The 57,671-nt window shown below is 37.2% G+C and carries 56 protein-coding genes, 4 tRNA genes and 1 pseudogene (2 of these 61 running past the window's edge); 10 read left to right on the forward strand and 51 right to left on the reverse strand.

All coding sequences use genetic code 11. The features are described from left to right. The 3 genes from L8T27_RS19075 to L8T27_RS19085 form a co-directional block, all read right to left on the reverse strand. Positions 1-286 carry the 5' portion of a YdeI/OmpD-associated family protein gene (locus L8T27_RS19075; protein WP_233316083.1) on the reverse strand. 395 nt of this gene lie to the left of the window's left edge, so the window shows 286 of its 681 coding nt (coding positions 1-286); it begins with the start codon at positions 284-286; the stop codon falls past the left edge of the window. Between the two features lie 108 nt (positions 287-394). Continuing rightward, on the reverse strand, positions 395-1,858 hold the full coding sequence (locus L8T27_RS19080) for a protein adenylyltransferase SelO (RefSeq protein ID WP_237942138.1): 1,464 nt from the start codon (positions 1,856-1,858) through the stop codon (positions 395-397). Between the two features lie 182 nt (positions 1,859-2,040). Continuing rightward, entirely contained in the window at positions 2,041-3,069 is a 1,029-nt protein-coding gene (locus L8T27_RS19085) for a polysaccharide pyruvyl transferase family protein (protein ID WP_237942140.1), read from the reverse strand. A 415-nt stretch (positions 3,070-3,484) separates the two neighbouring features. On the opposite strand from L8T27_RS19085, the gene L8T27_RS19090 reads away from it, so the two are divergent. Further along, a complete protein-coding gene (locus tag L8T27_RS19090; protein ID WP_233316164.1) occupies positions 3,485-3,883 on the forward strand; it encodes a DoxX family protein in 399 nt (132 codons plus the stop codon). A 37-nt stretch (positions 3,884-3,920) separates the two neighbouring features. Here the strand turns inward: L8T27_RS19090 and L8T27_RS19095 are convergent, their stop codons facing one another. The 3 genes from L8T27_RS19095 to L8T27_RS19105 all read right to left on the reverse strand — a co-directional run bounded on the left by L8T27_RS19095 (position 3,921) and on the right by L8T27_RS19105 (position 7,109). Continuing rightward, the gene (locus tag L8T27_RS19095; RefSeq protein ID WP_237942142.1) at positions 3,921-5,846 is read right to left on the reverse strand and encodes an FUSC family protein; all 1,926 of its coding nucleotides are present in this window, start codon (positions 5,844-5,846) and stop codon (positions 3,921-3,923) included. Between the two features lie 200 nt (positions 5,847-6,046). Continuing rightward, positions 6,047-6,700: a PspA/IM30 family protein gene (locus tag L8T27_RS19100; RefSeq protein ID WP_233316087.1), complete on the reverse strand. Its 654-nt coding sequence runs from the start codon at positions 6,698-6,700 to the stop codon at positions 6,047-6,049. Between the two features lies 1 nt (position 6,701). After that, positions 6,702-7,109: a hypothetical protein gene (locus tag L8T27_RS19105; protein ID WP_237942144.1), complete on the reverse strand. Its 408-nt coding sequence runs from the start codon at positions 7,107-7,109 to the stop codon at positions 6,702-6,704. Positions 7,110-7,318: 209 nt separating this feature from the next. Between L8T27_RS19105 and L8T27_RS19110 the strand changes: the two genes are divergently transcribed. Then, entirely contained in the window at positions 7,319-8,617 is a 1,299-nt protein-coding gene (locus tag L8T27_RS19110; protein ID WP_237942146.1) for a globin-coupled sensor protein, read from the forward strand. 66 nt (positions 8,618-8,683) lie between these two features. On the opposite strand, the gene L8T27_RS19115 is transcribed toward L8T27_RS19110, so the two are convergent. The 8 genes from L8T27_RS19115 to L8T27_RS19150 all read right to left on the reverse strand — a co-directional run bounded on the left by L8T27_RS19115 (position 8,684) and on the right by L8T27_RS19150 (position 16,313). Further along, the gene (locus tag L8T27_RS19115) at positions 8,684-9,106 is read right to left on the reverse strand and encodes a MarR family winged helix-turn-helix transcriptional regulator (protein ID WP_233316165.1); all 423 of its coding nucleotides are present in this window, start codon (positions 9,104-9,106) and stop codon (positions 8,684-8,686) included. Positions 9,107-9,177: 71 nt separating this feature from the next. Continuing rightward, complete coding sequence (locus tag L8T27_RS19120; protein WP_237942148.1) at positions 9,178-9,912, reverse strand: SDR family NAD(P)-dependent oxidoreductase; 735 nt, start codon at positions 9,910-9,912, stop codon at positions 9,178-9,180. A gap of 223 nt (positions 9,913-10,135) precedes the next feature. Continuing rightward, positions 10,136-11,941 carry a carbon starvation CstA family protein gene (gene cstA, locus L8T27_RS19125; RefSeq protein ID WP_233316091.1) on the reverse strand — a complete coding sequence of 602 codons (1,806 nt, stop codon included), beginning with the start codon at positions 11,939-11,941 and terminating at the stop codon, positions 10,136-10,138. A gap of 193 nt (positions 11,942-12,134) precedes the next feature. Further along, positions 12,135-12,929, reverse strand: a complete 795-nt coding sequence (locus L8T27_RS19130; protein ID WP_233316092.1) for a tyrosine-protein phosphatase — start codon at positions 12,927-12,929, stop codon at positions 12,135-12,137. Between the two features lie 25 nt (positions 12,930-12,954). Then, complete coding sequence (gene phnC / locus L8T27_RS19135; protein ID WP_237942360.1) at positions 12,955-13,728, reverse strand: phosphonate ABC transporter ATP-binding protein; 774 nt, start codon at positions 13,726-13,728, stop codon at positions 12,955-12,957. 10 nt (positions 13,729-13,738) lie between these two features. After that, the gene (locus L8T27_RS19140) at positions 13,739-14,584 is read right to left on the reverse strand and encodes a PhnE/PtxC family ABC transporter permease (protein WP_237942149.1); all 846 of its coding nucleotides are present in this window, start codon (positions 14,582-14,584) and stop codon (positions 13,739-13,741) included. A 1-nt stretch (position 14,585) separates the two neighbouring features. Further along, positions 14,586-15,383, reverse strand: a complete 798-nt coding sequence (gene phnE / locus L8T27_RS19145; protein ID WP_237942151.1) for a phosphonate ABC transporter, permease protein PhnE — start codon at positions 15,381-15,383, stop codon at positions 14,586-14,588. A gap of 12 nt (positions 15,384-15,395) precedes the next feature. After that, positions 15,396-16,313 carry a phosphate/phosphite/phosphonate ABC transporter substrate-binding protein gene (locus tag L8T27_RS19150; protein ID WP_237942153.1) on the reverse strand — a complete coding sequence of 306 codons (918 nt, stop codon included), beginning with the start codon at positions 16,311-16,313 and terminating at the stop codon, positions 15,396-15,398. Positions 16,314-16,587: 274 nt separating this feature from the next. On the opposite strand from L8T27_RS19150, the gene L8T27_RS19155 reads away from it, so the two are divergent. Continuing rightward, a complete protein-coding gene (locus L8T27_RS19155) occupies positions 16,588-17,229 on the forward strand; it encodes a GntR family transcriptional regulator (protein WP_233316098.1) in 642 nt (213 codons plus the stop codon). Positions 17,230-17,326: 97 nt separating this feature from the next. Here L8T27_RS19155 and L8T27_RS19160 read toward each other — a convergent pair. The 4 genes and pseudogenes from L8T27_RS19160 to L8T27_RS19175 form a co-directional block, all read right to left on the reverse strand. After that, positions 17,327-17,479: pseudogene (locus L8T27_RS19160) on the reverse strand (phosphonate ABC transporter permease); the annotation flags it as partial. Between the two features lie 164 nt (positions 17,480-17,643). Continuing rightward, positions 17,644-18,663 (reverse strand): hypothetical protein, encoded by a 1,020-nt coding sequence (locus tag L8T27_RS19165; RefSeq protein WP_237942155.1) that lies wholly within the window; start codon positions 18,661-18,663, stop codon positions 17,644-17,646. Next, positions 18,650-19,789: a glycosyltransferase family 4 protein gene (locus L8T27_RS19170; RefSeq protein WP_237942157.1), complete on the reverse strand. Its 1,140-nt coding sequence runs from the start codon at positions 19,787-19,789 to the stop codon at positions 18,650-18,652. The genes L8T27_RS19165 and L8T27_RS19170 overlap by 14 nt, the downstream gene beginning before the upstream one ends. Before the next feature lie 182 nt (positions 19,790-19,971). Continuing rightward, on the reverse strand, positions 19,972-20,688 hold the full coding sequence (locus L8T27_RS19175; RefSeq protein ID WP_237942159.1) for a VCBS repeat-containing protein: 717 nt from the start codon (positions 20,686-20,688) through the stop codon (positions 19,972-19,974). A gap of 219 nt (positions 20,689-20,907) precedes the next feature. On the opposite strand from L8T27_RS19175, the gene L8T27_RS19180 reads away from it, so the two are divergent. After that, positions 20,908-21,468 carry a YybS family protein gene (locus tag L8T27_RS19180; protein ID WP_233316100.1) on the forward strand — a complete coding sequence of 187 codons (561 nt, stop codon included), beginning with the start codon at positions 20,908-20,910 and terminating at the stop codon, positions 21,466-21,468. A gap of 10 nt (positions 21,469-21,478) precedes the next feature. Here L8T27_RS19180 and L8T27_RS19185 read toward each other — a convergent pair whose 3' ends face one another. From L8T27_RS19185 to L8T27_RS19200, 4 genes are all read right to left on the reverse strand, one after another. Further along, complete coding sequence (locus tag L8T27_RS19185; RefSeq protein ID WP_237942160.1) at positions 21,479-22,885, reverse strand: PQQ-dependent sugar dehydrogenase; 1,407 nt, start codon at positions 22,883-22,885, stop codon at positions 21,479-21,481. A gap of 221 nt (positions 22,886-23,106) precedes the next feature. Then, a complete protein-coding gene (locus L8T27_RS19190) occupies positions 23,107-23,802 on the reverse strand; it encodes a response regulator transcription factor (protein WP_237942162.1) in 696 nt (231 codons plus the stop codon). Positions 23,803-23,817: 15 nt separating this feature from the next. Continuing rightward, positions 23,818-25,269: a sensor histidine kinase gene (locus L8T27_RS19195; protein WP_248574465.1), complete on the reverse strand. Its 1,452-nt coding sequence runs from the start codon at positions 25,267-25,269 to the stop codon at positions 23,818-23,820. A 44-nt stretch (positions 25,270-25,313) separates the two neighbouring features. Next, the gene (locus L8T27_RS19200) at positions 25,314-26,276 is read right to left on the reverse strand and encodes a DUF4822 domain-containing protein (protein ID WP_237942166.1); all 963 of its coding nucleotides are present in this window, start codon (positions 26,274-26,276) and stop codon (positions 25,314-25,316) included. Positions 26,277-26,482: 206 nt separating this feature from the next. Here L8T27_RS19200 and adhP point away from each other — a divergent pair, with 206 nt between their 5' ends. Continuing rightward, on the forward strand, positions 26,483-27,505 hold the full coding sequence (gene adhP, locus L8T27_RS19205) for an alcohol dehydrogenase AdhP (RefSeq protein ID WP_237942168.1): 1,023 nt from the start codon (positions 26,483-26,485) through the stop codon (positions 27,503-27,505). Between the two features lie 158 nt (positions 27,506-27,663). Here the strand turns inward: adhP and L8T27_RS19210 are convergent, their stop codons facing one another. Further along, positions 27,664-28,422 carry a DUF6270 domain-containing protein gene (locus L8T27_RS19210; protein WP_237942169.1) on the reverse strand — a complete coding sequence of 253 codons (759 nt, stop codon included), beginning with the start codon at positions 28,420-28,422 and terminating at the stop codon, positions 27,664-27,666. Between the two features lie 533 nt (positions 28,423-28,955). On the opposite strand from L8T27_RS19210, the gene L8T27_RS19215 reads away from it, so the two are divergent. Next, positions 28,956-29,951 (forward strand): metal-dependent hydrolase, encoded by a 996-nt coding sequence (locus L8T27_RS19215; protein WP_237942171.1) that lies wholly within the window; start codon positions 28,956-28,958, stop codon positions 29,949-29,951. A 4-nt stretch (positions 29,952-29,955) separates the two neighbouring features. Then, entirely contained in the window at positions 29,956-31,095 is a 1,140-nt protein-coding gene (locus L8T27_RS19220) for an MGDG synthase family glycosyltransferase (RefSeq protein ID WP_237942173.1), read from the forward strand. Positions 31,096-31,151: 56 nt separating this feature from the next. On the opposite strand, the gene L8T27_RS19225 is transcribed toward L8T27_RS19220, so the two are convergent. Continuing rightward, a complete protein-coding gene (locus tag L8T27_RS19225; protein WP_192486411.1) occupies positions 31,152-31,973 on the reverse strand; it encodes an alpha/beta fold hydrolase in 822 nt (273 codons plus the stop codon). 168 nt (positions 31,974-32,141) lie between these two features. Next, entirely contained in the window at positions 32,142-33,020 is an 879-nt protein-coding gene (locus L8T27_RS19230; protein WP_233316168.1) for a radical SAM/SPASM domain-containing protein, read from the reverse strand. Positions 33,021-33,270: 250 nt separating this feature from the next. Here L8T27_RS19230 and L8T27_RS19235 point away from each other — a divergent pair, with 250 nt between their 5' ends. Beyond that, complete coding sequence (locus L8T27_RS19235) at positions 33,271-33,756, forward strand: hypothetical protein (protein WP_192486409.1); 486 nt, start codon at positions 33,271-33,273, stop codon at positions 33,754-33,756. Positions 33,757-33,969: 213 nt separating this feature from the next. Here the strand turns inward: L8T27_RS19235 and L8T27_RS19240 are convergent, their stop codons facing one another. Then, a complete protein-coding gene (locus L8T27_RS19240) occupies positions 33,970-34,932 on the reverse strand; it encodes a helix-turn-helix transcriptional regulator (RefSeq protein WP_237942175.1) in 963 nt (320 codons plus the stop codon). Between the two features lie 109 nt (positions 34,933-35,041). Here L8T27_RS19240 and L8T27_RS19245 point away from each other — a divergent pair, with 109 nt between their 5' ends. Continuing rightward, a complete protein-coding gene (locus L8T27_RS19245) occupies positions 35,042-35,524 on the forward strand; it encodes a GyrI-like domain-containing protein (protein ID WP_237942177.1) in 483 nt (160 codons plus the stop codon). Positions 35,525-35,853: 329 nt separating this feature from the next. Here L8T27_RS19245 and rlmH read toward each other — a convergent pair whose 3' ends face one another. From rlmH to L8T27_RS19360, 23 genes are all read right to left on the reverse strand, one after another. Beyond that, a complete protein-coding gene (gene rlmH / locus L8T27_RS19250; RefSeq protein WP_192486400.1) occupies positions 35,854-36,333 on the reverse strand; it encodes a 23S rRNA (pseudouridine(1915)-N(3))-methyltransferase RlmH in 480 nt (159 codons plus the stop codon). Between the two features lie 80 nt (positions 36,334-36,413). After that, positions 36,414-36,575, reverse strand: a complete 162-nt coding sequence (locus tag L8T27_RS19255; protein ID WP_192486417.1) for a CxxH/CxxC protein — start codon at positions 36,573-36,575, stop codon at positions 36,414-36,416. Positions 36,576-36,781: 206 nt separating this feature from the next. Beyond that, positions 36,782-37,987 (reverse strand): S1C family serine protease, encoded by a 1,206-nt coding sequence (locus L8T27_RS19260; RefSeq protein ID WP_233319055.1) that lies wholly within the window; start codon positions 37,985-37,987, stop codon positions 36,782-36,784. A 242-nt stretch (positions 37,988-38,229) separates the two neighbouring features. Beyond that, on the reverse strand, positions 38,230-39,018 hold the full coding sequence (locus tag L8T27_RS19265) for an MBL fold metallo-hydrolase (RefSeq protein ID WP_192486398.1): 789 nt from the start codon (positions 39,016-39,018) through the stop codon (positions 38,230-38,232). A gap of 7 nt (positions 39,019-39,025) precedes the next feature. Further along, positions 39,026-39,838, reverse strand: a complete 813-nt coding sequence (locus L8T27_RS19270; protein WP_237942180.1) for a two-component system regulatory protein YycI — start codon at positions 39,836-39,838, stop codon at positions 39,026-39,028. Continuing rightward, complete coding sequence (locus L8T27_RS19275; RefSeq protein WP_237942181.1) at positions 39,825-41,144, reverse strand: YycH family regulatory protein; 1,320 nt, start codon at positions 41,142-41,144, stop codon at positions 39,825-39,827. The genes L8T27_RS19270 and L8T27_RS19275 overlap by 14 nt, the downstream gene beginning before the upstream one ends. Then, on the reverse strand, positions 41,141-42,973 hold the full coding sequence (walK, locus tag L8T27_RS19280) for a cell wall metabolism sensor histidine kinase WalK (RefSeq protein WP_233319061.1): 1,833 nt from the start codon (positions 42,971-42,973) through the stop codon (positions 41,141-41,143). Before walK ends, L8T27_RS19275 begins: the two co-directional genes overlap by 4 nt. Positions 42,974-42,982: 9 nt before the next feature. After that, on the reverse strand, positions 42,983-43,693 hold the full coding sequence (gene yycF / locus L8T27_RS19285) for a response regulator YycF (RefSeq protein WP_233319063.1): 711 nt from the start codon (positions 43,691-43,693) through the stop codon (positions 42,983-42,985). A 465-nt stretch (positions 43,694-44,158) separates the two neighbouring features. Further along, positions 44,159-44,231 (reverse strand) — tRNA-Phe (locus tag L8T27_RS19290). Between the two features lie 58 nt (positions 44,232-44,289). Next, positions 44,290-44,365: transfer RNA gene (locus L8T27_RS19295), tRNA-Asp, on the reverse strand. Between the two features lie 19 nt (positions 44,366-44,384). Continuing rightward, positions 44,385-44,456, reverse strand: a tRNA-Glu gene (locus L8T27_RS19300). An 11-nt stretch (positions 44,457-44,467) separates the two neighbouring features. Further along, a tRNA-Lys gene (locus L8T27_RS19305) sits at positions 44,468-44,543 on the reverse strand. Positions 44,544-44,716: 173 nt separating this feature from the next. Then, positions 44,717-46,009 (reverse strand): adenylosuccinate synthase, encoded by a 1,293-nt coding sequence (locus tag L8T27_RS19310; protein ID WP_233319064.1) that lies wholly within the window; start codon positions 46,007-46,009, stop codon positions 44,717-44,719. A gap of 251 nt (positions 46,010-46,260) precedes the next feature. Then, the gene (dnaB, locus tag L8T27_RS19315; RefSeq protein ID WP_233319065.1) at positions 46,261-47,625 is read right to left on the reverse strand and encodes a replicative DNA helicase; all 1,365 of its coding nucleotides are present in this window, start codon (positions 47,623-47,625) and stop codon (positions 46,261-46,263) included. Between the two features lie 144 nt (positions 47,626-47,769). Continuing rightward, positions 47,770-48,219: a 50S ribosomal protein L9 gene (gene rplI, locus L8T27_RS19320; protein WP_237942182.1), complete on the reverse strand. Its 450-nt coding sequence runs from the start codon at positions 48,217-48,219 to the stop codon at positions 47,770-47,772. Then, positions 48,216-50,189: a DHH family phosphoesterase gene (locus tag L8T27_RS19325; protein WP_233319067.1), complete on the reverse strand. Its 1,974-nt coding sequence runs from the start codon at positions 50,187-50,189 to the stop codon at positions 48,216-48,218. The genes rplI and L8T27_RS19325 overlap by 4 nt, the downstream gene beginning before the upstream one ends. A 296-nt stretch (positions 50,190-50,485) precedes the next feature. Then, positions 50,486-50,722, reverse strand: a complete 237-nt coding sequence (gene rpsR / locus L8T27_RS19330) for a 30S ribosomal protein S18 (protein ID WP_233319107.1) — start codon at positions 50,720-50,722, stop codon at positions 50,486-50,488. 41 nt (positions 50,723-50,763) lie between these two features. After that, positions 50,764-51,282, reverse strand: a complete 519-nt coding sequence (gene ssb / locus L8T27_RS19335) for a single-stranded DNA-binding protein (protein ID WP_233319068.1) — start codon at positions 51,280-51,282, stop codon at positions 50,764-50,766. A gap of 54 nt (positions 51,283-51,336) precedes the next feature. Next, entirely contained in the window at positions 51,337-51,627 is a 291-nt protein-coding gene (gene rpsF, locus L8T27_RS19340) for a 30S ribosomal protein S6 (protein ID WP_233319109.1), read from the reverse strand. 146 nt (positions 51,628-51,773) lie between these two features. Then, positions 51,774-52,925 (reverse strand): glycosyltransferase family 4 protein, encoded by a 1,152-nt coding sequence (locus L8T27_RS19345; RefSeq protein WP_237942188.1) that lies wholly within the window; start codon positions 52,923-52,925, stop codon positions 51,774-51,776. Positions 52,926-53,187: 262 nt separating this feature from the next. Next, positions 53,188-54,288, reverse strand: a complete 1,101-nt coding sequence (ychF, locus tag L8T27_RS19350) for a redox-regulated ATPase YchF (RefSeq protein WP_233319072.1) — start codon at positions 54,286-54,288, stop codon at positions 53,188-53,190. Positions 54,289-54,450: 162 nt separating this feature from the next. Further along, on the reverse strand, positions 54,451-54,648 hold the full coding sequence (locus L8T27_RS19355) for a DUF951 domain-containing protein (RefSeq protein WP_233319074.1): 198 nt from the start codon (positions 54,646-54,648) through the stop codon (positions 54,451-54,453). Between the two features lie 13 nt (positions 54,649-54,661). Beyond that, positions 54,662-55,522 carry a mechanosensitive ion channel family protein gene (locus L8T27_RS19360; protein ID WP_233319076.1) on the reverse strand — a complete coding sequence of 287 codons (861 nt, stop codon included), beginning with the start codon at positions 55,520-55,522 and terminating at the stop codon, positions 54,662-54,664. A 305-nt stretch (positions 55,523-55,827) separates the two neighbouring features. On the opposite strand from L8T27_RS19360, the gene yyaC reads away from it, so the two are divergent. Then, a complete protein-coding gene (gene yyaC / locus L8T27_RS19365) occupies positions 55,828-56,445 on the forward strand; it encodes a spore protease YyaC (protein ID WP_233319077.1) in 618 nt (205 codons plus the stop codon). 34 nt (positions 56,446-56,479) lie between these two features. Here the strand turns inward: yyaC and L8T27_RS19370 are convergent, their stop codons facing one another. Continuing rightward, positions 56,480-57,337 (reverse strand): ParB/RepB/Spo0J family partition protein, encoded by an 858-nt coding sequence (locus tag L8T27_RS19370; protein ID WP_233319079.1) that lies wholly within the window; start codon positions 57,335-57,337, stop codon positions 56,480-56,482. Next, positions 57,330-57,671, reverse strand: partial view of a ParA family protein gene (locus L8T27_RS19375; RefSeq protein WP_233319081.1) — the final stretch only. 420 nt of this gene lie beyond the right edge of the window; the window shows 342 of its 762 coding nt (coding positions 421-762); the start codon falls outside the window, past its right edge — the gene reads right to left on this strand; the stop codon is at positions 57,330-57,332. Before L8T27_RS19375 ends, L8T27_RS19370 begins: the two co-directional genes overlap by 8 nt.

The following is a 57,671-nucleotide window of genomic DNA, read 5'->3' on the forward strand; positions in this document are numbered from 1 at the left end:
CACGATGGATATAGGTTGAGTAAAGCTTATTGCCCTTTTTTGGATAGGCAAAGAACAAGTAGCCGCCTTTGTTAAGATAGCTGTTCTTTACAACTTCCAAAGCAAGCTGTTTCATGGAATCCATATTAAATACGAAGGCAAATATCAAGTCGTAAGATTCCTCAGGCACCAGCTCTGTCCCATAATTTTTAAGCTCGTCCAAATACGCGCTATCTTGAGGCATATGCAGCACTGCTTTTTTTTCGTATTTATGTAAGTTAAGTTTATCTGTAATCGATTTAGCCACTGCTTTCTACACTCCTTACTTATAAGAATAAATACAATTAAACAAAAGAAGTGATGCTGCCCTCATTATAGGCAGCATCACTTCATATATGCAAGGCATTACAGATGTTTAAGTGCCGCAGTAAGTCTGGTACGGTGCTTTCAGCGCAGGCAGCTCTGCATACTCAGCCTGCTCTGGAGTATGCGCATATGGTTTGGTAATGACAGCCACAAGCTTCTCCATAACTGTGTAATCACCACGCTCAACCGCTGCCTCTAACGCTTCCTCCACCCGGTGATTTCTAGGAATAACAGCCGGATTACTTTTTCGCATCAGCTCATCTGATTGAGCCTTTGTTTCCTCCTGCCTGTTGAGCCTTTCCTGCCAGCGCTTATGCCACTGCTCGTATTCCTCGCTTACCAGCAATGCAGAATCATCCTTTTTAGAAAAGGTAAGTGTCAGGAATGTATTTGTGTAATCTGCTTGATATTTCTCCATTAAATCAAGAAGACTGTTAACTAAAGCTTCGTCTTCCTTCTCCTCATTAAAGATTCCAAGCTTTGCCCTCATTCCAGCAAGCCAATTCTCTTTATACATATCCATATAGCCTGATATTTTTTGCTGAGCCATCTCAAGTGCAACAGCATCATCTTCATGAAGGAGCGGCAACAGACTTTCTGCTAACCGGGCTAAGTTCCAGCCGCCAATTACCGGCTGGTTTCCATAAGCATAGCGGCCCTCCACATCAATCGAGCTGAATACGGTGTTAGGATTATAAACATCCATAAACGCACAAGGTCCATAATCAATCGTTTCGCCGCTGATTGTCATGTTGTCTGTATTCATGACACCATGTATGAAACCGACAAGCTGCCATTGAGAGATAAGCTTAGCCTGCCTCTTAATCACTTCCTCAAGCAAAGCCAGATATCGGTTCTCTTCTTGTTCCAGCTCAGGGTAATGTCGTTTAATTGCATAATCAGCAAGAGAACGAATATCGTCTACAGTTCCCCACTGAGCAGCAAATTGGAAGGTCCCAACACGAAGATGGCTTGCTGCCGTTCTCGTTAAAATGGCACCAGGCAGCCTTGTTTCACGAAGGATGCGCTCACCTGTTTTCGTTACCGCCAGACTTCTCGTTGTCGGGATTTCAAGCGCATGCATTGCTTCGCTGATAATATACTCCCGAAGCATTGGTCCGACTGCTGCACGACCATCCCCACCGCGGGAATACGGTGTCCGGCCTGAGCCTTTCAGCTGAATATCAATCCTCTCTCCAGCTGGAGTAATCTGCTCTCCCAAAAGGATGGCACGACCATCTCCAAGTCTGTTAAAATAGCCGAATTGATGACCTGCATAAGCTTGAGCCAGTGGATCTGCTCCGTCAGGACTGACATTTCCGGCGAAAACCTCTGCGCCCTCTTGTTTTTGAAGCTCTTGAACATTTAATCCTAAATCTGCTGCTAGTCTTTCATTGAAAAAGATAACCTTGGGAGCTGCTACTGGGGTCGGCTTTGTTCTAGTAAAAAACATTTCTGGCAGTTGAGCATAGCTATTATCTAAGTTCCATCCAGCTTCATTGCTTTTTGTCATGATATCTCCTTTTTAACGAAGTAATATTCTTTACTAATGTTTACATCCATACACTTATTATACTGTTAGCTAGGAGTGTTAGCTTTGATTCTGGCTTATTAATTGAAATAACTTACACGGATGCTTTATTCCTATAATTCACCCACCAAAGAGGCCGCCTTTTGGCAGCCCCCTTTTTTATGTTAGTTCGCGAAGAAATCCTTTAAAGGCTGGAAATCGTCTGTTAGCTGAACACGATTCGGCTCTGCCTGCATAAGCTGCTCAACCAGCTTTTCCAGCTCACTAATATTCTGTGTATCTGTATATTCAATGAAGTTTAGCCCATGAAGCCAGTCTGTATAGGAATGCTTTGCTTTGCCGTAACTATTACCGAATACTAAGCATGGGGTTTTGGTAATGATGGAAAAAATCATCGCATGTAATCGGTCTGTTATTACTATTTTGCTCGAACCGATTTTCTCGAGTGTTTTCAGAAAATACTTCTCTCGTTCATCATAATCAATCATATCTACTTCTGAGAGCACAGTATCTGTTCGCTCCACAGGACCCTTTTTTTCTGCCCATGCCATCAATTCAGTAATAAAATTCTCATCGGTCACTTTTTCCTTATCTGCCCTTAATATAAACAATACTCCATCTCTGTCCAGCTCTTTCGGCACGATATCAAGGGAAAGAACCATATCTGGTGTATAAATAACATTCGAATCAAATGTTTCTTTAACAACATCAAGAGTTTGTGACTCTCTTGCCGCAATCGTTAAATTTCGGTTTTGATGATAGGCATCTTGGGATTTTTTCTTTTCCTCATTACCTGCCTCGTTGTCTTCAAAATAAACAGATTGTGGAAGGGAAATGGTTTTATAGTCCTTAAATACTTCAAATACCTTCCGTCTGTCTTCTTCAATTTCCAAATACAGACTGCCGAGATTTCCTCCGCCTGTAAAGCAAACTATATCATCTTCCTTGATTATCTCTTTGACTAGCTCTATCCCTTCTTCTGTTGCATAATCCATAATTTCAATATACTCATAATAAGGGAAATGATTTTTTATAAACTTTTCCTCCGCATAAGCAATCGCCTGATCACCAATGTTTGTATAGCTTGGTGAACCGAATAAGAACACCTTTCTTTTGTCATTTAACAAAGCTTGCGAATCAACATTCGGTGCAATTCCCTTTACTAATTTTCCTGTTAAAGTTTCTGTATTCATTGTTGCTACCTCCAATCAAACAAGTTGCTCATAGAAGCTCTTTACCCTTTAAGGGAGGAAATATGCATTTTTTTAAGAGGTGTGCTTTACTCGTTTTGATAATATATTAGTAAAATGTATCTATTTCCGACTAATTTTATTTACTTTCAAAAAAAGGAATGTTTATAATTACAACTGGTTATTTAAATAGCTTTTTGATTATGGGTATTAATGTGATTAGATTAAGGCTTATTAGGGAAAAGAATGGTGAATGGATTGCTTTTCTCAACTGGCGGAACATATTTTAGAAGAATAATGTTCTCCGGTCTATTAGTCGTATAATCTTGACCATTTGTCCATATAATAAGCTATCAGATCATTCTATAACGATAAACATATATTGGAAGAAGGTAGAGGCATGGCTCATAATATCGCAATGGTAAATATCGGGCTTTTAATTATTCGCCTTGTAGTTGGCTTGACCTTTGTCGGGCATGGTGCCCAGAAGCTGTTTGGCTGGTTTGGCGGTACTGGCATCACTGGAACTGGAAACTGGCTGAAGACGATTGGTCTTGAAAAAGGGGCGAGAGTTTGGGCAACCTTGGCAGGATTGTTCGAGCTTATCGGCGGACTCCTGTTTGCTTCAGGTGCTCTTACATGGCTCGGAGCAGCAATGATTGTCATCGTTATGATTGATGCCATAATCGCTGTTCATGGCAAAAATGGCTACTGGATGACGGAAGGTGGATTTGAATACAATTTCGTCTTAATTGCAGTCGCTATTGGTGTAGCTTTAACTGGACCTGGTGACTACGTTTTATTCTATCAACCATAATACATAAAAAAGCTGGCAGCCGCCAGCTTTTTATTTATTACTCAATATGTTGAAGCCCCTTCTGTAAATCAAGCATTTCGTTGCGCAGCTGAGCAAAGCCTGCAACAACAGGAAGTTGCTTTTGTGCCGGCACCATATTATTCTCAATAGACACTGCCATTGTTTCCATGACATAAAGCCATTGAGCGAGCTCCTTCTCAGGAAAATCCTCTTTCTGCTCAGACTTTAAACATACAATTAAATAATGGCTAATCTGCTTTATAGAGAAAATGACAGGCCATAATGCTTCCAGCCTACTTTTGTTTATAAACACTTCCCCTAATGCCGACTGGTAAACTGTCATTAAGTTTGTAAGATTTGTCTGCATTTTACTTCTCTCTTTGCTGTTTGCATATTCAAGCCCTCTGTTTTCAGCAAACAGTGCCACCAGTAATTGACTTTGGCTTCTGATTGTTTTGGCAATAAAGTGATTCAATAAATTTGAAGCTGATTTCCTGCCAATCAGCAGTGCCCCAGCAAGACCAATAAGACTTCCGATTAAAATATCAGTGGCTCTTACAACTGCAAAATAGGAGTAATCAAACATTTGAGAAGAATATTCTGCCATAGTCAGAGCTGAAGCTGTAAAGAATATGGCAGCTAATCCATAATTACGAACAATAAACAGTTCTGTTAAAAAGGTCAGACAGAGGATAAGAAGAGCAACTATATAGCCATTATGGACCGTCAAGAGAATACTTCCTGCAATAAACAGACCAAGGACTGTTCCAATCATTCTTTGGACTGCGCGATGAAATGTCGCAATTATTGTTGGACCTGACATGACTGCTGCACAGGACAGTGGAATCCAATAAGCTCTTTCAAAAGGAAAAGCATAAGCAATAAGCGCTGCTATCATCAAGACTGCTCCATATTTTATGGAGGATAGAAATACAATAGAGTTCTTATCAAAGGCTCCTAAAAGTACTGTCCTTAAAGGTGGTTTCACTAGCTTTACGTCATGCTGTAACTTTTCAACTGTTCGATTAAGGATACTATTGGCCTCATTAATTTTATGTACTAATTCCTCGAACTCTTGATTCCTATAATCAGGAAAATCTAAATTATTGCTGCTTCTCCCAGAACCTATCATTGCGCAGATAGACTGCACCGCTGCACTAAATTCAGGTGGAATTTTAGTTTGTGTAGATATACTGGCAAGATGGGAATAAATTGCGTTGGCATGCTCATTTAATAGAAATAATTGATTCCACAATAATGTCGCCATCTTAGAAGAATAACCAGCAAACAGGACGGATTCCGCCTCGCTCAAAGCAGTAACAGCTTTATGCTTGGCATTATTAATACCACCTGTGCCGACAGCTTCCATTAATTCTGCAAGTGCACTATAAACTTTTTTCACCGCCTTTATTTCAGGGTCATGAGGCTGAAAGAACCAGCCAAACATTGCGATAGCCCACGATAAAGCACCTCCTAAAAATACAAAGCCTGCACGCATTAGAGCTAAAGACGGATCTACAGGCATGCCAGTTGCCATCGCAAAGCAAAGTACAAAAAACAGCGCAGATGGTCCGGTTATTTTCAGTGCACCAAAAGTAAAGACAGAAACGGCACCGATTATTCCCAGCATTAGCACAGACAAAGCTTGATATGGTGCTAATATGGTACCAATAAACACGGAAAATGTGATTCCTAACAGGGCAAAAAAGATTTTTTTTGCTCGCTGGACATATGGAATATCAAATACATATAAATAGGTGAATCCCCCTATTCCTGCCAGTAAACCATATTCAAAGCTGCCGAAAAGGACACCAATGAATACAGGCAAAGAAGCGGCCAAGCCGGCACAAAAAGCCTTCAGCCATGGAAATGGGTTTTTGCTCACCTTAAAGGATTGTTTAAAAACTGCAAACACCTTCTGAAAATAGATTTTAGAAGAAACTTTTTCATCAGAATTATTCATTTTTGCAAAACTCCTTTGTGTAAAAATACATATAGAAAGGATTATTAGAGGATTAAAGAGGTTATATTTAGTGTATCATAATGAGCGGCGAGCATATGGGTGAAAGCTTTGTGCCATGAGCTTAGTATTCCTTTTAACAGGAACGATATTCCAAAATAATAAGGAAAGACCACTTCAAAATGAAGAGGTCTTTCCTTATTTTATGCCTTTAATTTCGCTAGTTCTTTTGAAACTTCCTCATCACTGACATTTGTGAAGCTTGTTGCAGCAAAGCTGTTAAGCGGAGCTTTTGTAAAGCCTCCTGCTTGTACTTCCGCTTCCATAAACAGGATTTTCTCCTCCGCTCTTGTAATGCCTCTAACTACATTGTCTGCGTTAAAGGAACTTGACACCTGTTGGATTTGCTTAATTGATTTTGCCACATTTGCACGGGATGCCAGCAGAATCTTTTTATGCTGAAGCTCATTATATGTTACTTGCAGTTCATTGTACTTGTCTTTGAGGATAATTGTTTGCTCCTTTATTGCTTCTAGCTGCTGCTCATACACACTAAGCTGGTGCTCATGGTTGATTTTTTCCTGTACAGCAAGCCTCGCAATCCCTTCCTCTCCCTTTTCAAGAGCAAGCTTAGCTTGATGTGTTCGTTTTTCTATTAACTCTTTCGTTTGTCCAATTAGTGCTGCTTGTTTATTTTCTACGAATATTTGGCGGGATAGTGCTGCTTGCGCCTTGCCAAGCTCCTGCTCCATTTCCCTCGTATATTCATTTAACATTGCTATTGGATCTTCCATATTATCCAGCAATCCGTTAATATCAGCACTTGCCATTGTTTTTATTCTTTTAAAAATACCCATTTTATAGTCTCTCCTTTGAGTTTGTGTTATTTTTTTCCCATTCATCTAAGATAGAAGCATTATTAACGTTCACTGACGGTTTAGGTGTACTCATAGCTGATGTATTAATGAAGTGCTCAACAGATGATGATTGTGATTTCTTTTTGAAAAGTTTAATCACAAATGTGATCACTGCAGCTGCTATGATTACGAAGAATAAAATGCCCAGCCAAGAAAAACTCGGTTCATGGTGGAAACCACCCATCATTTGGCCATGACCAAACCCGCCTTGTCTCATGCCTCCGCCGAATCCATAACCGTGTGCAAGTGCGGCGGCCCCTCCAATCAGATTTTTGATGATGCTAATTGCCAATAGGATGGAGGCAATTAACACACCCCAGAAAATACTTTTTTTAACTCTAGCATTCATTGTTTTCTTTCCACCTTTCCTGTTGATAGTTTGTAGTTTAATAGTCTTTGGTGAAAAGTCGGTGAAAGCAAAAAAGAATGTAAAAGTTTTTTCCGTTGATAGACAGGAGCAACGAGCTACTATTTAAAAATAATTATTTTTACCGATATATTACATGTAAATAATTCCTAATAGTTCGGACACATTTAATTTTCACAGGGGTGGTATACATGAATATTTTTGCAAAAAAACAAAAAGCAAGCAGTTTAAGAGAGGCTGCTGAGCAGGAACGGGACAATGTTTTAATAGATATAAAAAAAGAAGCTAATCTTCTTAAGCAGCTGGAAGTAATTAATCTCACATTAGACGATTTAGCAGTAGCAAGAGTACTGCAGCCCTTCATTCGAGAAAATATTGAGGCCATCTATAATCCTATTTATCATCATGCTAATCCAGGCATACGCAAGGTAGTGGACATGACTTCAATCGGTGTAGACTTGGCTGGATGTCAAGAATATGTAATTGGCTTTTTTGATGGAATCATAGATGACCAATTCGCAGAACGAAGAATGAACATCTCAAAATATTATTTAGCGGTAGGTGTAGAGGCTCGTTGGTATCTTTGTACAAATGCTGTCTTTGTTAGCACCATTCTTGACCTTCTAAAGGAAGTTTATAAAGATGATGTAGACAGCCTTATCTTAGCTGCTAATGTCACTACAAAAATTTATAATCTGGAGCTGCAGCTGTGCCTTTCTTATCTACAAGAGCTGCAAAACGAAGCTTCTGCGAAGAAGGAAATGGAAGCAAAGCAGCAAGTAAAAGAAACAATTGGGTCTATTACAGAGGAGCTTGCAGCAATGTCAGAGGAAGTTGGCGCATCTGTTGCCGATGTGGTTGTCCGCTCTGAAAACATGAAAACAGAACTGGATGAAGGCTTGAAATCCTCTATCATTACATCCGAATCTTCTATAAAAGGAAGAAAGCAGCTCGATCAAGTTATAGAAGAAACGGTGGCATTGAAAGATAGTGTCAATGAAATTAAGACTAGTGTAGGTTCACTTGAAGCTAACTCAAGGGAAATTGGTGATATCGTGGCCGTAATTACATCCATTGCAGAGCAAACAAATCTTCTTGCTCTAAATGCTGCCATAGAAGCTGCAAGAGCTGGGGAACATGGAAAAGGATTTTCTGTCGTAGCAGCAGAGGTAAGAAAACTTGCTGAGCAGACTAAATTATCTTCAAGCAATATTACTAATTTAGTTCTTTCTACTACAAAGCAGATTGAAGATGTGGTGAAACAAATAAATGAAGTAAACTCTAAAACCTTATCAGCCAATCAGAATGTTCAAGAGACAGTGAACAGCTTTGATGAAATTCTGTCAGCAAGCATCGTAAGCACCGAAAAAAATGAGCAAAACAATAAAGAAATGAGTAATTTCTCTAATATTTTAAAAGAAATTGGCGAAGCCGGCTCTAAAGTAGCTGAACTGGCAGATGATTTAAACCAGACAATGCAAGGGTATTAATCTATATAAACAAAAGGAATAAATCAGCAGACGAATAATTGACTTTTATTCGTCTTTTCCCTTTCTCTAAGCTTGTGCGTCATTCAGCTTCTCAAATATCTTTAACATCTGTAATCGTTCTTCTTCTGTCAGTTTTTCAAACAAGTTTCGGCGGAGCATTTGCCCTTCTTGGTGGGCTTTAACTACTATCTCACTGCCTTTATCTGTAATTCCTAAATAAATGATTCGGCGATCCGTTTCATCTACAATTCTTATGGCCAATCCTTTGTGCACTAGTTTTTCTGATAAATGTGTCAAGGTGGGCGGAGTCAAACCTAGAGCCTTCGCAATATCAGATGGACGGCTATTTCCCTTTTTCTCCAGATGGCTGAGAACAAGAATATGGGATATGCCAAGATCCTCATTAAACATTTTATTCCACTGAATGATTAAATTATTTGTAACCTTGTCCATGTTATGAATAATCTCGAAAATAGTTTGTTCTTCCATCAATCATATCCCTGCTTTCGATAAGTGTAAAAGCTCCTGAATTTATTCAGGAGCTCTCTTATCATACATTACTACTGAGCTGAGAATCCACCGTCAATCACTAATTCTGCACCTGTAATGTAATCCGAGTCGTCTGAGGCAAAGAACAATGCGGCTTTCGCGATATCGTTAGGCTGTCCCAGCCGTTGAAGAGGTGTTGCCTGGATTAATCGGTCAAGCAATTCTCTAGAAGTGCTCAAGGACTGTGTCATTGGTGTTTCAATGATGCCCGGAAAAAGTGCATTTACACGTACACCATCATGTCCAAAGGTTGTAGCCGCTGCTTTAGAGAAAGCACGAACTGCCCCTTTAGATGCAGAATAATGATTAAAGCCTTGACCAATTTGAGCTGTATAGGATGAGATATTGATAATAGAACCTTTCTTTTGAGCTGCCATGTATGGAGCAACATGCTTAATCCCTGCAAAAGGACCATATCCATTAATGGAAAGCATTTTATGCCAGTCTTCAAAATTAATATCCTTATACATTTTTTCAGAAGAAATACCCGCATTATTTACGAGAATATCAATCTTTCCAAACTTGGTTATCACTTCTTTCACCAACGCTTGCCAATTTTCATCGGAAGCTACATTTAATTTCAGCCCATACACATTTTCCTTTTGGCTTACCTTTTCTAGTGCTGCCTCATTAATATCTGCAGCAATTACCACCGCACCTTCTTGCTGGAATAAATCGACCATGCATTCACCAATGCCTGATGCTCCACCAGTGATGATTGCTACTTTATTTTCTAATCTTCCCATCTTTATATACACTCCTAACTGTCATTCGTTTTTTATTTAGACATCTAAATATTATTTCTAATCTTCTTTAACAGCGGAGATTAACTGCCTCCGTATTATTATTTAGATATCTAAATAATAGACATCTAAATAATAACAGAATGACTTTTCTTCAGCAATTAATTTAAACTAGCCAAATAAAATGAAGAGAGCCTGCTTAAATGAATGCAGGCTCTCCTCTAAATTAAGCAGAAAGGTATTTATCTCCTCTTAAACTTGGAGTCTTCCAAATTTCCACCCACTTCTTAATGGCTGCCACTACAATTATAATTCCGAGAATAAGCATAATAATCGACAAAACACCGTTGACGACATTATAACCAGCCGCTTCTGGATTCAAATAGACATTAGTAATCATCCAGTAGCCTGCCACATTTACTGTAGCAAAAAGATAAGCAAGCGGGATAAGACATGTAAGCATATAAGAGCGTTTATCAGCTATTTTCAAGATAACAGTAGCTCCAACAATTAAGCCAATTGATGCCATCAGCTGGTTAGACACACCAAATAATGCCCAAACAGAACCGATATCCCCTGAATACAATAAGTACCCCCAAGCTACACATGCTAATGCACTGGCAAAGATATTTCCAGGCATCCAATCGACCCTTTTCAGCGGCTTATAAACTTCACCGAAAAAGTCTTGAATTAAATAGCGGGCCACACGAGTACCAGCATCAATAGCGGTTAAAATGAATACCGCTTCAAACATAATAACAAATTGGAAAAAGTGCGGTGCTAAATTATCAAACCAAGGAATGCTGGTGAAAATATAGGTCATTCCGACAGCTAACGAAACAGCCCCTCCCGTTCTGCCTTCCAAATCCAGACCAATTTCCTGGCTCAATTCTGGCAAATGAACGGCAGACATTCCTAATGTTTTAAAAACCTCTGGTGTTGAGTTAATGGCAAAATAATCTCCTGGATGCAGGGAAACGGCTGCAATCAAAGCCATAATTGCTACTAAGCATTCAACAAGCATGCCGCCGAACCCGACTATTTTTATATCCTGCCAGCGATCAAGCATTTTCGGAGTCGTTCCAGAACCTACGAAGGCATGGAAACCGGATATGGCACCACAAGCAATGGTGATAGAAATAAACGGCCAAACAGGTCCTGCAATGATTGGACCGCCGCCGTGAATAAATTCAGTAAAGGCAGGCATTTGTACATCTGGATTTATAATGAACACACCGATAATTAAAGCGATAAAAACACCAATTTTCATAAAGCTGCTTAAATAATCCCTTGGAGCCAACAGCAGCCATACTGGCAGAGCAGCTGCAAAAAAAGCATAAATCGGCAGGATGATTGCCAATGTTTTTGAGTCGAATGTCAAGAACTCTCCTAATGCAGTCTCTTGGATAGAGGGACCGATAAAAACACCGATCATAAGGAGAATAAAGCCCACTGTGCTGGCCAGCTTTAAATTTCCTGTCTTTTTATAAAATAAACCAACACCCATCGCAATCGGAATAGTGATACCTACTGCAAATGTTCCCCACGGATTTCTCTCAAGAGCATGAAGGACAACCATTGAAAGACCTGCCATCGTAATTGTAATAATGAACAGCATGGCAAGTCCTGTACAGAAGCCGGCAACTGGACCTAGCTCCTCTTTGGCAACCTCGGACAAAGACTTTCCTTGCTTACGCATGGAGGCCATAAGCACAACTGCATCATGAACCGCTCCCCCGATAACTGCCCCAATTAACAGCCAAAGCAGTCCTGGCAAGTAACCAAATTGAGCAGCCAAAATGGGACCAACAAGGGGGCCAGCTGCCGCAATTGCCGCAAAATGGTGCCCAAAGGTAACCCACTTATTTGTCGGCACATAATCCTTCCCATCATTGAGCTCATGAGCAGGAGTCTTTTTTCTTTCTTCCATTTCCTTTAGCTTCATTACCTTAACCGCCATGAAAGTACCATATAAACGATACGCAATCATTAAGAAACACATCGTCCCAATTACAATCGTAATTGCATTCATTTCATTTCAGCCTCCTTCAGTAATTATTGCTATTACATGTATATACTACCTTATAGTAAACGTTTTCATTTTTTATTTCAATATCGAGTATTGTCATATTTTAGGGATTAGGACAAACGGACTTAAGACTGCTAAGACAGAATAACTAATCAACAAAAAAAGGCCCTTTTAAAGCGCCTTTTTTCAGAAACTCTTATTCTAACCATAGATTTTGCAGTGCTACTCGGTCTGCTGCAGTCAAGTTCAATTCCTTCTCAAAGTAAATGTCCATGTTTCCATAAGTATCCTCAATAACCGTAAATACTGCTTGTAAATATTCTTCTTTCGCCGCCATCATTACATCAAACAACAAGAGTTCTTCCTCTGTCAGCTGTCCAGACAGCTCTGCTTTGATTATTTCCTGGAATTCTCGCATGGTTTCGTTTGTAATTAAGTAATCCTCTATGATTGTTTCTTTAGGAACACCCAATGCTGATAAAATCAAAGCAGCTCCTACCCCAGTCCTGTCCTTGCCTGCTGCACAATGATGAACAATCCCTAGATTTTCAGGGTTTTGGATAACTTCGAACAATCTTTTGTAGGAAGAATTATTTAAGGTCATTTTTCCGTACATTTCAGCTAATCCAGTTATATTTATATTTTTAAATAATTCACTTTTTACTATATCCTCCATTGATTGAACAAGCCCCTGTACTTCTCCAGCAATTGCAGGAATTCTCTCGTTTATGATTCCCTCTATAACAGGATCTGGTTTGACGGAAGCTTCCCCATCATCACGATAATCAAATATATACTTTATTCCCAGTGTGCTGAAAATCTCTTTATCTCTTTCCGTCATTCCCGTCAATTCGGCTGAACGGTAAAACACTCCATATTTAACTGTTCTTCCATCCGTGGTTTTATATCCACCCATATCGCGAAAATTGCGGATTCCTTCAAATGGAATAATTCTGCTTTTTGGACTTGCTGTTACTCCTTGTTTCTCCATTTACAACTACACCCCTTCTTTTAGCTTAATTGGCTTGCTCCAACATCTCTTGCTCTTTTCCTTCATAAAGGTATTTAATCATTGCATCTGTTAATTCACTTGCCTCTCCATCAAAGATAATGGTGCCTGCTTTTACTGCTACAATTCTAGTTGCATATCTTTTGGCCACATCGACTTGATGGAGGTTTACTAAGCAGGCAATTCCTTGCTCCTTACAGTTTTTATAAATAGCGTCCATCACAACAGTTGATGATTTAGGATCTAGGGAAGCGATTGGCTCATCTGCCAAGATAAGCTCAGGATTTTGCGCTAAAGCACGGCATACGCCAACGCGCTGTTTTTGGCCACCTGACAGCTCGTCCGCCCGCTTGTAAATTTCAGCTTCTAATCCTACCTTTTCAAGGAGCATGATTGCCTCCCTTTTATCCGCTTCCTTATAGCGGTTAAAGACTCCTGCCAGTGAACCCATATATCCTAATCGGCCATGAAGAACATTTTCGAGGACACTTGATCGGTAAATCAGGTTATAATGTTGAAAAATCATGCCCATTTTTGATCTGATTTTTCTCAATTCATTTTTATTTACTTTTTCAATATGCTGATTATGGAACTCAATCGTCCCTTCTGTCGGTTCAATTAAACGATTGATACTGCGCAGTAAAGTTGATTTTCCAGCACCGCTTGGTCCAATTACGGCTATAAATTCCCCTTTTTTCACCTCAAGATTAATATCTTTTAACGCTAATGTGCCGCCATTATATGTTTTTGCTAGATTCGTAATTTTAAGGATGGTTTCCATCATATTCCTCCTAATTAGACATGCGCTTGCGAATTTGAGTTGTCATGAATTCAAGCATAAACATTGTGATAAAGACCATTACTATTCCTAAGCTTAGACTGCTGAAATCATAGAAGGATATATATCCTTGAATTAATAGTCCTATACCGCCAGCACCAACCATTCCCAAAATAACAGATTCAGCTACATTCATTTCAAATCGAAAGGCTGTAATAGCCAGAAAGCTAGTGAGAAGTGTAGGAATTAAGCCTCTAAAAACAATATGCCACCATGTTGCCCCAACTGATTGCAGTGCTTCAATTGTTTCTTGGCCCACTTCTTCAATTTGAGCAGAAAAGGATTTCACTAAATAAGAGCAGGTTGGAAAAATAAGACCTAACACACCTGCCATCGTTCCAAACCCAATGCTGGCTACAGCAATTAAGACCCACACAGTTGCTGGGATAGCACGGATAACCATAAAGAGGAAACGGAGCAGCATTCCAAAGTATCTGTTCGGAGTAGTGTTTCTTGCTGCGAGAAATGCAAGTACAGCTGCAAAGATAATACTAAGAACAAGACTTAAAAAGGCTGTTACTAAGGAAACTACCATTTCACTTGCCAGCTCAGGAAATTCGGCAAAAGACATTTGCAGCATCATAGACAGAACAGATGGAATTCTTGCTACTCCCTCTTGAAACTGGGAGAAGCTTATATCTATCTGAAAAACACAAACAATAAATAGGATACCGACTGTTGTGAAAAAGTATTGTTGCTGCCTCTTAGTCTGTTTATGTGCTATTGGTATTTTTTTCTTCGTTAGCATACTTTCTTTCATTACTAATGTATTAGGGATCGGCATTTGGCTTTTTGACATGTTAAATTAATCTCTCCCTTACCCGGTTTGTTACAAACTCGACCATTAAAATCAGGATGACCATTATGGCAATGACGGTAGAGGTTTTGCCATATTGAAACAAATCCATCGTTTGCTTTAAGATGCTTCCCATTCCCCCTGCTCCTACCAGCCCAAGAATGGCGGAAGCGCGGATGTTAATTTCGAACATAAACAGCGTCCATGAATAAAAGCCCGGCAGGAACTGCGGAATAATTCCATGTTTAATCTTTTGGAAATAGGAAGCACCACAAGCATCAAGAGCCTCGATGCCTTCCTTGTTCAGCTCTTCAATCGATTCTGCATAGACACGGGATAAAAAGCTTGTCCCAAACAAGACTAGCGCAAACAGCCCTGGCATTGTTCCAACCCCAAATATTACTACCAAAATAGATGCCCATACTAAGAAGGGAATATTTCTTAAAAAGGCAATTATCCCTCTGAAAAACAGCCGAACAGCTGAATGCGGCGTCGTATTGTGCGCCATACAAAATCCAATGACAATGCCCAGTACGGAAGACAAACATGTTGTCACTACCGCAAAAATAAGTGTATCGACAACAGGACCAAGGTATGTGCTCAGATCACTAATATTCGGTGGAAAAAAATCTGTAAATAAAAACTGAAAAAATAAAGGGATGCTTTGGATTAGCTCAAATATATCCATTTCTACAAACCAAACGGAAAAAGCAATCAGGATGGCGAAGAATATAAGGGACAATGTCCCTTTCATTTTGCGCATTTCAGCTGTTTTCAGCGCAGGGTTATTGTGTGCTGGCATATCAGTTCCTCCTTAGCTTTCCAATAGTTGCTCAGGACTTAAGTTAAGCATTTCAGCTATATCACGCAATTGGTCATAATCACTATCAGATGCTTCCATAAACTTTGCATTTTCCGTACCCAAAATATTTTTAAAATACTGCGGATCATCGTAGCTCAATAAAAACTCTTTAATATTGTCTTTCATTTCTTGATCTAAGCCGCTTCTTACTGCAAATGGTGCTCCAACAGGAATTGCTTCAGACTCTGCAATAACACGGTAGGAACCTTTTTCAATTATTCCTTTTTCCTCAAGCATTGCCGGCATCATCGCAGAAACCCCGGCAGCATCATATTGGCCGCGCACAACACCTATAAGGGCCTTATCATGTCCTCCAGCGAATTGCACGCTTTTAAAGAAACTTTTTTCCAGTTCCTCTACACCAATGCCCAGCTCTTTAACAATCGTTGATTTAGGAAGCAAATGCCCTGTTGTGGATACTGGATCAGCAAATCCAATTGTTTTGCCTTCCAAATCGGCAATTGTTTGAATGTCTGAATCTTTAGGAACAACAATAACAGATGGCGCCTGTCCTTCTAATTCTGGATTATTTAGATTAGCAATAAGCTCTGCATCTGCTCTTTCCTCCGCAACTATGTAGGAGAACGGACCAAACATAGCCATATCTGCTTTATTATTCTTCATCGCTTCGATTGCAGCATTATAGCTGTTGGCCTGATAAGCCTCCACTTTAACGCCAATTTTTTCAGAGAGTTCCTTTTCAAAATTACTGTATGTTTTTTGCATTTGTTCATCAGACTCCTGTGGCAGATAAGCAATAACAAACTTATCCTTTTTTGCAGAACCTGACGAACTGCTTGTCCCACAGCCAGCTAAAATCCCCGATATGATAAGCATGAACACTAAAAATGAAAGAAGTTTTTTCATCATTTCCTCCTGAAATTATCGATTTTTTTCCTGTATGGCCACATCTTTATTTTTATAAGGACTAAGAACATCACTTCAAAAAACCGGAAAGAAAACCTCCTTTGAATGCAACTTGTATACAACTTGAATGCAATAATAGAATAACGCCTTAACGTAAAGTCCATATTAACGAACTATTAAGTTAATGTAAGTAAATCACTTAGCTTTTGTTTGTTGCGGTTGCATAAAGTATCAGGTAAGATAAGTGTGCAATCCTATTTTGAAAGGAAATGGAAATATGTCCTCCTTAGTTGACATCGCCTACAACAAAATCAGGGAAAACATTATGACTGGTATTTATATGCCTGGATCCCTTTTATCAGAAAATGAACTAGCTGAACTGCTGAACATGAGCCGGACACCTATTAGAAGTGCCATCTCCCGTTTAGAAACAGAAGGGTTCGTCTCCTCACTAAAAAACAGGGGCATTTTCGTAAAAGAAATATCTTTCAAAGAAATGTTAGATGTAATGGAAGTATTCCTATTTTTAGAAGAGTTTTCCGTGGATTCCGTTAAGGAAAAAGGCCTCACCTTTAATATAGAAGAATTAAAAACCCATTTAGATCAGCAACTTGAAGCGGAAGAAAGAGATGATTATCCTTCCTATGTGCACTCATCCATGATGTTCACACGAAGTATGATCACTTCAGCTAATAACCACAGAATGCTGCAAATCATGGATTCTGTTAAGGATAAGCTTATTCATTTCGGCATTATCAATTGGAAGCTGACACCTCATCAAAAACATTACTCTGCCAATCTACTAAACAAGGCTATTTATGAAGCGGTTTGTGCCGAGAATTATGCGGAGGTCAAGCGGTTATGTAAAGAGGCTTATGGGAGAAATCGGGAACGATTTATTCGATCTGGAATTCAGTAAAATCAGGAAACGGCCGTTGTTGCGGCTGTTTATTTTTATTTTGGAACAAACAAAAAGAAAAGCTATTCTAGCTTCTCTTGTACGGCACTTTTTAGTTTTACCCATTAACCTTCAGCTTTCTCTTTAATCGAATTGCTACCATTTCAAGCAGAATGGCAACGGCTAAAATAAATTACGTTATTGCTTCTATTTCTCTAATATCCAGATAGAAATTGCTGGCCATAAACATATCAAATCCAATACCACCTGCTCAGCTGCTAATGTAATGATGAAAAAATAATAAGCCCAGCTAAGCTTATTATTTTTTGTTGTAGTATTCTTAAAGAAGAAAATATAATTCATGTATTATATTGTTATAAAAGTAAAAGAAAATAATATCTACGATTTTAGAATTAAAGCAACTTACCTCTACTGTTACATATTCTTTAAATTCTCAATCCAACTGTTATAACAATCAAATAAGTTAGATTGAAAGAAGTCATAATGTCTTCTATTTAAAAATGCTTCGTATTTAATATCTAACAGAGCATTTTTCACTTCATTTGTTTGAAATTTTAAGTCGTTATTGTCAAATAACATATGATTTTCGGATATTATTGTTTCTATTTCTGCAATAAGATAAATGGCATTATCGATTATGGTATACCACTCATCATTTTTTGAAATTGGACGTTCAGACATAACAAATTCTAGCTTAGGAAATAGTTCAGAATGTCTCAGCTCTATAAGTTTAACAATTCGTTCTTTAACATTACTTTCAAATAGTTTATTTCCACACATGTTAATATTAATGAGGAATCTCTCGTTATCTATTTGATAGACAACAGCATTATTATTTAAATAGGAGCTTATTTTTTCTAAATCATACAAATTGGATCCATAACAAATTATATTGCCATGCTTACTTATTAATCTATTGCATTCGGAAATTACCGTTTCTACTGATTTACTAACGGAATCAACATTTATTAAAATAAATGAAAAATAGTTCTCAGCAAGAAAATCCATATTAAAATCTTCACCTATAAAAAGTGGAATTATATTCTCCAATGGATGTTCAACCGATTCTTTACTTTGAAAAACTTCGTAAAGTTTATTTTCACTTCCGAAAAAGGTAATTATTTCAGCATAGGTTTTGCTGAAAACACTTCCTCCGATAGTTAGTAACGATGATTTTTTGTTCGTACTTGATAAATTCTTAAATATTTGGGAAAGTATTAAAATAGTTTCTGCTTTAATAATACTTGATACATTAACACCATTTATTAATTCAATTAATTGATAGAAGATTTGAATTTGTTTTTCTACAGCTAAAGAAGATATATTTTGATATCTATCTTCAAAATCATAGACAATATCCCCCTCGAATAATAACTTATTGTTAGAAAGGGTTATTTTTCTATCAAAAAGGGTTATTTCTTTACTTTTTTCCATATATTATTTCCCCTACTGGCATATTTAAAAGGTTATCAAGCTTATATACCATTTTTTCATAATTAAAAAATCTATCTTGATACTCCTGAATATCAAAACAACCTCTTTCAAAGTAACTTTCATCATTGCAAACTTCTAAAAGAACATTTGATAATTGCATTATATTATTAATTTCAAAGCTTTTACCACACTGCCCCCAATTAGTTGCCTCATTCACAGCATCAATGTCACTACAAATAATATAACAGCCATTCCTCGCAGCCTCTACCCAAACGTTAGGTGTACCTCCTTCAAAAATTGATGTCAAAGCAAATATCTTAGCTTTTCTATATTCATCCTCAAGAACATCTTTATCTAGTATCTTTCCTGTAAAGATAATTCTCTCTTTTAAGAATGGATATCTTTTGAAAAAATTCTCAATAAATGGTTTAAAAGAATCCTCAATGTTTCCTATTAACTTTACTTTCCATTGTGGAAGAGAACTAGCTATTCGTCTAAAAGATTCCAATAAAATCTCATTTGCCTTTTGATTTGTTCCTATTCTTCCAACCGTCAAAATAGTATTTTCTTTTTCCAAGTAATCGATTGTTCTCCTTTTAATACCAGGAGTACCATTAGGTATATAATCAATTTTATATGGCCACTTTCTAGATAAATGCTGCTTTAACTTTTTAGATTCAACAGTTATTACATCACAATTACCAAGGAATGATTTATAATTACTATCCCGAAATGGAATTCTGTCTTCCCAGTAAATATTAGCATCTAATTTCAAGATAACCTTACCATCAGGTCGAAGACTTTTATAATGAGAAACCATCTTACTATGTGAAGGATATGCTCCAAAGCAAAACATAACATCTATCTTTTTATAATTCTCAGAAATGTAATCACAGCAAAATTCCACCCATTCGGTTATATCAATTGGGGTACCCAGTATTTCCATTTTCAAGCCCTCTAACCGTTCTAGGTAGGTATACTCTTCCTTTTTTGCTGTAACTATCACAGCATTGTAACCCAGATATTTGTGAAACATATAAGGTATAAGACAACAGTCTTTCATCAGCTGTTCATTACTATAATATATATAGGGTGAAAAGTTATAAATTCCTTTTAAATTATTCATTTAATGCCTTCCTTACTACTTAAATCTTATACTTTTTTAATATCCTATATTATATTACAAATAATACTAAGTAAATAGATGAACTGTATTACTCCTAAATTTTTTTTATCCTTTGACTAAATGAGTGCTAATCTTAAAGATTAAAGGCAGAAAAGTACTACTATTGTTGGGAAAGTATTTTACTAGTAGCCCAGAATAGCAACATACTGATTTTGCAGCGCAAATCTATTATTTGACCAGCCTAAAGTATTCAGCACATAACCTAAAGAATCGGCATTATATCTGCCTGCGACCTTTTGATAGGCTAATAGTTCATAAACATTATTTAAATCAAAATCTACAGGATACAAACCGCTTAAAGGATTTACAAAACCAGTGATAGGACTCTTCAATTTACCATTAGGATCATAAATTTCATTTAAATAATCTGCATCTCTTGTTGAGATATCGATTATATAATTTTGATTATTAAACTTGCTGAAAATCTTCACTTTATAATGATCTAAATACGTAACCTCGTACTGGTATTGTTCATTATAGACATTGAAATCAAATAACAGTTTTGCAGTATTCCCTTCCAAAGAATATATATAATGATACATAATTCCACCGCTGCCGCCGGTGGCAATACTTATAAAAATATCGTCGATGCCATCTCCAGTGAAATCTCCTAAAAATAACACAGGATTGTAGCCTGCATTTTCACGTAGGGAAACACTTATTACATGGCCAGTTCTTCCATCTTGAACATGAAGCGTAATATTTTGAATAAATGGACTGTCTGCTGTCTTCGTTCCAGTTAAATAGACATTATCAGGCATTCCATCCCCATTAACATCACCACGTGCAAAGGAAACAACTTCCGGCTGATTAACCCCAGTCCTATAATAATGATACATAATATCCCTCTTTTCAGCTTGGCGATTCCTTATATATCCCGTTTTTACTTCGTTCCTACAGTCTATGGTGTTTGATGACAATAGAGTCTGTACGATAAAATATATCTCCTAAAATAACGAAACTAAAAGGAGGCAAATGTCTCCTTTTAGTTTCGTTTATTAATATTAAATTCACCTCTTCTATATAATGTATAGACGAATATAAAATGAGGTGAAATTGTGTACCATTTCAAACCTGTTTCTAATGAAGTTCGTTTAGCTCAAAAAACATTTAAAACCTATAAAAAGACGAAAAAGCTTATTTTAGGAGCGATTTTTGCTTGTATAGCAGCTGTTCTCCAATCTGCGGGCGGCTTTATTCCCGGAATAGGCTATCTTTTAAGCCCCCTTGCCACAGCACCTATTCTGTTATATTCGATGCTTTCTACTCCATTTGGAATTCTGGCTTATTTTCAAACAATTTTATTGCTATTCATCCTTCAGCCAACAGAACTGATTGTATTTCCTTTTACAACAGGATTATTAGGGCTTGGCATTGGGGCAGCCTTTTACTTCTTTAAACACAGATTAAGTATTATTGCTGCTGGAACTTTGTCTTTAATGCTAGGCATAAGCACTCTGTTGTTTTTACTGCACTATCCTATTCTAGGGCCAGCCTTCTCAAACTCCCTTTCCTATCTTACTATTGGCCTTATTTTTTTCTGTTGCTTCCTTTACAGCTGGATATGGGTCGAAATTGCCTTAATTATTTTTAAACGATTAAAAGTGTTTGCTAGCTAGCTATATAAGGTTATGGAATTATTTCAAAAACAGTGCCTTGGTTATAATCAGCTACCTTCATAGACCCATATACCCCTAAATATAAGGTAGTTTGATTTAGATTTGATCCTAAGCTAACATAGTATGCTGACTGCGGCCCAAAGTCATAATTAATATCAATCACGTGAAAGTCATTTTGTTTCCCATCTGGTCTTGCACTTGTATATGCTAAAGCACCTCTTTTACGTGCAGAGTTCTTCCGCATAACATCAGTAAAGATAACTCTTCCCGTTAAACTAGGAATTTCATTTCCTAAGTATGGCTGAACTCCAGTTAGTGCTGTTCCACTAAATTTATCCGGTCTAGGGTCTTGATGAAAGTAACTGGTTAAAGGCGGAAGTCGACTCCCTGAGAGTGTCACAGCTTCCTTATAAAAGCTCCATATTTGCTCCTTAGTTTCTGGGTTAATCGTACAATCTCTTATAATGGATGTAGGAAAATCTCCTTCCCAACCCCGCCAGCCGAAATTTATCAGTCCTTTTTGGCTTGATTTGATATTTCTATCATAAGCTTTAACAAGCTGAGTAACCGCTATTGGCTTATAATGGACAAATGCAAAAATAGACTCTACCAAATCTTGTCCGACATTTCCTGCATATTTAATAAACTGATGATAATAACTTTGAAATGAAATACCTGTTATATTTCGAACTCCTTTTGCCATAACAGTGAGCATCTCCTGAATGTCTGAAGGCAGTTCATGAAAACGAGTAACGACAGGTTGATTATTGGTAGATGTATACTTATTTATATCCATTTCAATAATTTTACCGGCGATTTCCATATCATCTTGACTTAAATTATATGGTTCATAACCTGATCCACCATCCCCAGTTGTTAAAATAAGTTTGCCTGTTTCAGGTGAAAAGTTTAAGCTGTTGACACCATTATGATTTGAAAAAGGCCTTCTTAAGTTAAGCAATGTCCGTCTTTTTTTAGGTTGGCGACTAGATTGTAAACCCCATTCTTCTACCTTATCTATATGGTCATACTGAGATTCTCGATTCGTCCACCTTAACTTTAAAGTTTCAGGCTTGCATGGGTCAGGTTTAAAATCTTCTAGTTGAACACCTGGCCCCTGTGTTCCAGCTGCAGAATAATGAAGGTAAAACAAACCGTTATACCTAAAATTAGGATGAAAAGCTAGCCCAAGCAATCCTCTTTCATCATATCCGCCACTAGTGCCTAATTGTATGATGAGCGGGCGAATATCTAAAAAAGTGTTAATCCTCCCGTTACCCACATAAAAGATTTCTCCTACCTGGGTTGCAATAAATAAACTTTCAACAGAATCACCTGGAAGTACAGCTGTTTTCATTACAGTGGGCAAATTTATCTTACTTACAATCGGGCGTAAACCAACTTTAACTTTTTTCAACTGCTTTGACCTCCCCCCATTTTCTTTTATAAGAATATGTTTTGAGCTGTTTTATAAGTACTAAATTAAGATGGGAGATTTTATGAGAAAAAGGATCGCACTTAGCTACCTCCTCTAAACAAAAAAAATGAGTTCGATATATACCGAACTCATTTTAACCAAGCTGTTTAATGAAACTAAGCACTAATAGAAGTTAAAATGTTTCATGTGAAACATTTCTGCTAGCTATTAAAGCGATAACCACTTCCCCAAATAGTCTCTATCGGCAACTCTGATAATTTCCCTTTTTTTAATTTTTCTCGAATACGCCCAACATGAACTACAACTGTAAATACATCACCATCTAAATCATCCATATACCAAACTTGCCTGAAAAGCTGCTCCTTTGTCCATACGCGGTTTGGATGCTCCATAAAGAACACAAGTAAATCAAATTCCTTCGTAGGAAAAATAAACTCCTGTCCTAAAATAAATACTTTACGTGCACCTTTATCGACTAGAATATCCTTCATTTCTAGAATATCCTGTGAATATCCAGCACCTGTCAGCTGCTTAAACCGTTTTATATGGGCCTGTACACGTGCAACGAGCTCACTCGGGCTGAATGGTTTGGTCATATAATCATCTGCACCTAAGCCGAGTCCCCTTATTTTATCAATATCTTCCTTTTTCGCCGAAACAATCATAAGAGGAATATTTTTCTTTTCACGAATCCGCCGGCAGATTTCAAAACCATCCAAAGAAGGCAGCATCAAGTCAATAACAATTAAGTCAAAGGGTTCATTTAATGCCCGATTTACACCTTCTAAACCATCTACTGCAATCTCAGCCTCCATTTGATGTATCTCTAAATAATCTCTTTGCAGCTCAGCAATACTAATATCATCTTCAATAATTAATACTCTTGGTGACAGCATGATAGACACCTCCCTTTAAGCCCTTGCCAATATTATTGTTACAGTCGTGCCTAATTGCAACTTACTTTGAATCTGCACTTTTCCATGGTGTTTATCGACGATTTGCTTAACGATAGCAAGCCCTAAGCCGCTGCCTCCTGTCGTCGTTGTACGCGCTGCTTCTCCACGGTAAAAATGGTTAAATACATAAGGAAGCTGAAAATCTGCAATTCCCTGTCCATTATCTGTGACATATACCTCAACATTATCAGCAGCTGCCAATGCTTCTATTGTTATAGATAATGGCTCTGCTAGCTTCTTAAACTTTAAGCTGTTTTCAAATAGATTATTAAATGCCCGATTCATTTGCATACGGTCAATAGAAACATATACCTCATCAGCCGCATTTATCTGGAACTTAACATCTTGGTTGTATAATTGAAACTCTTCTGCCATATGCACAAGAAAATCGGAAAGCTGAATACGTTCAAATTGGAAAGGAACTGCTTCTGCATCAAGCTTGGAGTACAGAAAGAGCTCTTCTATTAACTGATTCAAAGCAAGTGATTTAGAATGAATTGTTCTCAAATACTTTTCCTGCTTTTCAGGAGTATCAGCAAACCCCTCTCGCAAGCCTTCTATATAACCGATAATAGATGTAATCGGAGTTTTTAAATCATGAGATATACTCGCAATTAATTCTTTTCGATTATTTTCAAGACCTTGCTTTTCCTTTTTAGAGGCTAAAAGTGTTGCGCGCATACTCTCAAAATTTTCTTTCAGCTGCTGCACTTCCTTTGCAGTACTCTCCGGTAAGGCTGGTGTTTCAATTATTAAGTTTTCCTCGCGCAGCTCAGACATGAACTGTCCTAAATTTTCTAAAGGCTTAATAATAGTCCTGCGTAATAGCTGATTCAAAAACAGCACAGCTCCAAATGATGCAAGTAGGATAATGATAATAATAGCAATTCCCCATTTAGTAAAAAACTCTAATAGATTATTTTCCTTTTTTAACACGAGAATACTTCCCTTTGTCTGATCACTATAATAAAAATCAAACTTAATAAAACGATATAATCTTCCTGCGTTATCTATTGTTCCTTTTGTTTCAATATTATTTGCATCAAAAACTGGAAAATGAACAACTAGCGATTTTTCAACTAAGCCTTTGGAATAATACAAAATATCCTTATCATGGCGTATGACAACACCGAGTGACTTTTTCTCAATATCTTGGAAATATCTTTGCACATCTTCTACTAAAAGCTGGTCTGGATCTGTTTTTGCAATATTGCGCAGCTCAACGTAAGCAAGCTCCTCTTCCGGACTCAAGGAGCGCTGCTTCGTAAAGGTTTGATACCATGTTTTCGGTGTCGGAACAGTACCTGTCGTTACATAAAACAAAATACATAGGATTGCGAGAATAGAGATACTCGCAATCACAATACCGCCAATATATGAAATTAAAAACCGATTTTTAATGGTCATCTTGATTCCCTTCTCCATTTATAAAGGAGATAGTCAATGCTTTCTTAAAAGCTAAAGGACGGTTTTGATTCTCCTTTATATGGTTCATGCTCTACAAAAATGGTAATGTCTTTTCCTTCAGCATCCTTCCCGACACGTTTATAAGTAAATCTATTTTCATTCAACTCAGTAAGCTCTAACGCTGCACCATATTTATTTTCACCGATTGAAACATGTGCACGGATTTTATTATCATTGGTTACATCAAAGTAACCAAAATCGCCGCGGCTTTCCCCTGTTTCCAGATTAAAAAATTCATATTGATTTGTATATTTATCAAACTTTGCTAAGCTGATAAAGTTTTCATTATACATAGTAACATCATTGCCTTCTTCATCAACAGCCTTTGTACCTTGCCATAACGTACTGCCAAGAATATTATCTCCATCTTCCTCTGTAACAATATCCCCTGTAGAAGCCGTTAAATTTTGCGCTGGTGTTGTGAAGGTTAGCTCATTTTCATCATACGGTATATGCTCAACAAAAACTTCTATATCATTGTTATCCGCATCTTTCCCCATGCGTTTATAAGTAAAGATATCCGCTTCCAATTCTGTTATATCAACAACTGCCTGATAATTCATTGTACTGGAAATAAGTATACGCTTTGCACCATCATTTGTCATAAAGAACGTGCCTTCATCACCGCGTGTCTCACCAGTTTCGGCATTAAAAAATTCATAATGTCCAGTCACTGAATCATACTTTGCTAAGCCAATAAAGTTAGCATTCTCCTTTGTAAGATCATTATTATCTTTATCATAAACACGAGTACCCTGCCAATTTGTGCTGCCTAGTATATCGGCCATCTCTTGACCTTTTGTTTGTTGGACCACACTTTCCTGTTCTGTCTGCTGAGTCTTTGCAGAGTCTGATTTCGCTTCATTATTTGTTGTATCACTGCATGCCGTAAGAATAGTAATTGAGCTTAAAAAAGCTGCTGCTGCCAATTTAAATTTTTTCTCCATATTTATTCCTCTCCTTTATCATTTGCTTACCTTTATTTTAGAGACCAATACTAAACTCCTTATATCGCAAATATAAACAAAATATAAATTCATAAATTGTTCAATATTTCACAATTTTATGGTGGATTTCCGTGTTATGATGAACCCGTAATAAGGTTAAAGGAAACTAGTAATATTCTTAATCACTAAAGGAGTGAATCACATTTATGAAAGCAGTAGTAGTTAATCCAAAATCTAAAGCAAACATTGAGATTATTGAAAAGGAATTGCGACCGCTAAAATCTGGTGAAGCCTTGGTAGATGTTGAATACTGCGGAGTATGTCATACTGACCTGCACGTGGCTGCTGGTGATTTTGGTAATGTGGAAGGCAGGATCCTTGGACATGAAGGGATTGGAGTTGTATCAAAAATTGCAGATGACGTCACTGGCTTAAAGATTGGCGATAGAGTCAGTATTGCCTGGATGTTCAAAGCCTGCGGCAGATGTGAATACTGCACAACAGGCAGAGAAACATTTTGCCGCAACGTCCAAAACGCTGGCTACAGTGTCGATGGAGGGATGGCTGAACAGTGCATCGTAACAGCCGATTACGCAGTTAAAGTGCCTGAAGGACTAGACCCTGCACAAGCTAGCAGCATCACGTGCGCAGGTGTTACTACCTACAAAGCGATTAAAGTTTCCGACATAAAAGCTGGTCAGTGGATTGTAATATATGGCTGTGGCGGATTAGGAAATCTTGCTATCCAATATGCTAAACATGTATTTAACGCAAAAGTTATTGCAGTAGATATTAATGATGATAAATTAACATTAGCTAAAGAAATAGGAGCAGATATGACAATCAATCCTGTCACACAGGGGGATGCTGATAAAATCATTCAAGCACAACTCGGTGGAGCATATGCAGCAGTTGTAACAGCTGTTTCAAAAACAGCATTTAACTCTGCCGTCAACGCAGTCCGCGCCTGTGGTAAAGTTGTCGCAGTCGGCCTGCCATCAGAGAAGATGGACTTAAATATTCCACGCCTTGTACTTGATGGGATAGAAGTAGTCGGATCATTAGTTGGCACACGCAGAGATTTAGAAGAAGCGTTCCAATTCGGAGCAGAAGGAAAAGTAGTTCCAATTGTGCAATCTCGCTGCTTAGAGGAAGTACAGGATGTCTTTGAGGAAATGGCGCATGGTAAGATTCAAGGACGGATGGTGATTGATTTTAAACAGTGCTAGTGTGATTTGCTAGTAGAAAGTAGTTTTTATGTTTAAGAAATGAATTGTGTCCTTTCCTAGGTTACTCTTAAAAAAGCTGGGGTCTCAAGTAAGAATTGCAACCTCAGCTTTTTCCTGTTTTTCGCATATTTCTGTTTATTTTAGTATTTCCTTGAAATTTATATTACCATTTGATTTAAATTTTTTAAAAAATCTTGGTAATAATTATCTAAGTAATGAAGATGAAAAACTTTCCAACCCAGAGTTGGATTTTTAGCTAAATAATATTTAGAATGGTCCATTTCAATATATCTTAGTCCATACTTTGAAATCACATAGTTATCTAGTATTTTCCAAATTTCATTATGATTATCAAGAGAAGGTAAGTACTGAATACTATCATTATCTAAAATACGATTACTAAACCTTGCTTTATTAATAATAATCTCACAATTAGGCACATTAGTTTTCATGAAATTCATAAAATTCACAAAAGCTGGTATCCAGATACTTAAATAATCCTTTGAATTCTTAACTAGTTTTAATACAAATTTATTTGGAAGTTCTTGATAAAAAGTGGTATTAAGAAATAACCAATCATTATGTGTCATAATTTTATCCTCTGAAAAAAGAACACCAAAAAAAACATCAGGGAAAAAATCCATAATTAAATAATCAGGCTGAGTTTTTACTAAATCATTTAAAAATGACCTATCGAAATCCTTCATTACAATATTTCTATTCCTAGAATCAAAATTACTTAAAGTAAGATCTAAGGTATTATCCTCGTACTTTACTTCTGGAGCTACAAGACTTATTAATGATGAGTGCTCAGAAGTTGCAACACATTCATAAATACTTTTATAATCTGGGTTTAATTTAGAATTAAAGTTGTCTCTAGTAATACAAGAACCATAACAGGCTATTTTTATCTTCATAACTTCTCCTCTAACACTCTTATTTAAGAAAAAAACGACACTTACAAATATTAAAATACTAAAATTAAAAATAGAACTTAGAAATAGTTTGATCATTACTATTTTAATTACATTCTATTATAGGTAAATTCTCCTTACATTTAGAGTATTCCAAAAAATATAAGTAAAAATATAGTTTCATTTTACCATAGGTGTGTTATAAGCCAATAATTCATTTCTACTATATTAACTCATTTTTTGCTTTAAATATTCACTTTGGTGAACATTAAAAAAATAAAGCTTCTAAATTAGAACACTTTACTTCAATAAACCCTATAAATTTAAATTTCAAAAAAGTTAACCTATCCAAAGTAATTTAGGTCAGATAATTGTTCGAACATTTATGATTTACCTGCCATGGAAAAAATCAAAAAGAAGAATCTCTACATAATCTTTACATTAAATCACGAATGAAGGAACACATACCAAATATAATGAAGAGGACTTACCTATATACAAAGTGGTTTATATTGAAAATGATAAGGAGTGATTATATGGATACAAGTTCTCACATTATTATGGGTTTTGGATTAGCTGCCCTTGCTCATATTGATCCTGTTATTGCTAATCAACCTGCCCTGTCACAAGCTGTTATGTTTGGAACAGTAATTGGTTCAAATGCTCCTGACTTTGACTTCATCTATCGTATGAAGGGCAAAGGAAGTTATATCCGAAATCACCGTTCCTTATCCCATTCTCTCCTAGCATTACCATTATGGAGTCTCGCTGTTTCAGGTATTATTTATGCCTTTTTCCCGGAATCTTCCTTTCTTCATTTACTTTTATGGACATTTTTAGCTGTTATTTTGCATGTGCTTTTTGATTTATTCAATGTTCATGGAACTCAAGTTTTACTGCCCTTCTCGAAAAAATGGATTGCCTTTGACTCCATTCCATTAGTAGATCCTACTATCCTATTCGTACATTTGCTGGGCTTTTGCCTGCTGCCGTTTTATGAAATGGGCAAAGTGTTTTTAATTATTTATATCTTTATTATTCTATATCTTGCTGTTCGAACTCTGTCGACGGTTTTAATTAAGAGAACGTTGCATCTGCATTTTCATCACTCTATTCGAATTAAATTAATCCCACGTATTTCCTTGTTTCATTGGGACGTTATCATTGAGACGAAAGAAGACTTTTTATTTGGAGTTTACTCAAATGGCAGTCTTAAGGTCGATCACTCTCTTGTAAAGAAAATAGAATATCCAAAAATAGTCACAGACAGTAAAAGCCACCCGCTTATTTCCGATTTTCTTTCTAGCACCCAATATGCATACCCATTTGTTCTTAAAAGAAAGAATGGATATTTGGTCTATTGGAAGGATCTGCGTTTTCGTACCAATAAGTTTTTTCCCATTCTTGCCATCCTTTCTGTATCATCCGATCACAAGATTAGAGACTGTTTTATCGGTACACTGTACTCCTTGAAACAATATAAGCAAGTTATAAAACAATTAAAAAATACAGCAATCTTAAAGAAGGGCTGATTCTATGGAAAAGACATTACTGATAATCTCCTCTGATATTACAGGACATGGGCATAAAAGCATCACAGAATCATTGTGTGAAAAAGTTCAATCTCATAATGATGTGAAAATTTTTGTAGTAGATGGATTTTCTCTCGGTAAACGGTTGCTTTTAAAAATTGGTCAATCCTATGGCCCTATCACAAGAAACTCTGAAAATCTTTGGAAAATGATTTGGAAACTATCTGCATTGAAGCCCCATCTAGTAGACAATTTTATCGAATCACTAATTAGAGATAATTTTCTAAAATTACTGGAAGATGTAAAACCAGACATGATTTTATCGGTTCATCCTAACTTTAATGGTTCTATCTTAAATATTTTAGAAAAGCAGGATATTCATATTCCTTTCTTTACTCTCATTGCTGATCTTGTGAATATTTTTCCTCTTTGGGCAGACAAAAGAGCACACTATATTATCAGCCCTACCTCTGAAGCTCAAAATAAATGCATTGAATTTGGGATTCCAGATGAGAAAATAAAGGTTTCCGGTTTTCCTGTCCGATCCCGATTTTTCCCTAAAAGTTATAATCATCGTAAATTTTATAAAAAAGGCCAATCTTTAACATGCTTAATTATGAGCGGTGGTGAAGGTGTTGGTAATATGAAGAAAATAGCTGACAATTTACTGAACCATTTTGATTGTAACGTTAAAATAGTAGCTGGAAAAAATCTCAATCTAAAAACCAAGCTGGAAATGTCCCTTAAGGCCAAATATGGTGATCGAGTAGAGATTTATGGTTTCACGAAAAACATCCAAGATCTCATGCTTTCAGCAGATATTGCCTTTACTAGAGGAAGTCCTAACGTCATGTTTGAAGCAATAGCTACCAATACGCCACTTATTATTACGGGAGCATTGCCAGGTCAGGAAGAGGATAATCCAACCTTTGCAGAGAACTTTAATTTAGGCGTAGTCTGTAAAAAACCAAAGGAAATTAAATATACGTTAACAAGTTTACTTGAAAATAATGGTGAGAAACTAAATGAAATGATTGTTAGTCAACGCAATTTTATCAATACAAAAGCAGCAGAAGACATTCTGCAATTTATTCTAGAGGTTGGCGACCCTTACTATGAAGCAGCCAAAGAAAAACTATCTTAATGAATTAACAAAAAAGGTGCTTAATCAAGCACCTTTTTTACATTAACTTGCCTTTATCAGTTTATATGCATCATGATATTCTTAAAAACAAGCTCTGGACGTTCCTCTGTAATTAAATGTCCTGTCTTTTCATAGGTAATTAACTGTGCATCGGGTAAATCACTAACAAGGCGTTTTCCTACCCCCACTGGAACAACACGGTCTTCCTCGCCCCATATCAATAATGTTGGCACTTGTATATCATTCAGCTGTTTTGGCAGTAAATCTCCCTCACGATGTCGCAGGAGTCGGATTAAAGCCTTATAAAATCCCATATCATCCAGCGGTTTACCGAATTCTCGAATCATTTCATCATTGATTAATGTTTGGTCAAAAAAGACATTTTTCAAATGATGTATGACACCCCTTCTTTGAATATAATGATAAACAAGCTTCTCAAAGTAAGGTAAATATGAAGTGAAAACGAGCGGTTTTTTCGCCCGTTTCAAATATCCAGAACTACATAATAAAACTAATTTATTAACTTTCTCAGGAGCCATCATGGCCATATAAAGCGCTATTTGACCTCCCATCGAATGAGCAACAATATGAGCATTAGAGTATCCAAACTGTTCCATGCATTCTAACATTAGCTTCGCATAATTTTGAAAACTGTATATAAACGAAGTCGATTTCTCGCTTTTCCCAAATCCAGGGAGGTCAACAGCAACGACAGAATAATGCTCTTGCAATAAAGGTACAATGCGTCGAAACGTATAAGTTGAGGATGCAAAGCCGTGGATCAAAAGAATTGGTGGTTTATCATTCAATATGTATTCACAGTATAAGTTGATACCAGATACTTTAAGATAGGTTTGTTTTAATCCACTGACAGTCATTGTGTTCCACTCCTCCAGCTCCAATTGATTTTATTATTAATCAATTGGAGCTGGAGGATACAGGAAACATTATTTTTTCCAAATATATTCACCTGTTTTTAGTCTATAAAATCTAAAGGAGGTAGTGAGTTATCTAACTAACTCACTACCTCCTGCTCAATTGCCTCTCTATTTTCCAAATCTTTTACGATATCCGCATTTTCTGCAGAGTTCCTCTACTGCCACTCTTCGTGAAAAACCCTCTACAAGATTTTTTGCTCTATCCATTTCGATAATATCAGAAAATGAATTATCATTAATGTTACCAAGGTTAATAACTCCCTCACCATCTAAACAACAAGGAATAACCGTTCCGTTTGCTAAAATACCTGCTTGATTACGCATACCATAGCAAAAGCCCTTTCCATCATCTTCTTCCTCATGTAATGCAGGCCACTGAAACTCGTAATCTTGATTAATAAAGATGCGTTCCGCTAGTTTAACACCACTTCCTGGTGTGACCTTCTCTTCAATTTTGAAGTCTAACTCAAATTCTTTCTCGATAATTTCAAGCAACTCTCTGTTTCGTTTTCTTTCCAAATTCGTCGTATTATCTTGAGTGAGATTCCATAATCTCAGGGAAACTATCATATCAGATTGGCTCGTTGCTTCTTTAATAAAGGAAAGAATACTTCTCACATACCCTTCCTTATCTTTAGAACCAATATGGCCATCAAAGCTATGGAGTGAGAAATTCATTTGTCTTAGCGCAGGCTTATTTAGTAATTTTTCTCTCTTTTTATTAATTAATGTTCCATTTGTTGTAATATTAACTTTAAACCCTTTTTCATGGCTTACGTCTAACAAATCGCCTATTTTAGGATGAAGCAGCGGCTCACCCTTTACGTGTAAATAAATATAGTCTGTGTGCGGTTTAATTTGGTCTAATCGCTTAGAAAAATCCTCCACAGAAATGAATTGCTTCTGTCGTTCTGTTGGCGGACAAAAGCTGCATGCAAGATTACATACACTTGTAATCTCTAAGTAAAACTTCTTGAATTTTTTCACCATTAATTCCTCACTTCTTTAACTACTCACATCTGTATGAACTATTATCTATCCCTATTAGAGCATATTTGTTCATAAATAGAAACATACTTATTCATGGAAACTAGCGTTATTATTTTTGTTATGTATAGATTCCATTATATATGGAATCACAATTATATTTTAGTTACTTTTAAAGGATGCATCCGAATAAATATAAGAACCGAGAGCAACACTAATCATAAAACTATTGTGTGAGGTATTAATAAACATGAAACAGATCATCCTCTGGTCACTCTTGATAGTGCCTTGGCTTTCCTTGTTTTTTTTGAAAATGGATACTGTCCGCAGATACATGCCGGTCGCTCTTTTTATGACCGTTATTCATACCTTGGCCTATCAAGCGGCTCATCATTATGGATGGTGGAATGAGACAGGTTCTAGTCTGTTCGGATGGGATAAAATCATTCCGGTTCCTTGGGTATATGGAGCCTATTTAGTGATTGTTATCTGGGTATTTCATTTTACTTATGAGAAGTTTTGGATATATTTGATTGTTAATATCCTTTTGGACGGGGGATTTATGTACATAGTTTACCCAATATGGCAACGGCTAGGAATGGTTTCAAGTAAATCGAGTTTGCCTACAATAGCTGTTGTCGCTATGATGGTCGGTTTTTCGTTAATCATCTATTTGTTTCAACTGTGGCAGGACGGCGGGTTTAAACGGTCTAGAGCAAAACGTGTAGATGATTAAGAACTGACTTAGTGTCAGTAGGCTTGACCTCTGAAATTCTAAGGGGCTCAAGCCTTTTAATTTATCGAGATAACGTTACATACTATATACTGCGAACTTTTTAAGAAAAACTCCTTCTAAGATGCCCTTTTTATTTTTAAGAAAGTACCATAGGCAATGCTAATGTTTAATTGTGGTACAATTCTCCGACTTAGATATAGGTGCTGGCACCGCTTATGCATCAAATAACCATAATCTCTCTCGCAAATCATCTAAAACCTCTTCAGGCAATTCCTTGACCTTGATATCTCTACCTAAAAAAAGCAACCAGTTTGTCCATTCAGTTAATTCCTCTGGATTTTTAACGTTAATAAAAACCTTTAGAATAGCTGCAGTTTGATAAGGATTCGTATAAGAAATGGATACCTTTAGTGGATGGTATTTTTTATATTGTGCAATCGCCCTTGGACCAAGTTCTAAGACAATGTTGTATACTTCCTGCTGTTTATGTAGTTTTTCTAAAATCTTTTTCTTACTTACTCTATTTTTTGTAGGATATGGCTCTACATTGGTGAGATTGTCGACAGGAATAATTCTCCTCTTTTCGTCTTTTAAATCAAAGCCTTCAATTATCCATAGACTTTTTTCACGGTACAGATGCAGGAGAAAAATTGGATAAGAGCTTATTTCCTTCTCCTCTTTAATGTTAATCAGTAAATAGCTATCCAAAAGTAGTGTTTGGATAAGTTTCTCCAATGTTGGATGTGGAAGATCTGATAAATCAAGAAGATCAGGATTATGAGGATTGGTTCCTTCAAACAGTAAAATTTGATTTAAAAGCACTAAATCATCTTGTTGATTTTCTGAAAGAAGGCCAAGTAACTTTTCAGCCAAAGACTGTCTGCTCTTAAGATATGGGAGCTGTTGATTTCTTGTTGCCATGAAGGCAATAAAAAGAGCTTTGATTTCACTATCGGTAAAGTGAACATTAGGCAAAACAGAGTTGTTCATTACATAATATCCTCCGTCCCTTCCAACCTCAGCAACAAGCGGCATTCCCATACTTTCAATTTCTTTGATATCTCTGGTAGCTGTTGAACGAGAGATATTAAATTCTTGCATGATTTCAGAAATTGTAAAATGGGCACGATTATTAATATAGCGCATAACAGTATTAATCCGTTCAACTTTTTTCATAAAGGATCTCCTAAACAGTATCATTTTTTGACATGATTAAAGGTTATTATAAACACATCAAATGAAAACACAAGTCATTTGAAAAATTTCAAGAAGGAAGGTTTTGAATATGGCAGAGTATACTTTAGAAGAAAAAGAAAGCTTTACGGTTTTAGGTTTGGGAATTGAGCTAAAAAGCGATTATACAGACTATGCTGGTATAAATAAAGAAAAGTCAGATTTCTGGGAAGCTGTCAAAAAAGATGGAAGACTTAACACTTTAAAAGCACTCGCTACAAATGACTATATTTTTGCTGTTAACGAGGCAGTGAATAACAAAATGATGCATTATGCCGGTGTCATGTCAGAGGAAACCTTACCAGAAGAGGAATCTAGAGTTATCCAATTTCCTAAAGGATTCTATTTAATTGTCAAAGGAGAAGCACTGACAGCTGAGGAGCTAAGCAATAAACTTACTGGGATTGCCTTTGGTCAAGTCTTACCAGAAGTACAGAATATCGCTTATGTTGGTGGACCAAACGCAAGTGTTGAGATGGAGCAGCGAAACGGTTTAATATATGGTGAAATGTGGATTCCGGTTGTTAAGAAATAAAAGCTAATAGCAAATGTGATTACAATTGACTTAGAGTGCTGTAATTTGTATTTGTTCAGTCAGGATATTCCTTCTAATAAGATTATCCTGACTGAACAAAAAATTAGCTTTTAATGTTTTATAAGCGTTTTTAACTCTTTTTAGTTGAGGAGCTGTTAAGTGCTTCTCTTTTCCCGGTAACTATTTCTACCATACCATCATGATATTCTACTTGAACAAGCTTATGTGCCAGTTCATTACTTCGGCCTAGCTAAGAAGCTAACACATTTAGTCCTGACATGATTATTCCTCACGTTTTACATACACTTGCTTGCGAACGAGAGAATCATTCACTTATGATACGGTTCCCCCCGATTAATCCGAAACGCCCGATAAACCTGCTCCACCAATATCAAGCGCATAAGCTGATGGGGAAAAGTCATCTTACTGAAGGAAAGCTTGTCGTCTGCCCTTTTTAATACTTGGCTGCTCAAGCCTAGCGAACCACCAATAATGAAGGTTACTTTGCTTTTTCCATAGGTTGCGAGCTTATCCAATGTTTCGGCAAGCTCTTCGGAGGATTTTTGTTTACCTTCTATGGCTAATGCGATGACATGAGCGTCAGCCGGCACTTTTGCAAGTATCCTTTCCCCCTCTTTGTCCTTAACTTGAATCATCTCTGCCTCACTTAAAACCTCTGGGGCTTTTTCATCTGGCACTTCAATTATTTCTATTTTAGAATAACTTGATAGTCGCTTTGTATATTCTTCTATTCCTTGTTTTAAATATTTTTCTTTTAATTTCCCAACAGTTATAATCGAGATATTCACAGTTATTCCTCACTTTACAAACAATATATCCACAGAAGTTATCCACATATCCACATTTTTAATCCACATATAGTATGGAATCACTTGTTCGCCACAATATATATTGCGTTATTTTTACAATATTCACAGGTTGTTGATAACTTTTTTTCTTCGTCTATTTTCTCTAAAGACGGGAATGTTTCATACTCATTAACGATTGTATCTATTGCTATATCAACATGTTCCTCGCAGCTGTATATCATACTCATAAACTCCTTTGTTCTGTTCAGTTCATTTATTTCTTTTTTAGTCTGTGGATATTTTTGCTTTTTATAATCAAAACAAGTTATCCACACTCCATCTTACCATTCCTTGCTGAAACTGCAACTTCTTCAGGAAATAATTGTCCACAATTAATAATCAATACCTTTTTTAATAAAACAAAAAAGGAGGGACAATCTCCCCTCCTTTACATCTTATCTTCTGCTAATGTAAGTTCTGTTGTTTTCTCTTTACCTTCACGATAATATTTAATTTTAAGCTTATCGCCGACTTTTTTATCTGTATACAAATGCTTGCGAAGTTCTACTAAATCGGTAATCTCCTCACCATCCAGTTCAACAATAACATCCAATTCTTTTAAGCCTGCCTTTTCTGCAGGAGAATTAGGAGAGACTGATTTAATGGCAACACCTGTAGTTAAGTCTTTTGGCAGCTTAAGCGCCTCTTCTTGATAATACCCTGGTATATCGCTCACAGACTCAAGCTCAACTCCCATATAAGGGCGTTGTACTTCACCATTCTGCTCGAGGTCTTCTATTATGGGAATGGCAGAATTAATAGGGATAGCCAAACCTATTCCCTCTACAGAGGATTCAGAGATTTTCATACTGTTAATGCCAATAAGCTGACCCTTAATATTAACTAGTGCTCCTCCACTGTTACCTGGATTGATTGCCGCATCGGTTTGAATAACCTCTGATTGCCAGTCAGCAACTCCATCATTATTGATATCAACTGGAATTGTCCTGTCGAGCCCAGAGACGATTCCTTGTGTAACCGAACCAGAAAAGGTTAGACCGAGGGGATTTCCGATAGCTATAACTGGTTCGCCTGACTTAAGCGCGTCTGAATTCCCGAACTCAGCAACCTTCGTAATTTCCTGTGAACTCACCTTAAGCACTGCCAAGTCAGTCCATATATCGCTACCGATAAGCTCAGCACTAATTTTTTTACCGTTTGCAAGGGTAACCTCAAGCTCTGAAGCTCCTTCTACAACATGGTTATTTGTTACGATATAAGCAGCATTTCCGCTTTTGCGATAAATAACTCCAGAACCTGTGCCTGCCTCGGATTCACTTGCATCTGCCCAAAAACCTGACTCTTGTAAATTTGTTATTCCGACAACTGCATCAGCAGCAATATCAACTGCTTTTGTAACATCTGTATCAACATCAACAGTTACACCTTGTGTGATTCCACTGTAATTTGTTCCGCTGTTTGAACCTTGCAGCATGGACAGTATTCCTAATTGTGATAAACGGGGAAGCAACAGGACAATGATTAATGCCCCAATAATTGCACCAACTAAGCCAGCAAAAAAGTAGCCTCTGCGTTTTCGCTGAGGTCTGCTCCGTTTATATTCTTCATAACGAAATTCCTCATCATTTGCCATCTTTAATACCGCCCTTCCTTCTTTAACAATGTTTTTCTTAGTATGTCCTTATTCTTTAAAGACAACGCTATCTTAGCAAAGCTGCACCTATAATTACCTTATTAATTTTTCCTATTTCTCGTAAAAACAAACTAAGTAATGAAGGAAGTTGTAGTCCATAACCATTTTATTAAGCTGAAATCTTGCTTATGACTTAAAAGCTGAACAAAAAAAGCAAGCAGAATAATTCTGCTTGCTTTCATTTAGATGGCCATTAAGTTTGTCGGTTTTTTAGGATCTGTATCAAACAGGCCTAACTGATCTGATAACTCAATACCACGCTGTTCTAAAGTTTGTGTCACTGACATCCTTGCCAAATCTTTAATGTTATTATCCATGCTTAAATGTGCCAAATAAATGTGCTTGGTGCGGTCACCGATGACCTCACTCATTGCAATAGCAGCATCTTCATTGGAAACATGGCCAACATCACTCAATATCCTTCTTTTAATATTCCACGGATATCTTCCCATTCTGAGCATTTGTACATCATGATTGCTTTCAAAAACGTAGGAGTCAGCATTGCGGATAATCCCTTTCATGCGGTCACTCACATAGCCAGTGTCCGTTATAAGCACAAGCTTTTTATCTCCTTGATGAAAAATATAAAACATTGGCTCTGCCGCATCATGGGAAACGCCAAATGATTCAATGGAGACATCTCCAAATGTTTTGACTGTTTCCATATCAAATTGAAACTTCTGTTCAACCGGTATCTCCCCAATTAGAGGCTCCATTGCCCTCCACGTCTTTTCATTAGCGTAAATTGGCAGCTTATACTTTCTCGCTATAATGCCAACACCTTTAATATGATCACTATGCTCATGTGTAACGAATATACCAGACAGCTTGTCCATTTTTCGGTCGATGCCTTGGAACAGTGTTTCCATCTGCTTTCCGCTCAAGCCTGCATCAACTAAAAAAGCATGTTCCCCTGATTCTACATATATAGCATTGCCTGTACTCCCACTCGCGAGAACACTAAAATGCATGTTTTGTTCACTCCAATTTCGTCTCTTCCATCTCTGGCTTAATAATCTCCCCATTCAATGCATTGACATAAAGGTTTTTCTGTCCTTTGATCGTAATCTTCCAAGTTGGCGCCAGCAGCTGTACAGATGGCGCATTTTGCTGTGAATAATAGCCGAGCTCCACATTTGAGATATAAGTACCCATTTCTAAATAGGCATTCTTATAGAGGGCAAAAATGGCCTCTAACGGCTTTACGAGCATTTCCTTTTCATCGAATTCTTTAATGTCCTGCAGATAGGTTTGATTATAGGATACGATATTATTTTCTTCATTCACTAAAAAGGTCAATTCTCCTTTTAAATTGTGATATAAAGTCTTGCCATTATATTGCTGATAATAGGTAATCGTATTATCCTTCTTCTCCCAGAATACATATTGATCACCATTTAAAATATTATTCTTAATAAAATCAGCCAATTCTTCTTTCTTAAATTCATCACTTAGCTTTATCGGTTTTTCTAATATAGACTGCAGCATAGTAGAATCTTGAACTCTAATACTTTGACCGCTTAGTCTGCTTTTTTCAAGCTCCTCAACATCCTCATCACTGAAAGTCATAGATTTTGCTGTTAAATACTGACCTTTTTCTACATTTGATGGAAACTTGTCTTCATCATACTTAATGCCATCAAGTGCCAATGTTTTTGCGATTGGTGTTTCTGGCTCTTCTGTCTCAAACTGTTCATTATCCTTTTTTAACTGTGTGTACTCATATATCAAATATATATCCAACAGTAAGAAGGCTACAATAAAAATAGTCTTAATTTTACTCCAATCCACTTTTTGTGCCCCCTGTCTTCACTTCCCCTAATTGACGCCATTGCCCATTATATAAGTAAAACCAGCTTGGCTCTAAATAAACATAGCTTGGGTTGGTTATGACCATATCATAGCCTGGCACAATAGCCTCCAGCTTATCAGGATCGAAGTTTTCCGAGGACTTAATTTCCTTTAACACAGAACTTCCTGAATCTAGCTTTTGAGTTGTTGTATCAATTGGTTTTGCTGTTATCGTCAGGTTGCTTGTAATGAATTGCTCTATCTTATTATTTTCCCAGCTAACCTTTATAGAAGAAAGGCCGTTCTTCAAGTTAAAGACTGGGAAGCCTGTTTCATTATAAATACGGAAATTAATCGTACTTTGATCATTATCATTGCCTACATATAAAAAGCTGTTAACCCAGCCTCCATGGCTATTCACAAAGTCAATGCTATTCTCGATGATTTGATTTGGACTAAGCTCATTTACTGTAATCCCAGATGTGCTTTTAAAATTAACAACATGTGTATCCTTTATTACTCTCAAGATACTAGTATCATCTGTATAAACTTCCTGATTTGTCTCAACGCTCTTTTGAGCTAAACTTGAATTAGTAAAAATAGCATTTTTAAGTCTAGATGAATCAACTGTCTCGCTCTTATATATATATCTATTTATTTCAGTTTCTTCTGTTGGCAAATAGATCAGCTTACTTCCTGCCTGATAGCTGAAATAAGCGTTGTAAGGTGTTTCTTCAGCAGTAATATTTTTCTGAAGGTCTTTAATGTTATTGATATAACTAACAAAAATATTACTTTTATAAACCTTGTTTTCTTTCTCTGAAATAAAGTAAACCGTTCCTTCATCTTCATTCACAAGATTATAGGATACAAGAATCGTATCAAAATTAAAAAGATTGCTCTCTTCAATATGAAGTATATCCCTATATAGACTGAAAGGTGTCTGACCTGGGAAACGAATTTCCATACTATCTGTTTCTTGTTTAATAAAAGAAGGTATATCATTTATTTCTTCGGAAATATTCTCAAGACTTCCGTATTCGACCGTTTTTAACACTTCTAGAACTGAATTTATTTCGTCCATTGAAATTGTACCATAAGTTTCACCATCTACATGCTGGAAAATTCTATCGGGTCGAACAATATCAGCTACCTCTTTTTTGCTGCCGATTTTTTCAGGCTCCACAATATTATCAGTTGGAAGCTCTGTTGTGTTACCTTGATCTGTCCAAAGCAAATAATACATGAGCAGACTTAACATCACTAAAATTGTCAGTACTAAACTTTTTATATTTTCATAATTCATACCCAATCATCCTCTTCAGATTGAATATAAGGAAGTGTAAAGGAAATCTTCGTGCCTTTTCCTTCTTTACTTGATGCCCAAATTCTTCCCCCGTGTGCTTCAACCATTTCTTTCGCAATAGCTAAGCCAAGACCAGTTCCACCGAGCCTTCTTGTTCTCGCTTTGTCTACACGGTAAAAACGGTCAAAGATTTTGCTTATATTTTCCTTCGGTATGCCAACACCATTATCTGCTACACTCACAATGATTTGCTGCTCCTGTTCTTTTATAGAAAATGTAATTTTCCCACCTTCAGGAGAATACTTCATTGCATTTGAAATGATATTATCGAGCACTTGTGTTAATTTATCTTCATCAATTTCCACAAATGCTGCGTGTTTTGGCAGCTTCCGTTCAAAGACAACGTTTTGTTCCTTTGTCAATTCGAAACGATCAATGATTCTATTATAAAACACCATAAAATCAACTAGTTCTTTATTCAGCTTGTAATCTCTGCTGTCGAGCTTGGACAGCTGTAACAAATCATTTACAAGGCGAATCATTCGCTCTGTTTCGTTTTGAGTCACTTCCAGAAACTTTGGAGCAAGTCCATCATCCTGCCATGCACCCTCTGCCAATGCTTCCACATAGCTTCGCATCGTCGTTAATGGGGTCCTGAGCTCATGAGAAACATTCGCCACAAACTCTTTTCTTTCCATATCAATTTTCTCTTGTTCCGTAATATCATGAAGTACAGTAATTAAGCCATTTACAAAGCCTGTTTCTTTTTGAATGACAGAAAAATTCGCTCGAAGAATATATGGTTCATAATTTGTACTATAATCCAAAATAACAGATTCCCGTTCCTCAAGCAGTTCATCAAAAGTATATTTATCCTTTAAACCAAGCAACTGAATAATCGGTTCCGATAAGACTGTTTCACGTGAAACATCCAGCATTTTCGCAGCAGGTTCATTGATAAGAATAATTCTCCCTTTTCTGTCTGTGGCGATAACGCCATCAGTCATATAAGAAAGGACAGAGGACAACTTTCTTCTTTCACTTTCTGTAGATGCCTGAGATTCTTGGAGCTTTTTTGTCAAATTATTAAAAGTGATTGCCAGCTGTCCAATTTCATCAAATCCGTACACTTTAACCTTCTGTGAAAAGTTTCCCTTAGAAAGTGCAAAAGCATGTTTCTGCATATCAGAAATTGGTCTTGTAATTGTTCTTGCTAATAAAATCCCCAGTACTGCTGTGACAATTAAAGTGATAGCTGTCCCTTTTTGAAAGATACTGTTTATACTGTCCAGACTGTCATACACTTGCTGAATCTTACCTACAGTATAAATTACCCCAACAGTTTCGCCGCCCTGCTGCCTGATTGGCGTAATTAACACATATTCTTTTTTATTGGATGTAACTCTAATATAGGAAGTCGGTTGCGAAGAATTGGACATAGCCCTTCTAACTTTACTTTGCACCATTTTCTGTCCGACTAAATTTTGTTTTTCAGGATCTGAGGTACCAATAATAATGGAGTTATTATTTATTACCCTTATCTCCTGAATATCTGTTGCATTATTATGCTCGCTTAACAGTCTTCTCACATCTTCTTCAAGAGTAGTATCGGCATTTTCTACTGGCCGCTCTTTTACAAACTGTTCCTCCATATATATAGAAACTATATTTACCTTTTCCTGAATAGAGGTCTTAAAGTTTTCGATTAAAGTGGACTGCAGCTTTTGTACAAAGTATACACCGATAATCTGTATCGATATGAGTATGAGCAATACAATTATTATCATTAGCTTTACATGAATTGATCTAAAAAAACTAACTTTTTTCATTAATATCTATTACTCCTGTTCAGGATTACGCAAGTAATACCCTACCCCTCTTCTCGTTACAATCCAGGTTGGATGGCTTGGGTTATCCTCTATTTTTTCTCTCAATCTTCTCACCGTCACATCCACTGTACGAACATCACCGTAATAATCATAGCCCCAAACCGTTTGGAGCAAATGCTCTCTTGTCATTACTTGACCGATATGTTTTGCCAAATAATGAAGAAGCTCAAACTCACGATGTGTCAGCTCAATCATTTCCCCTCTTTTTGAAACAATATAAGCATCCGGGTGAATAATTAAGGAGCCAACTTCAATCTCATTTGATTCATTCTCTTCCTCTGCAGCAGCAGGAACCTGCTGATGACGTCTCAAGTTAGCTTTAACGCGAGCAATAAGCTCTCTCGTACTAAAAGGCTTCGTTACATAATCATCTGCGCCAAGCTCAAGACCAAGCACTTTGTCGATTTCAGAATCCTTTGCTGTAAGCATAATGATTGGCATCTCATACTTTTTGCGAATTTCACGGCAAACTTCCATTCCATCTCGCTGCGGAAGCATGATATCAAGCAAAACTAAATCGGGCTGCACTTCTTCTACCATTTCCAATGCAGCATTGCCATCATAAGCACAATGTACTTCAAAGCCTTCCTTCTTTAAATTAAATTGCAGAATATCAGCAATCGGTTTTTCATCATCTACTACAAGTATCTTTTTATTCATGCATTTCTATCTCCTTCATTGTTCTATCTATTCAAATTGTTGGTATTTCTACTATAGCTCTACTTTACCATTTTCATTTTATATATTCACTTTTTTTCTATTCTTCTATTCTTCCGCATTTTCATTGCATTTATTTAGACATTTCCTAAAACCTATTTGAAAAACCCTCCTAAATAGAGGGTTAAAAATTTCAATATAAAATGAAACCTTTTAGGACTCTCATCCGTTTAATAACATGTAGTTTCATTTTCCTTTATTTGTGGTTGAGAGGTATTTTTTTCGCTTGCCTCTCGCCTCTTTTTTTGTCTTCAAATATCCAATGCTTCCTCTAATTGCAGAATCCGCCTTATATCATTTTATCATAACTCCATTTATTATCTGCAAACGTTGCAAGAATGTAATAGAAATGTATTACTGTTGGAATAAAAAAAACAACCATGCAAAATGCATAGTTGTTTTTAAGGATGGCTCAGGACGGAATCGAACCGCCGACACAAGGATTTTCAGTCCTTTGCTCTACCGACTGAGCTACTGAGCCATATTTATATTTTCTATATAATATATGTAAAATATGCATATTGCATATGAAACAAAAATGGCGGTCCCGACGGGAATCGAACCCGCGATCTCCTGCGTGACAGGCAGGCATGTTAACCGCTACACCACGGGACCAGCTAATCTATATATAAAATGACCCATACGGGATTCGAACCCGTGTTACCGCCGTGAAAGGGCGGTGTCTTAACCGCTTGACCAATGGGCCATATTAAAAAATGGTGAGTCATGCAGGATTCGAACCTGCGACCCTCTGATTAAAAGTCAGATGCTCTACCAACTGAGCTAATGACTCGCTTTTAAAAGTAAACTTGCAGACCGTTTATTTCGCTGCTTTATTCGCTTCATTTGCGACGCTTTTTATATTATCATGCATTTAGTATATATGGCAATACTTTTTTTAAAAAAAATAAAAAAATATTTAGGAGCCGCTCTTAAAAGCGGCTCCTTCCTACTAAATCAGCTCTTTTAGCTTTGTCTCCATGGGCTATGAACCACATTTGTCTGACTTCTGTCTGGCCCTACTGAGAAAATAGATAATGGAATACCAGTAAGCTGCGCAACTCTTTCTAAGTAGTGGCGTGCATTTGCAGGTAATTCACTTAGTGATTTACAACCTGTAATGTCCTCTGTCCAGCCTGGAAGCTCTTCATAAACTGGTTCACATTGTGACAATACTTTTAGGCTTGCAGGGAACTCTTCCATAACTTCCCCTTTATATTTATATGCAACACAGATTTTCAATGTCTCAATGCCTGTAAGCACATCAATAGAGTTAAGAGAAAGATCTGTAATGCCGCTTACTCTGCGGGCATGGCGTACTACCACACTGTCAAACCAGCCGACACGGCGCGGTCTGCCAGTAGTTGTACCGTACTCACGGCCGACTTCTCTGATTTGGTGGCCAATTTCATTATCAAGCTCTGTAGGGAAAGGACCATCTCCAACCCTAGTAGTGTAAGCTTTAGAAACTCCGACAACGTGCTTAATCTTCGTTGGACCAACACCAGATCCGATTGTAACTCCGCCGGCAACTGGATTAGAAGATGTAACGAACGGGTACGTACCTTGGTCAATATCAAGCATTACGCCTTGTGCCCCTTCAAACAACACTCTTCTTCCCTCATCCAATGAATCGTTTAGAACAACAGATGTATCACAAACATACTGTTTAATCAGCTGGCCGTATTCGTAATACTCATCCAGGATATCCTCCATTTTAAAGCCGTCTGTTTCATAGATGCGCTCAAGCAAACGGTTTTTCTCTACCAAGTTACGCTCAAGCTTCTCTTCGAAAATTTCTCTGTCCAAAAGGTCAGCAATTCGAATACCAATTCGAGCAGCTTTGTCCATATAAGCAGGACCGATTCCCTTTTTAGTTGTCCCAATCTTATTAGCGCCTTTGCTTTCCTCTTCCACTTCATCAAGCTTTAAGTGATACGGAAGAATAACATGAGCACGGTTGCTTATTCTCAAGTTATCCGTAGTTACGCCTTTATCATGCAAGTATTTCAATTCTGTAAGTAGCGCTTTTGGATCGACTACCATTCCATTGCCAATAACGCAAATTTTATCGCTATAAAAAATTCCAGACGGAATTAAGTGTAATTTATATGTTTCACCGTTAAATTTAATCGTATGACCTGCATTGTTCCCGCCTTGGTAACGAGCAATGACCTCTGCATTCTCTGACAAGAAGTCAGTAATCTTTCCTTTTCCTTCATCTCCCCATTGTGTTCCAACAACCACGACTGATGACATATTCCAAAGCACCTCCAAAGGTTACTATAAATTATTTAGATTCATTACCAAACAATCTTATTTTACCAATTTACGCATACAAAAGTCAACAAAACCCGAACATTCAAAACTAGAAAATAAATATATGTTCGTAATCATTCTACTAATATAGGGTTTTTTCAATAGACTTTAATCTTAAAAAATTTGAGTTTAGTTCCTAATTTCGGGCATAAAAAAGGCAGATTGGCTGTTTAAAGCCAATCTGCCTATATTTAAGCTCCCGGCGGCATTGATGGGTCATCAAACCGCCTTTCCAAGTTAACAAATTTATTATATTCCTTAACGAAGGCGAGCTGGACTGTTCCCGTTGGACCATTCCGCTGCTTTGCTATAATAATTTCAATAATATTTTTACTTTCCGATTCTTTGTCATAATAATCGTCACGATATAAGAAGGCTACTATATCAGCATCCTGCTCAATACTTCCTGATTCCCTTATATCAGACATCATCGGTCTCTTATCCTGTCTCTGCTCCACTCCGCGGGATAGCTGAGACAAAGCAATAACTGGCACTTGCAGTTCACGAGCAAGCTGTTTAAGAGAACGGGAGATTTCCGATACTTCCTGCTGTCTGTTCTCTCCAGAGCGCCCGCTTCCAAGGATGAGTTGCAAGTAATCGATTAGGATCATACCTAAACCATGCTCCTGCTTCAATCTGCGGCATTTAGAGCGAATATCAGTGATTTTTACACCTGGTGTATCATCAATGAATATACCGGCATTAGAGAGGCTTCCCATCGCCATAGTGAGCTTACCCCAATCTTCGTCTGTCAATGACCCTGTACGTAGGCGCTGTGCATCAATATTACCTTCTGCACACAGCATACGCATGACAAGCTGCTCTGCCCCCATCTCAAGACTGAATATCGCTACATTTTCCCCAGTTGTTGTAGCTACGTTTTGAGCGATATTCAAAGCAAATGCCGTCTTACCAACAGAAGGACGGGCACCGACAATGATTAAATCATTTCGCTGAAAACCGGCTGTCATTTTATCGAGCTCAGCAAACCCTGTAGCAATACCTGTTATATCCCCTTGACGGTTATGCATGACCTCAATATTATCATATGTCCGTACTAAAACATCCTTAATATTGTGGAATGCCCCAGCGTTCTTTCTTTGGGCAACCTCAAGAATGTTTTTTTCTGCCTCACTCAGCAATACCTCTACTTCATCTTCCCTCGCATAGCCGTCCTGTGCTATATCAGTGGCTGTCCGTATAAGTCTGCGCAGCAAGGATTTCTCCTCAACAATCTTCGCATAATACTCAATATTCGCTGCTGTAGGTACAGATGCTGCCAACTCACTTAAGTAGCTGACGCCACCAGTATCCTCAAGATTATTGCCTGCTGAAAGCTCTGCTGTAACGGTAATAAGGTCAACCGCTTTTCCTGCATCGTTCAGCTTTAGCATTGCTGTATAAATCTTCTGATGGGCACCTCTGTAAAAATCCTCTGGTATGAGAATTTCTGAAGCCATCGTCAAGCTTTGAGGTTCTAAAAAGATTGCCCCTAGTACAGCTTGTTCTGCTTCGATATTTTGTGGTGGAATTCTATCATGGAGCATTTCACTCATAAAATTTTAAAACCTCCTTATTTTAAGAGGATAATGTCAAATTAGTACATGCCAAAAGAAAAAATGTGATCAGTTTGCCTGTATCACATTTCTCTCAAATCTATTCTATTTTATCATGTTTAAGCTTAAAAGGAACTTCCAATATTAGCTTAATTCTTTTACATGCACATTTAGTGTAGCAGATACCTCTTGATGAAGCTTCACAGGAACCTTCGTTACCCCTAATGAACGAATAGCATCATTTAATTCTATTTTACGCTTATCGATTTTGATTTTATGCTTTTTATTCAACTCATCAGCAATTTGTTTGCTAGTAATTGAACCAAATAGTCTGCCGCCTTCTCCTGATTTTGCCGTTAGCTCAACAGTAATTTGTTCCATTTTTCCTTTTAATACTTTTGCTTCTGCTAACTCATCAGCAGCTTGTTTTTCTTCTTTTTTCTTTTGAGCATTTAATGTGCTGACAGCTGCTGAGTTTGCTTCAACAGCAAGTCCTTGCTTTAATAGGAAGTTATGTGCATAACCGTCTGCCACATTTTTTACTTCGCCTTTTTTCCCTTTACCTTTAACGTCTTTTAAAAAGATTACTTTCATTCCTTTTTTCTCCCTTCAAAATACTCATCGATTGCCAGCTTCAGCCGCGCTTCTGCTTCTGCCATTGTCATGTTAGAAAGCTGTGTCGCAGCATTAGTCAAATGGCCGCCGCCTTTGAGGCTTTCCATTATAATCTGGACATTTATTTCCCCTAATGATCTTGCACTGATACCAATCTGTCCATCTCCTCTTGGCGAGATGACAAATGACGCATAAATGCCGTCCATCGTCAGTAAGGTGTCTGCTGTTTGCGCGATAAGGACATTATCACTATTTTCATTAGATTGAGCTTTAGCAATGGCAACGCCAGGTTTATAAAAAATTACATTTTCAATAATTTTAGCCTTTTTCACGTAGTTACTGATATCTTCTTTTAAGAATTTCTGTACTAATACAGTATCAGCTCCCTGCCCCCGCAAGTAGGAAGCAGCATCAAAGGTTCTTGCCCCGGTTCTAAGCGTAAAGCTTTTTGTATCAACAATAATTCCTGCTAATAAAGCAGTTGCTTCAAGCATCTCAATTTTAGCTGTCTTTGGCTGATATTCCAGTAGCTCTGTGACAAGCTCAGCTGTTGATGATGCATATGGCTCCATATAAACGAGCAGTGGATTATCAATGAACTCTTCTGCTCGCCTGTGATGGTCAATGACGACAACATCTTCAATCTTATGAATAAGCTTTTCCTCAATAACCAATGATGGTTTATGGGTATCTACGACAACGAGCAAACTTTCCTCTGTATCCATTTCCAGCGCTTGTTCTGGAGTGATGAAACGATCAAACAATGTTTCATGTTTTTTTATTTCTTCGAGCAGTCTTCTTACACCTAAATCAATTTCATTAGGATTTAAAATAATATAAGCTTCCTTTTTGTTCATCTGAGCTATCTTATGAATACCAATGGAAGCACCAATTGCATCCATATCAGGATGCTTATGACCCATGATGAAGACTTTATCACTTGCCGTTATCAATTCTTTTAATGCATGGGATATGACTCTCGCTCTTACTCTTGTTCTCTTTTCAACAGGGTTTGTTTTTCCGCCATAGAATTTCACTTTTCCATTTGGCTGTTTGATAGCAACCTGATCTCCACCACGACCTAGTGCCAAATCTAGACTTGACTGCGCAATCGTTCCTAACTCAGGGAGTGAGGAAACTCCCGAACCAACGCCAATACTTAACGTTAGCTGCACATTTTGTTTAGAGGTTAACTCTCTCACTTCATCTAAGATTGTGAATTTATCTTTTTCAAGATGCTGCAGAATGTTTTCATTGAATACTGCAAAGAAGCGATCGGAAGATACCCGTTTCAATAAGACGCCATTGTCTGTTGCCCATTTGTTGAGAATAGAGGTAACACTGTTATTCAAACTGCTGCGAGTCTGATCGTCCATACCTTGTGTTAGATCATCATAATTGTCTAAAAAGATGATTGCAATTGCAGTTCTTTCATCCTCATACAACTTTTCAATTTCCGTTTGTTCTGTTACATCAAAAAAGTATAGGAGGCGCTCCTCTTTTTTATGGATAACACGAAACTTACGATTATGAAGCGTAATAATTTCTGTTTCAACCTCTTGCTTAATCAGAGGGATAACGGAAGGAGACACATCATATAATGATCTTCCGACTAAGCTGTCTTCTGTAAAACAGTAAGCTAAATATGGATTTGTCCACTCAATAAAGTACTCATCATTAATGAGCATAATCCCAATCGGCATTTCCATTAATGCTTCTTCTCCGACCTTTTTCACACGGTAGGAAAGGGTCGTAATATATTCTTCTGTTTCCTTTCTTTGTCGCAAATTCATCTGAATGATGAAATAAAAAGGGATAACAGAAAGGAGTAACCCCACCAAGGCAAAAAGCCAATTATAATAGGAGATGATACCAAGGAGGATCAGAGTAATGCCAATTAGACAAACTAATGGATAGCGAATTGATCCCTTTTCCAAAAAAGCAGGCAAAATTTATTCAACTCCTAATATAGTTAATTTAATATGTATACGGTTGTTTGTTCTTATTATTTACCGTATTTCGATATTTACGAAACAAGGGAATGTACTTTGCATCTTTTAGTATTTCCACTAACCCTTATATTCATAAACACGATTTTGCAGCCAATACATATAAAGAATATAGAGATACCCTCTATATCATTTTACTATTTTATAGAAGCTCATTCAAACATATAATTTGTATAGACTGTATTATATAAGGTATAAAAAAACACATTAGGATTTAACCCTAATGTGTTTTTTTATTATTCACCAGTTACGTATGGAAGTAAAGCCATAGTACGTGAACGTTTGATTGCAATAGTCAACTTACGTTGATATTTTGCACTTGTACCAGTTACACGACGAGGTAAGATTTTACCGCGCTCAGAGATGAATTTTTTAAGAAGATCTACATCTTTATAATCGATATGCGTAATGCCGTTAGCTGTAAAGTAGCATACTTTACGGCGTTTAGCACGTCCGCCTCTGCGTCCGCCCATTGCCATGTCAATTTCCCTCCTTTATAACTTATTTCCGATTATTAGAACGGTAAGTCATCATCTGAAATATCGATTTGACCGCTATTTGCAAATGGATCCTCGTCCATTCTCGTATAATCGTTATTTCTATTTTGGTTTTGAGGTCGCTGATTCTGATAATTATTAGAGCCTCCAAAAGGATTATCTTGTTCCCTTGGCGCACCATAATTCATGTTGTCATTTCTATTTCCAGAGCTGCTGTTTCTAGGTTCAAGAAATTGAACACTTTCCGCCTGCACTTCTGTTACATAGACACGTTTCCCATCTTGTCCCTCATAACTGCGCGTTTGAAGTCTGCCGTCAACGCCAGCTAAGCTTCCTTTCTTCAAGAAATTAGCTACGTTCTCTGCAGGTTTCCTCCAGACTACACAATTGATAAAGTCTGCTTCTCTTTCACCTTGTTGGTTCGTAAAAGTACGGTTGACCGCAAGAGTGAAAGTTGCAACAGCAGCTCCACTTGGTGTGTATCGCAGTTCAGGATCCTTCGTCAATCGGCCAACAAGAACAACACGGTTCATCATCAGTTTCAACTCCCTTCATCATGTTTCACGTGGAACATGAATTCATTCTATTTATTATTTAGCTTCTTCTTTAATAACAATATGACGGATAATATCCTCGCTAATTTTAGCTAGACGAGTGAACTCCTCAACTGCTACTGGTGCAGCGTTAACTTTCACTAGTTGGTAGTAGCCATCACGGAAATCATTGATTTCGTATGCAAGACGACGTTTACCCCACTCTTTCGCTTCAGTAACTTCCGCTCCATTATCAGCAAGAATACCGTTAAAACGCTCAACTAGAGCTTTTTTAGCTTCATCTTCAATATTTGGACGGATGATGTACATAATTTCGTACTTTTTCATCACTTTCACCTCCTTTTGGTCTAAACGGCCCGATTGGGCAAGGAGCAATATATACATTACTCACAAGATGAAATTATAGCATATTGAAAAACAATTTGCAATGAATACTAAAAAGAATTGCCACAGTTAATGTTTTAAGCAATACTTTACGCATATATTCTTTGATCTTCTCTGCTATTCATTATCACTTCTTCATATTCGCCAATCAAACCGTCAAGTATACTCTCCCAAGATTGGCTTAACGCATATTTCCTGGCTGCTGTACCAAACATATTTCTCATCATTGTTTGATTTAATAATTCAATGATAGCAGCAGTGAAATGTTCTGTGCTTTTTGCTGGGCAAATTCTTCCCGTTACACCATCCTCCACCATTTCCTTAACACCGCCTGAATTGGAGACGATAGCAGGTGTTCCTGAAGCTAAGGATTCCAGTACGACATTTCCAAATGTTTCAGTTGTGGAAGGAAATACAAATAAATCTGCACTTGCATACACCTGTGATAATTCCGCACCTTTTAAATAACCGGTTAAAGTCATATTTTTTCTTTCTGCAGCTTTGCGCTTCCATTCAGGCAAGCATGGTCCGTCTCCTGCCAGCAGCCAATGAACTCTATTATTCCAGCTTTCAGGGAGGGAATCCATTATCGCTGAAAGGGTGGCTAAATCTTTCTCTGGAGCAAATCTGCCAACATACAAAAGAATATATTCTTCTTGTATATTGTATTTTTCTCTAATGGGTTGGTTTACTGCAATAGGATGGAATTGAGAGCAATCTACCCCTCTTCCCCATATTGACAAGGAATGGAAGCCAAGCTCAGCCAGCTTTGATTTAGTCTCTTTTGAAGGTACAAAGGTTCTTTCTGTGGACTCATGAAACCATTTTAAGTACTTATGAAGAACAGGCAGCAGCCATGATGCTCGATAATACTCCAAATATTGGTCAAAATGAGTATGGTAGGAGGAAACAACTGGTATGTGAAGTTTTTTAGCACAAAACAGGCCGTAGAGCCCCATCATATACGGTGTTGCAATATGTATGATATCTGGGTTAAATTCTTGAACTTTAGCCTTAATCCGTTTAGGGTTTGCTAATGCGGTCCTACATTCAGGATATAAAAAAACTGGAATGCTAAAAAATTGATTAATATTTGGGTATGCTGGAGTATCCTCCACTTCCGGTGCAAAAATCTGATATTGAATCTGCCTTTTTTCCAGATGATCTGTTAATCTCTTTAAAGAGTTGGCTACTCCATTCACTTGCGGAAAATAGGTGTCTGTAAAAATTGCAATTTTCACTTGTGAATCCCCCTTTGGAACATGTATTATGATCCCTCTAAAGAAATGATAGCACCGGTTTGAAAGGGGCATGTAAAGGCACTGTAAAAGTATTTTCTTTATCACACTGTCGAAATAAGCTTATTATTCATAAGCTATTTTTCTGGACTTTTCCTACTTGCTAAACTCTTTTCCAAGTGCTTGTGTCGAATAAGCTAAAGAAAATGTAAAAAACCGCCCTCACTTGTATAAGGGCGGTTTTTCTCTCATATATATACAGCTATTAAACATTAAAGCGGAAGTGAATAATATCTCCGTCTTTAACTACGTAATCTTTTCCTTCTAGACGAACTTTACCTGCCTCTTTTGCCGCAACCATATTTCCACTTACCATTAAATCTTCATAAGAAACAGTCTCTGCTCTAATAAAGCCTCTTTCAAAGTCAGAATGGATGATACCAGCACATTGCGGAGCTTTCATTCCTTGAACAAATGTCCAAGCACGAACTTCTTGCACTCCAGCTGTAAAGTATGTTGCTAGACCAAGCAAGTGGTAAGCAGCTCTAATTAGCTGATCAAGACCAGATTCTTCAATGCCAAGCTCTTCAAGGAACATTGCTTTTTCTTCCCCTTCAAGCTCTGCAATTTCTTCTTCAATTTTTGCACAGATTACGATTACTTCTGCATTCTCATTAGAAGCAAATTCTCTAACTTTCTGCACATATTCATTATTATCTGTATCGCCAACCTCATCTTCGCCGACATTTGCCACATAAAGAACTGGCTTGATTGTCAGCAAGTGAAGATTCTTCGCTAATTTAGCCTGCTCTTCCGTAAATTCAACAGCTCTTGCTGGCTTTTCTTCTTCAAATGCTGCTTTTAGAATTTCAAGAACTTCCAATTCTGCCACTGCATCTTTATCTTTTTGTTTAGCCATTTTCCCTACACGGGCAATTCTTTTTTCAACAGATTCTAAATCTGCAAGAATCAATTCTAGATTAATTGTTTCAATATCGGAAATTGGATCTACTTTTCCAGAAACATGAGTAATATTGTCATCAGCAAAGCAGCGCACCACTTGGCAAATAGCATCTACTTCACGAATATGGGAAAGAAACTTATTTCCTAAGCCTTCTCCTTTACTCGCACCTTTTACAATTCCAGCAATATCTGTAAATTCAAAAGTTGTCGGTACAGTTTTTTTCGGCTGAACAAGCTCAGTCAACTTATTTAACCTTGGATCTGGTACCTCTACGATTCCAACATTCGGATCGATTGTACAGAATGGATAGTTTGCAGATTCTGCACCCGCCTGTGTTATTGCATTAAACAATGTAGATTTACCGACGTTCGGCAATCCAACTATTCCAGCAGTTAACGCCATAATGTCACTCCCTTATAATAAACCTGCTTTTTATTGAGCAGAAATTAATTTCATTTGTACTATTAAACCTTTACCAATTATAGATTTAACCTTCAAAAAAGACAAGTAGCCATGCTTGTTCGCAAGGTAAAAATACCTTATTTTCATAAAAAAAAGCATGAATCACTCTTCATGCTTTACTAACATTTTTTTCATTTTTCTCGCAAACTCTCGCCTTGGAATAAGGACGCTATGTTCACAGCCTTCACACTTAATGCGGATATCCATTCCCATCCTAATAATTTTCCAACGATTTGTGCCACAAGGATGTGCTTTTTTCATTTCAACAATATCATTGATAGCAAACTCTTTCTGTTCCATATTCCCTCCTGTTTTATTCCGGTTTAGAGTACATCATTAATTTCGGATATGGGCTCTCTATTCCATTCTCATCAAGGACATTTTTAATTTCCTTCCTTAACGCACGGGCAACTGTATAATGCTGCATTGGCAATGTCTCAGCAACAACTCTTATAACTACCTCTGCTGCCATAATGTTTTCAACACCTAAAAGCTCCGGGACACCGACAATTTGTTCATATTTTTCCGGAAATGTTTCAATAAGATCTTTAATAACACTTTCAGCCCTATCTATATCGCCCTTGTACGCTATGCTGACATCAACAACTGCTTTACTGTTGTTTAATGAGAAGTTTGTTACTTCCATTATACTTCCATTCGGTATAATATTCACTTCGCCAGTATAACTTTTTACTTTCGTTGTTCTTAACCCAATTTCCTCCACAACACCTTGAAATTGGCCGATCTGCACAACATCTCCTACAGAAAACTGGTCTTCAAAAATAATGAAAAATCCAGTAATAATATCCTTCACTAAACTTTGCGCACCAAAACCGACGGCTAAGCCAACAATTCCCGCTCCGGCAAGCAATCCCTTCACGTCAATATTCAATGTACCTAAAATCATCATAAAGGCAATAAAATAGATAACGTAGGTAAGGGTATTTTCCAATAGTTTAACTAGTGTAGCTTCTCTTCTTTCCGATATTCTGAGTGCAGAATGTGTTCTAACCTTAAATATGTTCCGCACAGCAATCTTAGCAACCCTTGTAACAACAACACTTATTAAAATGATAATAATAATTTTTAAAGATCCCTGGCCTAAATTTATCCATATATTCTCATCTGTAATAACATCTACACTATCGTTCACTTTTTCTTCTAAATTATCCATAACACACCCCTGCTGCCTCTTTTCTCCCTTTTCAAAAGCCAGATTGTTATTCCTGGCTATTTAGTTTATTTTAACAGGTTCTAATTTTAGTTTGAAGTAATAACCTACCTGTTATTTTCTAGGTATATTATCACAGATCGACTTGTATGCCCCCTATCTTTCTCCCTCTTTATCAATGGATTTGGCATGAAGATGTATAGAAATTAATATATATTCCTATAATGGTATTACTTTTACTTTGAAATAACATATTAAATTGAACAGCTTGCTTATTTATAGTTTCCTAGTGCAAAGGAGTAGATTTGATGAGCATCTATACCAATATATTTGATAAAAGTGAACTTCCGATAAGAATCGCCCATAATGAGCAGTTAGCATCCTATAAACTGGCAGACTCTTTGTATAAACAGTTGCCACCAGCTTCCTCTGCACAGCCAATTGTGTTTGTATGTATTGGCACAGATCGCTCTACAGGTGATTCACTCGGACCACTTATTGGAACATTATTAGCAGAAAAAAAACTAGGTTCCTTTTTTGTTTATGGCACTTTAAATGAACCTATCCATGCGCTGAACTTAGAAGAAAAGATGATGGAGATTCACGAAAAGCATAAAGATCCTTTTATCATTGGGATAGATGCTTGTTTAGGCAGGATGAAAAGTGTTGGTGTCATACATCTAGGGGATGGCCCCGTCAAACCTGGAAGTGGAGTTAAAAAGGAATTGCCGCCAGTAGGTAATATTCATATCACTGGAATTGTTAACATAAGCGGCTTTATGGAGTTTCTTGTACTACAAAATACAAGACTCAGTCTTGTGCTTGAAATGGCTAAAACGATTTCAAAAGGTATTTATCAAAGCAGTCTTCGTTATCGCTATGCTGAAGGACAGGAAGAATACTCTCTTCAAGAACGGCCCATTTAACAAAAAGAAGAAACCATATTTTGGTTTCTTCTTTTTAAATATCCTCATTACGATCGAGAAGCTGTAAAATTCTATCTAAATCATCTTCAGAAAAGAACTCAATCTCAATTTTACCTTTGTTTTTCGTTTGTTTGATATTCACTGTAGTACCGAATCTTTCTCTTAGGAAAGTTTCTTGTTCCTTTATAAAGACATTCTTTGTTTCTTTCTTTTCTTTCGGTGTTTCACGTGAAACATCTTCGTTCATTTGTTGAATTAAATACTCCAACTGTCTAACGTTCAAACCATCCTTGACTGTCTTTTCAACAAGCAGTGGCAGCTTATCTTTATTTTTTAATCCTAACAATGCCCTTCCGTGTCCCATTGAAATGGTTCCATCTGTAATCATCTCTTGAATAGCCGGCGGAAGTGATAGGAGTCTGACATGATTGGCAATATGAGGTCGGCTTTTGCCAAGGCGTTTAGCCAACTCTTCCTGTGTGAAATTTAATTTTTTCATAAGCAGCTGATAGGCATGTCCTTCTTCTATCGGAGACAAATCTTCACGCTGCAGGTTTTCCAGTACAGCAAGTTCCATCATTTGCTGTTCAGACAGTTCTCGAATTACTGCGGGAACCACTTCTAAATTAGCTTCTTTTGCCGCACGAAAGCGCCGTTCCCCAACAACAATTTCAAACCCTTTAATACTTTTACGTACAATGATTGGCTGAAGTATCCCATGTTCCAAGATTGATGCTTTAAGTTCCTCAATTGCCTCTTTCTCGAAAACTTTTCTTGGCTGATAAGGGTTTGGTCGCAATTCTTTTATATTTAATTCCTTAATTACTTCTTCTTTTTCTACTTCCATGCTCGGAAAAAAAGCGTCAAGACCTTTCCCTAATCCCTTAGCCACTCGTAACCACTTCCTTTGCCAACTCTAAATATACTTCTGCTCCACGGGACTTTGGATCATAAATGATAATTGGTTCCCCATGGCTTGGCGCTTCGCTTAGTCTTACATTACGTGGAATAATTGTTTTAAACACTTTATCCTGGAAGTATTTTTTTACTTCTTCTATTACTTGTATCCCTAAATTCGTACGGGCATCAAGCATTGTCAATAAGACACCTTCAATAGCAAGCTCATGATTTAAGTGCTTTTGCACCAATCTTACTGTATTCAGAAGCTGGCTCAATCCTTCAAGTGCATAATATTCACATTGTACTGGAATTAAGACAGCATCAGA

It is taken from the genome of Niallia sp. Man26 (assembly GCF_022049065.2).
In the GTDB taxonomy this organism is placed as follows: domain Bacteria; phylum Bacillota; class Bacilli; order Bacillales; family Cytobacillaceae; genus Niallia.

What these genes read in the sequence shown, in the direction of transcription:
- L8T27_RS19080 (WP_237942138.1), bottom strand. Translation starts at nt 1,858, where the DNA reads ATGACAAAAAGCAATGAAGCTGGATGGAACTTAGATAATAGCTATGCT.
- L8T27_RS19085 (WP_237942140.1), bottom strand. Translation starts at nt 3,069, where the DNA reads ATGAATACAGAAACTTTAACAGGAAAATTAGTAAAGGGAATTGCACCG.
- L8T27_RS19090 (WP_233316164.1), top strand. Translation starts at nt 3,485, where the DNA reads ATGGTAAATATCGGGCTTTTAATTATTCGCCTTGTAGTTGGCTTGACC.
- L8T27_RS19095 (WP_237942142.1), bottom strand. Translation starts at nt 5,846, where the DNA reads ATGAATAATTCTGATGAAAAAGTTTCTTCTAAAATCTATTTTCAGAAG.
- L8T27_RS19100 (WP_233316087.1), bottom strand. Translation starts at nt 6,700, where the DNA reads ATGGGTATTTTTAAAAGAATAAAAACAATGGCAAGTGCTGATATTAAC.
- L8T27_RS19105 (WP_237942144.1), bottom strand. Translation starts at nt 7,109, where the DNA reads ATGAATGCTAGAGTTAAAAAAAGTATTTTCTGGGGTGTGTTAATTGCC.
- L8T27_RS19110 (WP_237942146.1), top strand. Translation starts at nt 7,319, where the DNA reads ATGAATATTTTTGCAAAAAAACAAAAAGCAAGCAGTTTAAGAGAGGCT.
- L8T27_RS19115 (WP_233316165.1), bottom strand. Translation starts at nt 9,106, where the DNA reads ATGGAAGAACAAACTATTTTCGAGATTATTCATAACATGGACAAGGTT.
- L8T27_RS19120 (WP_237942148.1), bottom strand. Translation starts at nt 9,912, where the DNA reads ATGGGAAGATTAGAAAATAAAGTAGCAATCATCACTGGTGGAGCATCA.
- cstA (WP_233316091.1), bottom strand. Translation starts at nt 11,941, where the DNA reads ATGAATGCAATTACGATTGTAATTGGGACGATGTGTTTCTTAATGATT.
- L8T27_RS19130 (WP_233316092.1), bottom strand. Translation starts at nt 12,929, where the DNA reads ATGGAGAAACAAGGAGTAACAGCAAGTCCAAAAAGCAGAATTATTCCA.
- phnC (WP_237942360.1), bottom strand. Translation starts at nt 13,728, where the DNA reads ATGGAAACCATCCTTAAAATTACGAATCTAGCAAAAACATATAATGGC.
- L8T27_RS19140 (WP_237942149.1), bottom strand. Translation starts at nt 14,584, where the DNA reads ATGTCAAAAAGCCAAATGCCGATCCCTAATACATTAGTAATGAAAGAA.
- phnE (WP_237942151.1), bottom strand. Translation starts at nt 15,383, where the DNA reads ATGCCAGCACACAATAACCCTGCGCTGAAAACAGCTGAAATGCGCAAA.
- L8T27_RS19150 (WP_237942153.1), bottom strand. Translation starts at nt 16,313, where the DNA reads ATGATGAAAAAACTTCTTTCATTTTTAGTGTTCATGCTTATCATATCG.
- L8T27_RS19155 (WP_233316098.1), top strand. Translation starts at nt 16,588, where the DNA reads ATGTCCTCCTTAGTTGACATCGCCTACAACAAAATCAGGGAAAACATT.
- L8T27_RS19165 (WP_237942155.1), bottom strand. Translation starts at nt 18,663, where the DNA reads ATGGAAAAAAGTAAAGAAATAACCCTTTTTGATAGAAAAATAACCCTT.
- L8T27_RS19170 (WP_237942157.1), bottom strand. Translation starts at nt 19,789, where the DNA reads ATGAATAATTTAAAAGGAATTTATAACTTTTCACCCTATATATATTAT.
- L8T27_RS19175 (WP_237942159.1), bottom strand. Translation starts at nt 20,688, where the DNA reads ATGTATCATTATTATAGGACTGGGGTTAATCAGCCGGAAGTTGTTTCC.
- L8T27_RS19190 (WP_237942162.1), bottom strand. Translation starts at nt 23,802, where the DNA reads ATGCTGTCACCAAGAGTATTAATTATTGAAGATGATATTAGTATTGCT.
- L8T27_RS19195 (WP_248574465.1), bottom strand. Translation starts at nt 25,269, where the DNA reads ATGACCATTAAAAATCGGTTTTTAATTTCATATATTGGCGGTATTGTG.
- L8T27_RS19200 (WP_237942166.1), bottom strand. Translation starts at nt 26,276, where the DNA reads ATGGAGAAAAAATTTAAATTGGCAGCAGCAGCTTTTTTAAGCTCAATT.
- adhP (WP_237942168.1), top strand. Translation starts at nt 26,483, where the DNA reads ATGAAAGCAGTAGTAGTTAATCCAAAATCTAAAGCAAACATTGAGATT.
- L8T27_RS19210 (WP_237942169.1), bottom strand. Translation starts at nt 28,422, where the DNA reads ATGAAGATAAAAATAGCCTGTTATGGTTCTTGTATTACTAGAGACAAC.
- L8T27_RS19215 (WP_237942171.1), top strand. Translation starts at nt 28,956, where the DNA reads ATGGATACAAGTTCTCACATTATTATGGGTTTTGGATTAGCTGCCCTT.
- L8T27_RS19220 (WP_237942173.1), top strand. Translation starts at nt 29,956, where the DNA reads ATGGAAAAGACATTACTGATAATCTCCTCTGATATTACAGGACATGGG.
- L8T27_RS19225 (WP_192486411.1), bottom strand. Translation starts at nt 31,973, where the DNA reads ATGACTGTCAGTGGATTAAAACAAACCTATCTTAAAGTATCTGGTATC.
- L8T27_RS19235 (WP_192486409.1), top strand. Translation starts at nt 33,271, where the DNA reads ATGAAACAGATCATCCTCTGGTCACTCTTGATAGTGCCTTGGCTTTCC.
- L8T27_RS19240 (WP_237942175.1), bottom strand. Translation starts at nt 34,932, where the DNA reads ATGAAAAAAGTTGAACGGATTAATACTGTTATGCGCTATATTAATAAT.
- L8T27_RS19245 (WP_237942177.1), top strand. Translation starts at nt 35,042, where the DNA reads ATGGCAGAGTATACTTTAGAAGAAAAAGAAAGCTTTACGGTTTTAGGT.
- L8T27_RS19255 (WP_192486417.1), bottom strand. Translation starts at nt 36,575, where the DNA reads ATGATATACAGCTGCGAGGAACATGTTGATATAGCAATAGATACAATC.
- L8T27_RS19260 (WP_233319055.1), bottom strand. Translation starts at nt 37,987, where the DNA reads ATGGCAAATGATGAGGAATTTCGTTATGAAGAATATAAACGGAGCAGA.
- L8T27_RS19265 (WP_192486398.1), bottom strand. Translation starts at nt 39,018, where the DNA reads ATGCATTTTAGTGTTCTCGCGAGTGGGAGTACAGGCAATGCTATATAT.
- L8T27_RS19275 (WP_237942181.1), bottom strand. Translation starts at nt 41,144, where the DNA reads ATGAATTATGAAAATATAAAAAGTTTAGTACTGACAATTTTAGTGATG.
- walK (WP_233319061.1), bottom strand. Translation starts at nt 42,973, where the DNA reads ATGAAAAAAGTTAGTTTTTTTAGATCAATTCATGTAAAGCTAATGATA.
- yycF (WP_233319063.1), bottom strand. Translation starts at nt 43,693, where the DNA reads ATGAATAAAAAGATACTTGTAGTAGATGATGAAAAACCGATTGCTGAT.
- L8T27_RS19310 (WP_233319064.1), bottom strand. Translation starts at nt 46,009, where the DNA reads ATGTCATCAGTCGTGGTTGTTGGAACACAATGGGGAGATGAAGGAAAA.
- dnaB (WP_233319065.1), bottom strand. Translation starts at nt 47,625, where the DNA reads ATGAGTGAAATGCTCCATGATAGAATTCCACCACAAAATATCGAAGCA.
- rplI (WP_237942182.1), bottom strand. Translation starts at nt 48,219, where the DNA reads ATGAAAGTAATCTTTTTAAAAGACGTTAAAGGTAAAGGGAAAAAAGGC.
- rpsR (WP_233319107.1), bottom strand. Translation starts at nt 50,722, where the DNA reads ATGGGCGGACGCAGAGGCGGACGTGCTAAACGCCGTAAAGTATGCTAC.
- ssb (WP_233319068.1), bottom strand. Translation starts at nt 51,282, where the DNA reads ATGATGAACCGTGTTGTTCTTGTTGGCCGATTGACGAAGGATCCTGAA.
- rpsF (WP_233319109.1), bottom strand. Translation starts at nt 51,627, where the DNA reads ATGAAAAAGTACGAAATTATGTACATCATCCGTCCAAATATTGAAGAT.
- ychF (WP_233319072.1), bottom strand. Translation starts at nt 54,288, where the DNA reads ATGGCGTTAACTGCTGGAATAGTTGGATTGCCGAACGTCGGTAAATCT.
- L8T27_RS19355 (WP_233319074.1), bottom strand. Translation starts at nt 54,648, where the DNA reads ATGGAACAGAAAGAGTTTGCTATCAATGATATTGTTGAAATGAAAAAA.
- L8T27_RS19360 (WP_233319076.1), bottom strand. Translation starts at nt 55,522, where the DNA reads ATGGATAATTTAGAAGAAAAAGTGAACGATAGTGTAGATGTTATTACA.
- yyaC (WP_233319077.1), top strand. Translation starts at nt 55,828, where the DNA reads ATGAGCATCTATACCAATATATTTGATAAAAGTGAACTTCCGATAAGA.